Source organism: Nonomuraea sp. NPDC050786 (assembly GCF_040654115.1).
GTDB lineage: Bacteria > Actinomycetota > Actinomycetes > Streptosporangiales > Streptosporangiaceae > Nonomuraea.
This window is the reverse complement of the sequence record NZ_JBFAHJ010000031.1, coordinates 1-55,287: the sequence shown is the minus strand read 5'-3', so window position 1 is coordinate 55,287 and position 55,287 is coordinate 1. Positions and strand designations below refer to the sequence as shown.

59 protein-coding genes and 3 pseudogenes (1 of these 62 only partly in view) are annotated in these 55,287 nt (G+C 69.3%); 26 read left to right on the top strand and 36 right to left on the bottom strand.

The features are described from left to right. Positions 1-245, bottom strand: partial view of an erythromycin esterase family protein gene (locus tag AB0H84_RS40885; RefSeq protein WP_357617049.1) — the 5' end (the start) only. The gene continues 922 nt to the left of window position 1, outside the view; 245 of the gene's 1,167 nt are visible here — the first part of the coding sequence; its start codon is at positions 243-245; the stop codon falls past the left edge of the window. A gap of 99 nt (positions 246-344) precedes the next feature. Between AB0H84_RS40885 and AB0H84_RS40880 the strand changes: the two genes are divergently transcribed. The 3 genes from AB0H84_RS40880 to AB0H84_RS40870 are packed head-to-tail and all read left to right on the top strand — an operon-like array spanning position 345 to position 1,254. Continuing rightward, a complete protein-coding gene (locus tag AB0H84_RS40880; protein ID WP_357617047.1) occupies positions 345-521 on the top strand; it encodes a hypothetical protein in 177 nt (58 codons plus the stop codon). Positions 522-579: 58 nt separating this feature from the next. Next, a complete protein-coding gene (locus tag AB0H84_RS40875; protein WP_357617045.1) occupies positions 580-936 on the top strand; it encodes a hypothetical protein in 357 nt (118 codons plus the stop codon). Positions 937-963: 27 nt separating this feature from the next. Then, positions 964-1,254, top strand: a complete 291-nt coding sequence (locus AB0H84_RS40870; RefSeq protein WP_357617043.1) for a hypothetical protein — start codon at positions 964-966, stop codon at positions 1,252-1,254. A gap of 5 nt (positions 1,255-1,259) precedes the next feature. Here AB0H84_RS40870 and AB0H84_RS40865 read toward each other — a convergent pair whose 3' ends face one another. Further along, positions 1,260-1,778 carry an enoyl-CoA hydratase/isomerase family protein gene (locus AB0H84_RS40865; protein ID WP_357617041.1) on the bottom strand — a complete coding sequence of 173 codons (519 nt, stop codon included), beginning with the start codon at positions 1,776-1,778 and terminating at the stop codon, positions 1,260-1,262. Continuing rightward, positions 1,775-2,092: an enoyl-CoA hydratase-related protein gene (locus tag AB0H84_RS40860; RefSeq protein WP_357617039.1), complete on the bottom strand. Its 318-nt coding sequence runs from the start codon at positions 2,090-2,092 to the stop codon at positions 1,775-1,777. The genes AB0H84_RS40865 and AB0H84_RS40860 overlap by 4 nt, the downstream gene beginning before the upstream one ends. Positions 2,093-2,241: 149 nt before the next feature. Between AB0H84_RS40860 and AB0H84_RS40855 the strand changes: the two genes are divergently transcribed. Further along, complete coding sequence (locus tag AB0H84_RS40855; RefSeq protein ID WP_357617037.1) at positions 2,242-2,637, top strand: helix-turn-helix domain-containing protein; 396 nt, start codon at positions 2,242-2,244, stop codon at positions 2,635-2,637. Between the two features lie 486 nt (positions 2,638-3,123). Here AB0H84_RS40855 and AB0H84_RS40850 read toward each other — a convergent pair whose 3' ends face one another. Beyond that, positions 3,124-4,131 carry a LacI family DNA-binding transcriptional regulator gene (locus tag AB0H84_RS40850; RefSeq protein WP_357617035.1) on the bottom strand — a complete coding sequence of 336 codons (1,008 nt, stop codon included), beginning with the start codon at positions 4,129-4,131 and terminating at the stop codon, positions 3,124-3,126. 177 nt (positions 4,132-4,308) lie between these two features. On the opposite strand from AB0H84_RS40850, the gene AB0H84_RS40845 reads away from it, so the two are divergent. Together AB0H84_RS40845 and AB0H84_RS40840 are read left to right on the top strand one after the other, a co-directional pair. Further along, the gene (locus AB0H84_RS40845) at positions 4,309-5,163 is read left to right on the top strand and encodes a sugar-binding domain-containing protein (protein ID WP_357617033.1); all 855 of its coding nucleotides are present in this window, start codon (positions 4,309-4,311) and stop codon (positions 5,161-5,163) included. Then, on the top strand, positions 5,109-7,247 hold the full coding sequence (locus AB0H84_RS40840) for a glycoside hydrolase family 2 TIM barrel-domain containing protein (protein ID WP_357617263.1): 2,139 nt from the start codon (positions 5,109-5,111) through the stop codon (positions 7,245-7,247). Before AB0H84_RS40845 ends, AB0H84_RS40840 begins: the two co-directional genes overlap by 55 nt. 62 nt (positions 7,248-7,309) lie before the next feature. Here AB0H84_RS40840 and AB0H84_RS40835 read toward each other — a convergent pair whose 3' ends face one another. From AB0H84_RS40835 to AB0H84_RS40790, 10 genes and pseudogenes are all read right to left on the bottom strand, one after another. Then, the gene (locus tag AB0H84_RS40835; RefSeq protein WP_357617031.1) at positions 7,310-7,618 is read right to left on the bottom strand and encodes a hypothetical protein; all 309 of its coding nucleotides are present in this window, start codon (positions 7,616-7,618) and stop codon (positions 7,310-7,312) included. Further along, a pseudogene (locus tag AB0H84_RS40830) lies at positions 7,524-7,760 on the bottom strand (hypothetical protein); the annotation flags it as partial. The pseudogene AB0H84_RS40830 and the gene AB0H84_RS40835, both read right to left, overlap by 95 nt. A 58-nt stretch (positions 7,761-7,818) precedes the next feature. After that, positions 7,819-9,270 carry a glycoside hydrolase family 43 protein gene (locus AB0H84_RS40825; RefSeq protein WP_357617029.1) on the bottom strand — a complete coding sequence of 484 codons (1,452 nt, stop codon included), beginning with the start codon at positions 9,268-9,270 and terminating at the stop codon, positions 7,819-7,821. Between the two features lie 14 nt (positions 9,271-9,284). Next, positions 9,285-11,210, bottom strand: coding sequence for an alpha-galactosidase (locus AB0H84_RS40820; RefSeq protein WP_357617027.1), 1,926 nt, complete (start codon positions 11,208-11,210; stop codon positions 9,285-9,287). Then, entirely contained in the window at positions 11,207-13,138 is a 1,932-nt protein-coding gene (locus tag AB0H84_RS40815; protein ID WP_357617025.1) for a beta-galactosidase, read from the bottom strand. The genes AB0H84_RS40820 and AB0H84_RS40815 overlap by 4 nt, the downstream gene beginning before the upstream one ends. Then, positions 13,138-14,367 (bottom strand): TIM-barrel domain-containing protein, encoded by a 1,230-nt coding sequence (locus AB0H84_RS40810; RefSeq protein ID WP_357617023.1) that lies wholly within the window; start codon positions 14,365-14,367, stop codon positions 13,138-13,140. The genes AB0H84_RS40815 and AB0H84_RS40810 overlap by 1 nt, the downstream gene beginning before the upstream one ends. Positions 14,368-14,377: 10 nt before the next feature. Beyond that, entirely contained in the window at positions 14,378-15,370 is a 993-nt protein-coding gene (locus AB0H84_RS40805) for a LacI family DNA-binding transcriptional regulator (protein ID WP_357617021.1), read from the bottom strand. 87 nt (positions 15,371-15,457) lie between these two features. Next, a complete protein-coding gene (locus AB0H84_RS40800) occupies positions 15,458-16,357 on the bottom strand; it encodes a carbohydrate ABC transporter permease (protein WP_357617019.1) in 900 nt (299 codons plus the stop codon). Beyond that, positions 16,354-17,253 (bottom strand): ABC transporter permease subunit, encoded by a 900-nt coding sequence (locus AB0H84_RS40795; protein ID WP_357617017.1) that lies wholly within the window; start codon positions 17,251-17,253, stop codon positions 16,354-16,356. Before AB0H84_RS40795 ends, AB0H84_RS40800 begins: the two co-directional genes overlap by 4 nt. Beyond that, positions 17,250-18,908 carry a hypothetical protein gene (locus tag AB0H84_RS40790; protein ID WP_357617015.1) on the bottom strand — a complete coding sequence of 553 codons (1,659 nt, stop codon included), beginning with the start codon at positions 18,906-18,908 and terminating at the stop codon, positions 17,250-17,252. Before AB0H84_RS40790 ends, AB0H84_RS40795 begins: the two co-directional genes overlap by 4 nt. 274 nt (positions 18,909-19,182) lie before the next feature. Here AB0H84_RS40790 and AB0H84_RS40785 point away from each other — a divergent pair, with 274 nt between their 5' ends. The 4 genes from AB0H84_RS40785 (at position 19,183) to AB0H84_RS40770 (ending at position 26,188) form a co-directional block, all read left to right on the top strand. Then, positions 19,183-21,801 carry a glycoside hydrolase family 3 C-terminal domain-containing protein gene (locus tag AB0H84_RS40785; RefSeq protein WP_357617013.1) on the top strand — a complete coding sequence of 873 codons (2,619 nt, stop codon included), beginning with the start codon at positions 19,183-19,185 and terminating at the stop codon, positions 21,799-21,801. Between the two features lie 122 nt (positions 21,802-21,923). After that, entirely contained in the window at positions 21,924-22,265 is a 342-nt protein-coding gene (locus AB0H84_RS40780; protein ID WP_357617262.1) for a zinc ribbon domain-containing protein, read from the top strand. Positions 22,266-22,492: 227 nt separating this feature from the next. After that, a complete protein-coding gene (locus tag AB0H84_RS40775; RefSeq protein ID WP_357617011.1) occupies positions 22,493-24,865 on the top strand; it encodes a xyloglucanase in 2,373 nt (790 codons plus the stop codon). Between the two features lie 108 nt (positions 24,866-24,973). Next, positions 24,974-26,188 (top strand): alpha-L-fucosidase, encoded by a 1,215-nt coding sequence (locus AB0H84_RS40770; RefSeq protein WP_357617009.1) that lies wholly within the window; start codon positions 24,974-24,976, stop codon positions 26,186-26,188. Positions 26,189-26,696: 508 nt separating this feature from the next. On the opposite strand, the gene AB0H84_RS40765 is transcribed toward AB0H84_RS40770, so the two are convergent. From AB0H84_RS40765 to AB0H84_RS40755, 3 genes and pseudogenes are all read right to left on the bottom strand, one after another. After that, complete coding sequence (locus AB0H84_RS40765) at positions 26,697-27,149, bottom strand: Tn3 family transposase (protein WP_357617260.1); 453 nt, start codon at positions 27,147-27,149, stop codon at positions 26,697-26,699. A 17-nt stretch (positions 27,150-27,166) separates the two neighbouring features. Beyond that, a pseudogene (locus AB0H84_RS40760) lies at positions 27,167-27,424 on the bottom strand (Tn3 family transposase); the annotation flags it as partial. Between the two features lie 170 nt (positions 27,425-27,594). Then, the gene (locus tag AB0H84_RS40755; RefSeq protein WP_357617007.1) at positions 27,595-28,203 is read right to left on the bottom strand and encodes a hypothetical protein; all 609 of its coding nucleotides are present in this window, start codon (positions 28,201-28,203) and stop codon (positions 27,595-27,597) included. Between the two features lie 92 nt (positions 28,204-28,295). On the opposite strand from AB0H84_RS40755, the gene AB0H84_RS40750 reads away from it, so the two are divergent. Further along, positions 28,296-28,568 carry a hypothetical protein gene (locus AB0H84_RS40750; RefSeq protein WP_357617005.1) on the top strand — a complete coding sequence of 91 codons (273 nt, stop codon included), beginning with the start codon at positions 28,296-28,298 and terminating at the stop codon, positions 28,566-28,568. A 55-nt stretch (positions 28,569-28,623) separates the two neighbouring features. On the opposite strand, the gene AB0H84_RS40745 is transcribed toward AB0H84_RS40750, so the two are convergent. After that, positions 28,624-29,475 (bottom strand): helix-turn-helix transcriptional regulator, encoded by an 852-nt coding sequence (locus AB0H84_RS40745; protein WP_357617003.1) that lies wholly within the window; start codon positions 29,473-29,475, stop codon positions 28,624-28,626. 86 nt (positions 29,476-29,561) lie between these two features. Here AB0H84_RS40745 and AB0H84_RS40740 point away from each other — a divergent pair, with 86 nt between their 5' ends. Further along, positions 29,562-30,344, top strand: coding sequence for an SDR family oxidoreductase (locus AB0H84_RS40740; RefSeq protein ID WP_357617001.1), 783 nt, complete (start codon positions 29,562-29,564; stop codon positions 30,342-30,344). 15 nt (positions 30,345-30,359) lie between these two features. On the opposite strand, the gene AB0H84_RS40735 is transcribed toward AB0H84_RS40740, so the two are convergent. After that, the gene (locus tag AB0H84_RS40735) at positions 30,360-30,797 is read right to left on the bottom strand and encodes a helix-turn-helix domain-containing protein (protein ID WP_357616999.1); all 438 of its coding nucleotides are present in this window, start codon (positions 30,795-30,797) and stop codon (positions 30,360-30,362) included. 127 nt (positions 30,798-30,924) lie between these two features. On the opposite strand from AB0H84_RS40735, the pseudogene AB0H84_RS40730 reads away from it, so the two are divergent. Together AB0H84_RS40730 and AB0H84_RS40725 are read left to right on the top strand one after the other, a co-directional pair. Continuing rightward, positions 30,925-31,263: pseudogene (locus AB0H84_RS40730) on the top strand (STAS domain-containing protein); the annotation flags it as partial. A gap of 81 nt (positions 31,264-31,344) precedes the next feature. Beyond that, positions 31,345-31,887 carry a hypothetical protein gene (locus AB0H84_RS40725; protein WP_357616997.1) on the top strand — a complete coding sequence of 181 codons (543 nt, stop codon included), beginning with the start codon at positions 31,345-31,347 and terminating at the stop codon, positions 31,885-31,887. An 18-nt stretch (positions 31,888-31,905) separates the two neighbouring features. On the opposite strand, the gene AB0H84_RS40720 is transcribed toward AB0H84_RS40725, so the two are convergent. Further along, positions 31,906-32,499, bottom strand: coding sequence for a TetR family transcriptional regulator (locus AB0H84_RS40720; protein ID WP_357616995.1), 594 nt, complete (start codon positions 32,497-32,499; stop codon positions 31,906-31,908). A 63-nt stretch (positions 32,500-32,562) separates the two neighbouring features. Here AB0H84_RS40720 and AB0H84_RS40715 point away from each other — a divergent pair, with 63 nt between their 5' ends. Together AB0H84_RS40715 and AB0H84_RS40710 are read left to right on the top strand one after the other, a co-directional pair. Next, positions 32,563-33,783: a cytochrome P450 gene (locus AB0H84_RS40715; protein ID WP_357616993.1), complete on the top strand. Its 1,221-nt coding sequence runs from the start codon at positions 32,563-32,565 to the stop codon at positions 33,781-33,783. 89 nt (positions 33,784-33,872) lie between these two features. Beyond that, a complete protein-coding gene (locus AB0H84_RS40710; protein ID WP_357616991.1) occupies positions 33,873-34,457 on the top strand; it encodes a dihydrofolate reductase family protein in 585 nt (194 codons plus the stop codon). Here AB0H84_RS40710 and AB0H84_RS40705 read toward each other — a convergent pair. From AB0H84_RS40705 to AB0H84_RS40680, 6 genes are all read right to left on the bottom strand, one after another. Continuing rightward, positions 34,442-35,014 carry a hypothetical protein gene (locus AB0H84_RS40705; protein WP_357616989.1) on the bottom strand — a complete coding sequence of 191 codons (573 nt, stop codon included), beginning with the start codon at positions 35,012-35,014 and terminating at the stop codon, positions 34,442-34,444. The genes AB0H84_RS40710 and AB0H84_RS40705 overlap by 16 nt on opposite strands. Positions 35,015-35,080: 66 nt before the next feature. Beyond that, complete coding sequence (locus AB0H84_RS40700) at positions 35,081-35,821, bottom strand: nitronate monooxygenase (protein WP_357616987.1); 741 nt, start codon at positions 35,819-35,821, stop codon at positions 35,081-35,083. 41 nt (positions 35,822-35,862) lie between these two features. Continuing rightward, the gene (locus AB0H84_RS40695) at positions 35,863-36,510 is read right to left on the bottom strand and encodes a GPP34 family phosphoprotein (protein WP_357616985.1); all 648 of its coding nucleotides are present in this window, start codon (positions 36,508-36,510) and stop codon (positions 35,863-35,865) included. Then, a complete protein-coding gene (locus tag AB0H84_RS40690) occupies positions 36,485-36,760 on the bottom strand; it encodes a hypothetical protein (RefSeq protein WP_357617258.1) in 276 nt (91 codons plus the stop codon). Before AB0H84_RS40690 ends, AB0H84_RS40695 begins: the two co-directional genes overlap by 26 nt. Next, positions 36,760-37,710: an SPFH domain-containing protein gene (locus AB0H84_RS40685; protein ID WP_357616983.1), complete on the bottom strand. Its 951-nt coding sequence runs from the start codon at positions 37,708-37,710 to the stop codon at positions 36,760-36,762. Before AB0H84_RS40685 ends, AB0H84_RS40690 begins: the two co-directional genes overlap by 1 nt. Before the next feature lie 121 nt (positions 37,711-37,831). Further along, the gene (locus AB0H84_RS40680) at positions 37,832-38,167 is read right to left on the bottom strand and encodes a cupin domain-containing protein (RefSeq protein WP_357616981.1); all 336 of its coding nucleotides are present in this window, start codon (positions 38,165-38,167) and stop codon (positions 37,832-37,834) included. Positions 38,168-38,238: 71 nt separating this feature from the next. On the opposite strand from AB0H84_RS40680, the gene AB0H84_RS40675 reads away from it, so the two are divergent. From AB0H84_RS40675 to AB0H84_RS40665, 3 genes are all read left to right on the top strand, one after another. After that, a complete protein-coding gene (locus AB0H84_RS40675; protein ID WP_357616979.1) occupies positions 38,239-39,174 on the top strand; it encodes a helix-turn-helix domain-containing protein in 936 nt (311 codons plus the stop codon). 110 nt (positions 39,175-39,284) lie between these two features. Continuing rightward, a complete protein-coding gene (locus AB0H84_RS40670; RefSeq protein WP_357616977.1) occupies positions 39,285-40,241 on the top strand; it encodes an alpha/beta hydrolase in 957 nt (318 codons plus the stop codon). 35 nt (positions 40,242-40,276) lie between these two features. Then, a complete protein-coding gene (locus AB0H84_RS40665; protein WP_357616975.1) occupies positions 40,277-40,411 on the top strand; it encodes a substrate-binding domain-containing protein in 135 nt (44 codons plus the stop codon). A gap of 144 nt (positions 40,412-40,555) precedes the next feature. Here the strand turns inward: AB0H84_RS40665 and AB0H84_RS40660 are convergent, their stop codons facing one another. Beyond that, the gene (locus AB0H84_RS40660) at positions 40,556-41,458 is read right to left on the bottom strand and encodes a LysR family transcriptional regulator (RefSeq protein WP_357616974.1); all 903 of its coding nucleotides are present in this window, start codon (positions 41,456-41,458) and stop codon (positions 40,556-40,558) included. Positions 41,459-41,535: 77 nt separating this feature from the next. On the opposite strand from AB0H84_RS40660, the gene AB0H84_RS40655 reads away from it, so the two are divergent. Together AB0H84_RS40655 and AB0H84_RS40650 are read left to right on the top strand one after the other, a co-directional pair. Further along, positions 41,536-42,273, top strand: coding sequence for an aspartate/glutamate racemase family protein (locus AB0H84_RS40655; RefSeq protein WP_357616972.1), 738 nt, complete (start codon positions 41,536-41,538; stop codon positions 42,271-42,273). 64 nt (positions 42,274-42,337) lie between these two features. Further along, positions 42,338-42,757 (top strand): hypothetical protein, encoded by a 420-nt coding sequence (locus AB0H84_RS40650; protein WP_357616970.1) that lies wholly within the window; start codon positions 42,338-42,340, stop codon positions 42,755-42,757. Positions 42,758-43,080: 323 nt separating this feature from the next. On the opposite strand, the gene AB0H84_RS40645 is transcribed toward AB0H84_RS40650, so the two are convergent. Further along, on the bottom strand, positions 43,081-43,644 hold the full coding sequence (locus AB0H84_RS40645) for a dihydrofolate reductase family protein (RefSeq protein WP_357616968.1): 564 nt from the start codon (positions 43,642-43,644) through the stop codon (positions 43,081-43,083). 127 nt (positions 43,645-43,771) lie between these two features. Here AB0H84_RS40645 and AB0H84_RS40640 point away from each other — a divergent pair, with 127 nt between their 5' ends. Next, entirely contained in the window at positions 43,772-44,518 is a 747-nt protein-coding gene (locus tag AB0H84_RS40640) for a TetR/AcrR family transcriptional regulator (protein WP_357616966.1), read from the top strand. Here AB0H84_RS40640 and AB0H84_RS40635 read toward each other — a convergent pair. The 6 genes from AB0H84_RS40635 to AB0H84_RS40610 all read right to left on the bottom strand — a co-directional run bounded on the left by AB0H84_RS40635 (position 44,461) and on the right by AB0H84_RS40610 (position 48,450). Next, the gene (locus tag AB0H84_RS40635) at positions 44,461-44,736 is read right to left on the bottom strand and encodes a hypothetical protein (protein WP_357616964.1); all 276 of its coding nucleotides are present in this window, start codon (positions 44,734-44,736) and stop codon (positions 44,461-44,463) included. The two genes, AB0H84_RS40640 and AB0H84_RS40635, sit on opposite strands and share 58 nt — an antisense overlap. A gap of 256 nt (positions 44,737-44,992) precedes the next feature. Further along, positions 44,993-45,349, bottom strand: a complete 357-nt coding sequence (locus tag AB0H84_RS40630) for a hypothetical protein (protein WP_357616962.1) — start codon at positions 45,347-45,349, stop codon at positions 44,993-44,995. Then, complete coding sequence (locus AB0H84_RS40625) at positions 45,342-45,479, bottom strand: hypothetical protein (protein WP_357616960.1); 138 nt, start codon at positions 45,477-45,479, stop codon at positions 45,342-45,344. The genes AB0H84_RS40630 and AB0H84_RS40625 overlap by 8 nt, the downstream gene beginning before the upstream one ends. A 75-nt stretch (positions 45,480-45,554) precedes the next feature. After that, the gene (locus AB0H84_RS40620; RefSeq protein ID WP_357616958.1) at positions 45,555-46,313 is read right to left on the bottom strand and encodes an ABC transporter permease; all 759 of its coding nucleotides are present in this window, start codon (positions 46,311-46,313) and stop codon (positions 45,555-45,557) included. Continuing rightward, positions 46,310-47,236: an ATP-binding cassette domain-containing protein gene (locus AB0H84_RS40615; protein ID WP_357616956.1), complete on the bottom strand. Its 927-nt coding sequence runs from the start codon at positions 47,234-47,236 to the stop codon at positions 46,310-46,312. The genes AB0H84_RS40620 and AB0H84_RS40615 overlap by 4 nt, the downstream gene beginning before the upstream one ends. A 5-nt stretch (positions 47,237-47,241) precedes the next feature. After that, positions 47,242-48,450, bottom strand: a complete 1,209-nt coding sequence (locus AB0H84_RS40610) for a cytochrome P450 (protein ID WP_357616954.1) — start codon at positions 48,448-48,450, stop codon at positions 47,242-47,244. Between the two features lie 146 nt (positions 48,451-48,596). Here AB0H84_RS40610 and AB0H84_RS40605 point away from each other — a divergent pair, with 146 nt between their 5' ends. After that, entirely contained in the window at positions 48,597-49,280 is a 684-nt protein-coding gene (locus tag AB0H84_RS40605; RefSeq protein ID WP_357616952.1) for a helix-turn-helix domain-containing protein, read from the top strand. A gap of 923 nt (positions 49,281-50,203) precedes the next feature. On the opposite strand, the gene AB0H84_RS40600 is transcribed toward AB0H84_RS40605, so the two are convergent. Next, positions 50,204-51,349 carry an MFS transporter gene (locus AB0H84_RS40600; protein WP_357616951.1) on the bottom strand — a complete coding sequence of 382 codons (1,146 nt, stop codon included), beginning with the start codon at positions 51,347-51,349 and terminating at the stop codon, positions 50,204-50,206. Positions 51,350-51,508: 159 nt separating this feature from the next. On the opposite strand from AB0H84_RS40600, the gene AB0H84_RS40595 reads away from it, so the two are divergent. Continuing rightward, positions 51,509-52,090: a TetR/AcrR family transcriptional regulator gene (locus AB0H84_RS40595; RefSeq protein ID WP_357616949.1), complete on the top strand. Its 582-nt coding sequence runs from the start codon at positions 51,509-51,511 to the stop codon at positions 52,088-52,090. A gap of 123 nt (positions 52,091-52,213) precedes the next feature. On the opposite strand, the gene AB0H84_RS40590 is transcribed toward AB0H84_RS40595, so the two are convergent. Next, positions 52,214-53,131, bottom strand: a complete 918-nt coding sequence (locus AB0H84_RS40590) for a helix-turn-helix transcriptional regulator (protein ID WP_357616947.1) — start codon at positions 53,129-53,131, stop codon at positions 52,214-52,216. 144 nt (positions 53,132-53,275) lie between these two features. On the opposite strand from AB0H84_RS40590, the gene AB0H84_RS40585 reads away from it, so the two are divergent. Together AB0H84_RS40585 and AB0H84_RS40580 are read left to right on the top strand one after the other, a co-directional pair. Then, complete coding sequence (locus AB0H84_RS40585; protein WP_357616945.1) at positions 53,276-53,686, top strand: MFS transporter; 411 nt, start codon at positions 53,276-53,278, stop codon at positions 53,684-53,686. A gap of 102 nt (positions 53,687-53,788) precedes the next feature. Beyond that, positions 53,789-54,832, top strand: a complete 1,044-nt coding sequence (locus tag AB0H84_RS40580) for a zinc-dependent alcohol dehydrogenase family protein (RefSeq protein WP_357616943.1) — start codon at positions 53,789-53,791, stop codon at positions 54,830-54,832. The last annotated feature ends 455 nt before the right edge of the window (positions 54,833-55,287 follow it).

The window sequence follows — 55,287 nt, the reverse complement described above, 5'->3', positions numbered from 1 at the left end:
CCCGCGCCCGTCGCGAGGTAGTCGTCGACCACGAGGCCCATGAGACAGTCGCTCTCGATGGCGAATGACCGGTAGCCCTCGTGCTCGACCAGATGCCGGAAGATCTCGTTGCGCACCTCGCCCAACTCCCCCACGAAGTGCCTGGCCTCGCCCAGGCCGAGCAGCAGGGGCTGGGCGGGAAGCGACCGGAGGAACGCCGAGACGCCCGCGCCATCGAGCAGCCGGGCGGTGTCCTTGATATCCATGCCTTCAACGGTATCGTTGAACACTCGGTGTAAACTTTTCCCGAAAACCCCGCTCCTATGGACGGTGGACCTTCAATCGTTGATGTATCCACGAGTTCAGTGGACCCGGCGCGCCTGATCGTCCTCGGAGACCTGCGGTCGAGGAACATCTACCTGGCGGGTGACGCGAAGCTGGTTGGGCGCGGGCACGTGACGGCCGAGACCTTCGTCGGCGACATGACCGACAAACTGGTGATGATCCATGGGGACCTGCGCGCCACCGTCTCGATCTTCTAAAACGAGTTCTGCCCCGACCTGGTGGGGTGCGGCCCGTTCCGAGCAAGCAGCCGTTCTCATGGCGGATCTCGAGATGGTCAATCAGACTCAGAGGATGAGCGCGGAAGGTAGTCAGTATGCCTTCGTGATCCAGACGAGGGACGACCTCGACCGATCGTGGGCATGGATCATGGATTACGGCAACGGGGACAACCTGGTGGCGGGACGCGGCATGGTGGACGATGTCTCGGGAACCCCGCAAGACTTCGGCCGGGCGACTTTCGACGCCTACTTGGATCGCCTGCTCGCCGCCCGCCCCGTGGTGGTGGAGTACTTCTTGTTCGAACATGATCAGGGACACGGAGTCGCGAATCCTGGTGTGGGACGTTCCCGGGACCGGCTACTACGAGATGAGCACGGTCCCTCCGCGCGGTGACCGCGCCGCCTGCAGTACCCGCTCGCCATGGCCTCCGAGGGAATCCAGCCGCACGCCACGAGTACCTGGCCCGGCGCCGTGTTGCGCAAGCGCCTGCAGGCCAAAGCGGCAAGCCTACGCAGCAACGACCGGATGAAGGCCGTCGGGATCGTCCAGGCCGGGGACCCCGATCCTGGACCGTCGCCGAGCCGTTCGACCTGCCCGCCGACGCAGGCCAGGCCCGCGAGCCTGGGCCCGCTGCGCATCGAGGTCGCGGCGTCCCGGCCGGCGAGCCCCGGTTCCTACGCCCCGGCTCTGGCCAGGCCGCCGGTCGGCTGAGTTCCTCAGAGCGCGACCGAGCGCAGCAGTTGCTCCAGGCGCAGCTCGCCGTCGCGGGTCTGAGCGCCGGCCGCAAGCGCGCCACGCAGCAGCTTCTCCGCGGCGGGCCGGACGAACTGACTCACCCACGCCTCGTGCTCGCGTAGCATCCCGGTGGCCATGTCCTGCGGCGGCAGAGCGCTCTTGACGGCCGCGATCGAGCCGTCCGGCAGGTCCGCGATGTTTCGAGCGAGCCGGTCGACGAACGCGTCGATGTCGTCGGCCGGCAGCGCGCGATTGATCCAGCCGTAACGTTCGGCCGTCTGCGCGTCGAACAACTCCGCGCCCAGGACGATCTTTAGAGCGCGGTTGCGGCCCGCCCGGTTCAGCAGGTACTGCGTGCCGCCGCCACCGGGCACGATGCCGCTCAGCACCTCCATCTGGCCGAGCCCGGCCCGGCCGATCGCCGCGAAACTCATGTCGGCCGCCGCGACGAACTCGGCCCCTCCACCACGAGCCATCCCGGTCAGCTTGACGATCGTCACTTGGGCTGGGTGCGCAGAGCCTCGTCGAGTGCCTGGAAGACGTTGAGCCCGGCCGGCGCCCCGGCTGTCGGGTCGGCGGCGGCGTCCTCGTCGTCCACGAGCGTCATGTCGACGTGGGCGATGAAGAAATCTGGATCGGCGCTCTCGAACACGACAACCTTGGCCGTCTCATCCTTCCGCAACGTGGTCAGCAGCGACATCAGGTCGGCCATCATCGCCAGGCTGAGAACGTTCACGGGAGGGTTGTCGATGACGACCTTGACGACACCGCGGTCGCGCGTCACGTGAAGGGTAGGGAAGGTCGTCTGGCTCACGCCGGGGGACTCCTATCCGGAGGCGGCGACGGCAATGCGACAGTGGCCACCGCGCCGCTAGGTATCTGATGTATACCTATGGTTGGATGATCGCCTAGGGGCGTCAATAACGCCCTTTTGGCATCTCAAGCATCGCGGAGGATACCTAGGTGACCGATACGAGCGAGCCGAAGCAGGTCTTCCGCGCCGACTGCCCGACACGACCGATCCTCGACCAGATCGCGGACAAGTGGTCGATGATGACGATGGCGGTGCTGGTCGAGCCGAAACGGTTCAACCAGATCAAGCGCCAGCTCGAAGGAGTCACCCAGCGCGTGCTCACCCAGACCTTGCGCCGCCTGGAACGCAACGGCATGATCGAACGCCGCGTCCTGCCGACCTCGCCCGTAGGGGTGGAGTACTCGCTGACGCCGCTCGGCGAGTCGCTGCGCGAGCCGTTCTCTCACCTTTACACCTGGACGGTCGAACACGCCGACGACATCGTCGCCCGACAGCGGGCCTACGACTCACGCTCCACACCTGCCCACCCACCCAGGGACGGCTGAGCGCTCATCGTCCGTGATCGGCACGGCGGGCAGTTTGCGACCGCGGGCTGTCTTCGCCGATAGTGACTGATCTTGGCGGACTGCTGGTGGCGACGGCGCCAGCGCGACCACGCCTGGGTTTGATCAAGGTCTGGCGGGTATGTGATTATACGTACCAGTAGGCGGCCTGTCATTAACGAAGCTGTCACCAGGTGCATGCGCTAGCGTTTGGCCGGGTCAATGCGCCGAAGTGTTACCTGGCAGGAGTTCAGGTGGAGGCCAGGATTGATCAGCGGCTCGTCCGGTCGCGGTGTCGGCGTGCGGCGCGGATTTCGGCGTCGCGACTTTGTCGTCGAGCAGGGCGTACAGCTGCTGGGTGCCCCGTGTCCGAGGCGCGGGCGCCGCACACGTTGGAGGTTTCGAACAGCACCCGGTCCCGCAGCCGGTCCAGCGGCGTCTCCTTGCTCGGCCGCCGCGAGCAGATGGCGGGCGACAGGCGGGGTCGCGTTACGAGTTCAGCTGTGTCGTACTCTTGCGGACGGTGAGAACGGTGGCGATCTCCACCCCGACCTGGCGAACCGGTTCACCGCGGGCGAGGGTGAGCGCCAGGTCGGTGGCGGCGCTCGCCATCTCGAACAACGGCTGGTGGACCGTCGTCAGAGGTGGGTCGGCCCAGTCTGAGACGACGAGGTCGTCGAAGCCCACCACGCTCAATTCGCCCGGGATCGACAAGCCCAGCTCCCGAGCGGCGCGATAGACCCCGAACGCCTGCATGTCGTTGGAGGCGAAGATCGCAGTCGGTCGGTCAGGGCGGGAAAGCAGTTCGAGGGCCGCGGCGTAGCCGTGCTCGCGCGTGAGGAAGGTGCGGACCACCAGCGAAGAATCCGCGGCGACGTCGGCTTCGGCCATCGCCGAGAAATATCCGGCCATGCGCGCCTGGCAGAACGGATAGTCCGGCCCATTGATCATCGCGATGCGCCGGTGCCCCAGGTCGAGCAGGTGCCGGGTGGCCGAGTGGCCGCCCCGCCAGTTGGTGGTGCCCACGAAGGGGACGTCATCCGGCAGCTCGCCGGACGGGTTGATGACGACGAACGGGATGTCCTTTGCCTTCAGCTTCGCCTGCTCGGGCGCCGAGATCTCGGAGACGAACAGGACGCAGCCGGGGCGGCGGCCGATCGTCTCGTCGATGGAGGTGGCGGGTGAGGAGTCGGGGCCCAGCTGCGACACCAGGACGCCGATCCGGTTCTGGCGCGCCACCCGTTCGACCCCGCGGATGATGTCCACGGCCCACGTGCCCTCCATCTCGCGGAAGACGATCTCCACGGTGCTGCCCCGGCTGCCGGAAGGGCGGCGGTAGCCGTACTTGTTGATCAGACCTTCGACTCGGGTACGGGTCTCCTTCGAGACGCCCGAGCGGCCGTTGAGCACCTTCGACACGGTGGGGATCGAGACGCCCGCGGATTCAGCGATGAACGCGATGGTGACCGCGGGCGGCCCCGATGGGTTGTCGGTCACGTTCGCCTTTCCGCCGCCATGGTGTGTCCATGGAAACTATAGAGCAACTCCGAGGAAACTTTCTCAGCCCGTCCGGCCTGCCAAAGGCCGAGCGTAGAGCCGGTTCCGTGCTTTGGCGCAACATGCGTTCGATACTACGGTTTCGCGCGAAACTTTATCACCGGAAGAGGAAAGCGCGTGTACCTTGAAGACTTCTCCCCAGGTTATGGCAAGCGCGCGCCGCGAGCCGTCCTCGCTTCTGACGCCCCGCGGCTCGACCTGAACGGTGACTGGGCATTCCGCTTCTCTCCCATCGGCCTCGGCGAGCCGGACGGCTTCCCATGTCCCGACTTCGACGACGAGGAGTGGGATCGGCTCGCCGTCCCCTCGCACTGGCAGCTCCGCGGGTACGGCAAGCCCGCCTACCTGAACATCCCCTACCCGATTCCGATAGATCCGCCGTTCGTCCCGGACGAGAACGAGACCGGCGACTATCGCCGCGTCTTCGAGCTGCCCGAAGAGTGGGGTGACACCCCTGCCGTGCTCCGCTTCGAGGGTGTGGACTCGTGCGCGCGGGTCTGGCTCAACGGAGTGGAGCTTGGGGTGACCAGGGGCAGCCGCCTGTCGACGGAGTTTGACGCCACGGAGGCGCTGTGCCCGGGCCGCAACGTCCTGGCCGTCCGGGTCCATCAGTATTCCTCTGGCACCTATCTGGAGGATCAGGACACCTGGCGGCTGTCCGGGATCTTCCGGGACGTAGCGCTGCTTGCGCGGCCCGTCGGCGGAATCCGGGACGTCTTCGTGCACGCCGACTACTCCGACGGAGGCGGGCGGGTGCGATTCGACGTGGCGGCGGACGGGCCTGTCGAGGTCGGCATCCCCTGCTCGGGGTGGAGGCCGCCGCCGCCACGCAGACGTTCGTCTTCGACCGGGTACGGCCCTGGAGTGCGGAGGATCCCTTCCTCTACGAGGCCGCCATCGCTACCCCGAGCGAGCGGGTGCGCGTGCGGTTCGGCTTCCGCACGGTCGAGATCAACGGAGACGGCGTGCTGACGGTGAACGGCCGGCGGATCGTGCTGCGCGGTGTCAACCGGCATGAATTCGACCCCGATCACGGGCGCGCGGTGAGCCTGGAGCTGATGCGCCGCGACGTGGAGCTGATGAAGCAGCACAACATCAACGCCGTCCGGACCTCGCACTACCCGCCTCACCCCGCTTTCCTGGACATCTGTGACGAGCTGGGCCTGTGGGTCGTGCTGGAGTGCGACCTGGAGACGCACGGGTTCGAGCAGCCGCGGCCGGAGCCCTGGACCGGCAACCCCTCAGACGATCCGCGGTGGCGCGCGGCCTACCTGGACCGCATCCAGCGAACCGTCGAACGCGACAAGAACCACCCCAGCGTCATCATCTGGTCGCTCGGCAACGAGGCGGGCGACGGGGACAACCTCAAGGCCATGGCCGACTGGATCCACGAGCGCGACCCGTCGCGGCCGGTCCACTACGAGGCCGACCGGCTGGCCCGATACGTCGATGTCTATGGCGAGATGTATCGCACCCCCGCCGTCGTGCGTCGCATCGGCCAGGGCGCGCTGCGGCCAGGGGAGCTGTTCTATCCGCTCACCGAGGGGGCGGGTGACCCGGCGGATGACCGGCGCAACCGCATGCCGTTCATCCTCACGGAGTTCGCGCACGCGATGGGCAACGGCCCCGGCGGCCTGGCGGAGTACATGCGGCTGTGCGAGGAGTTCCCGCGGGTCCAGGGCGGGTTCGTGTGGGAGTGGATCGATCAGGGTCTGCGCTCCACCGACGCTCAGGGCCGGGAGTTCTTCGCCTACGGCGGCGACTTCGGTGAGGACCTGCATGATGGGAACTTCATCTGCGACGGCCTCATGTTCCCGGACCGGACGCCGTCCCCGGGCATGCTGGAGTACCATAAGGTCAACGAGCCCGTCGTCATCGAGCCCGGCCGCCCCGGACACGTCACGATCCGCAACCGTTACGCCTTCCTGGACCTGTCCCACCTGCGCTTCACCCATCCCCAGGGTGAGCTCGCGGTGCCGCCCGTCGGACCGGGGGAACGCGTCGAGGTGCCCGTCCCTGACGGCGTGACCATCCAGGCCGAACTGGCGGAATCCACCGCTTGGGCGCCCAAGGGCCACGTCGTGGCCTGGGGCCAGCTCCCGCGTGCCGCGCCTGCTCCTGCTGTTCTCGCAGAGGCTCGGCGGACCGCCAGGCAGTCCGCCGAGCAGGTCCATCTCGGCCCCGCGCGTTTCGACCGGCGGACGGGGACCCTGGTCGGCATCGGCGACCGACCGCTGCACGGCCCGCGGCTGGCACTGTGGCGCGCGCCCACGGACAACGACCGCTCATGGGGGCAGGGCGACGCCGAGTACTGGAAGGCCCGCGGCCTGGATCGGCTGCTGCACAGGACCGTCTCCGTCGAGGCAGGCGACGTGGGCCTGACCGTCGTGGTCCGCAGTTCGGCGGCCAATTCCGGCTGCGGCTACCTCAGCACGTACCGCTGGGACAGCGACGGGGAGCGCCTGAGGCTGCGGGTGCATGCCGAGCCGGTCGGCTACTGGCCGGAGCGGAGGTTCTCCTTCGCCGAGGAAATGGTGGACCACGACCTGCCGGAGGAGGAGCACGAGGAGCTCCTCCGGCGCCACAGAGCGCCATCCCTGGCGCGGATCGGCCTCTTGTGGCACCTTCCGGAGGAATGGTCGCGGGTCCGGTGGTTCGGCGCCGGGCCCGGTGAGGCGTATCCCGACTCCCGGCAGGCGGCGCGTATCGACCACTTCCACGCCACGGTGGAGGACCTGCAGACGCCGTACGTCCGCCCGCAGGACAACGGCACCCGCGCCGACGTGCGGTGGGCCGAGATCACCGACCCGGCGGGCGCCGGCATCCGCGTCGAGGGCGACCCGATGTTCCATCTCGCGGCCCGGCGCTGGAGCGACCGGCAGCTCGCGGCGGCCCGGCACCAGAGCGACCTGGTCCCCGAGCCGCTGCTCTATCTGTACACCGACCACGCTGTGCACGGGGTGGGATCAGGGGCGGTCGGCCCCGGCGTCCTTCCCCGGTACCGGCTCGAGGTCGGGGCGGCCGACTTCGCCTTCATCCTGACCGATATTTCCTGATAGAACGCCGCCGACGCCCCGCCGCACTCGAACATCCGGTACGGCGGGGCGTCGGCGTCAGATCAGGAAACCTTGCCGGTGACGGTGTCCCCAGACCTGGTCACCTCGTAGGTGACCTTGAAGCCGCTCCAGAAGTGGAAGGTCAGCGTCAGCGGCGTGTTCTCCCGCATCGGGCTGAGGAGCTCCTTGAGCAGGCGGATGGAGCTCTTCTCGTAGCTGGGCGAGTAGGTCGCCGCCGTACTGCATGAAGGAGGTCCAGTCATGAGGCGCGGCGTTGGTGCCGTCGGCGTACTTGGCCTCCATCCTGGCGACGCGGTCACCTTGAACCGGGTGGGAATCGTCAGCGACTCCGTGGTGCCGGTCAGGTTCATCCACTTTGCGGCAGAGTGTACGGTGCAGCGCCGGACTGGTGGTCGGTCCAGGTGACGGGGATCCGGACGCTCCGGATGCCCTCGGAGCGGATCTTCTGGAACGGGGCCTCGGTGGCCGGCGGGTTGCCCCAGGACGTCTCATCCGGGATGGCGTCCAGCGTGTTGCCCAGACTTCCAGCCGGCCGGCCCCAACACTGTGATCAGCGCGACGACGAGGGTGTCTCTTCCAGCAGGTCGTAGGCGAACCAGTCGAAGTGGACGGTGCCAGTCGCGGCGTACATGCCGATCACCCGTCCGGTGAAGCCGCCCGCCACCTCTGTGGACAGGTAGCGGCCGTCAAGCGTGGCGAGCGCGGGCAACCCCTCGATACCGAACGCCAGCGTGTCGGGCCCGGAGCACGGATCACCCGGCCGCCGCGGCTCGCCGGTCTGGACGGAGAGCACCATCGGACCCGCCGAAACCTCCTGCTCAGCCACCACGGTCCGCACCGACCCGATGCGCGCGATCACCCGGACCCGGCCCTCGCCCGCTTCGATCTCGTAGTGGTGGTCCTCGTCCAGCCGGACCGCCAGCCCGCCGCGCCCCTGCGAGGGGTCGATCAGGGTGCGGGCGTGCCACCGCAGGTGCTGCGCGCGGCGGCCGAGGAAGGTCACGTCCCGCTCGTCAAGCGAGGCGCCGCGAGCGTGGAGGGTGAGCCATCCGGCGCGCTCCTTCGTGGTGGCTTGGCGGCTGCGCACCGAGATCCATGAGGTGTCGAACCTGGGCAGGTCGAAGTCGTCCATGAACGGTCCCGCCGGAGTACCGGAGACGATCTCGCCGACGACCGGCCAGCCGCCCTCCCAGGTCACCGGGGCGAGGAAGGCCTCGCGGCCCAGGACGTGCCAGCCAGGGGTGCCCCCGCGAGGCCGTACCCCCAGAAAGACCATCCACCAGGCCCCGTCAGGGGCCTGGACGAGATCGGCGTGGCCGGTGTTCTGGACCGGGTGGTGGGTGCCGCGGTGGGTCAGGATCGGGTTGGCCGGGCACGGCTCGAACGGCCCGTCGGGCGCGGGTCCGCGGGCGATCGAGACGGCGTGACCCCGCTCGGTGCCGCCCTCGGCGATCATCAGGTACCAGTGACCGCCGATCTTGTAGAGGTGCGGCGCTTCCGGCGCGAGCGCCCCCCGCGTTCCTGACCAGACCTGGTGCGGCTCACCGAGAGTCTGTCCCGTCCGCGGTTCCAGGCGCACCTGCGCGCCTCCGGCGGTCGTGACCCAGCAGGTACCGTCGTCGTCCCAGGCCAGGTCGGGGTCGATGCCGTGGACGCCGGGCAGCGGGATCGGGTCGGACCAGGGCCCGGCCGGGTCGGTGGCGGTGAACAGCACGTTGCCGCCTGCGGCCACGACGGTGACGATCAGCCAGAACCGGCCGTCGTGGTGGCGGAGCGTGGGCGCGTAGACCCCGCCCGACGAGGGGGTTTCCGTGGTGAGGGGTAGCTGGCTCGACCGCTCCAAGGCGTTGCCGAGCTGAGTCCACCGCACGAGATCGCGGCTGTGGAAGATCGGTATGCCCGGGAAGTACTCGAAGCTGGAGCAGGCGAGGTAATAGTCATCGCCGACCCGGCAGATGCTGGGGTCGGGGTGGAAGCCGGGAACGATGGGATGGTGTGACACCCCTTGGGGTCCTTTCATCGGAGACGGAGCAGCACCGCTGATGGGGCGGTGGGCAGGGTCAAGGTGTGCTCTGTCAGGCGGGCCTTGCTGTCGGCGGGATAGAGCAGCTCCGCGCGAGGCACGTGGATCGTTTCTTCACCGCCCCGCCGCCAGACAGCGAGATAGGTGGCCACCGGGGCGCGCAGGGACAGCGCGATCCACGGGTCATCCCAGGCAGGGAGGCCGAGCGGCCACGAGGGCACGGCCCGCGGCAGATCGGCCCGGATGTCCTTGTAGACCGCCACGGCCTCGTGGACGAGGGCGCGGGCACCTGAATCGAGCTCCGGAAGCGGACCTGAGAGGTGGATCCGCCCGAGGAGCGCGCTGACCATGGTGAAGGCCACCTCGTCCGGGGAGTCCTCCGGCTGCGGGTAGGCCCAGACCGCTCCCTGTTCGGGCGGGACCGCGGTGGGAGCGGAGGCGGCGATGGGCGCGTAGAGCCGGAGGTTCTGCTGGTCGCTGGTCGACTGCAACTGCAAGCGGGAGAGCAGGGCGTAGTCGGAGCGCATGCCTCCCGAGGCGCAGTTCTCGATCACCAGGTGCGGGTACCGGTCCAGGACGCCGTCGAGCCAGTCGAGGTGGGCACGGTTGTGACCGAGCAACCCTGCCGCAGGAGCCTCGCCGGGGTGGCTGCTCGTGCCGGAGCCGGGATCGATGTTGTGATCCAGCTTGAGGTAGCCGACGCCCCACTGTCCGACGAGACGGTCGACGACCCCGTCGAGGTGGGCGCGGGCGGCCGGGTGGCGCAGGTCCAGGTGGTGGCGGTGATTCTCGACGACGCGGATGCCGTCGCGGCGGAAGAACGCCTCGTCGGGCAGGGAGGCGGCCAGGGGGTGGCGGGTTCCGATCACTTCCGGTTCCAGCCACAGGCCGGGGGTCAGGCCGCGCTCCCGGATCCGGTCCAGGACTTCGCCGATGCCTCCGGGAAAGCGCGAGGCGGACGGCTCCCAGGCGCCGACGGTGTCCCACCAGCTCGCGTCGAGGTCGGCGTACCAGCCCGCGTCGATGACGAAGTACTCCGCCCCGGCCTGCGCCGCCGCGTCGATCAGGGGAAGCAGCTTCTCCGTGGTCGGGTCCCCCATCAGGCAGTTCATGTAGTCGTTGAAGACGACCGGCAGCCGCTCGTGGTCGTGGTGCGGGCGGCGGATGGTACGGCGGTAACGGGTCAGCACGGCGAACGCCTCGTCGTGCTCGCCCACCGCGAGCGCGACGGGCACGGTGCGGAAGGTTTCGCCGGGGTTGAGGCGATGACGCCAGCCGTGCCGGCCGTCGCTGGGTCCGGACAGCGCCACGTAGGCCGTGCCTTCGCGCTCGCCGCACTCCCAGCGCCAGCCGCCGCCGTTGTGCTCGATCTGCCACAGCCACGTACGGCCACTCTCGCGATCGGACAGGCCGCCCATCGGCAAGTGGCCGCAGCTCGACCAGACGCCCTGCCCGGCCAGGGTGAAGCAGTCCTTGCCGTTGCCGTACCTGACCCGATCGCTGAGCTGGGGGGAGGTGAGCCGCAGCGGGCTGCGCCGCCACCGGTATTCGGCCAGCCAGTCGTTCTCGGCCCACATCAGCTCCGCGCCGCCTGCCGGGAAGCCGCCGGCCACGAGCGAAGTGACCGACTCCAGGATCAGCGGGTGCTCGCCTTCGTTGCGGAGAAGCACCTCGCTGCGGAGCACGGGCAGGCCGTCCGGCGACCGGTACCGCACCTCCGCGGCGAGACCGGTCTCCGGATCGTGGAGCTCGACGGTGAGCTCGTCGTCGGTGACATGCTGCCGCCGGCGGAGCATCCGCGCGCCGATGCTGGTGTCGATGAGCCGATGGCTCGACCAGTGGTGGCCGTGCCCCGTCGCGGTCACCTCGACGAGAGGCAGTCCCGACTCGAGAAGCTCGAGTCGCAGGGCGTCGATCACGGTGTTCTCCTTTTCCGCAGTACGGCACAGCCGCCCGCCGGCAGCTCGGACACGTGGGCTCCCGTCAGCAGGTCGAGGCCGGGCTCGGGCAGGCTCACGGGATCGACGTCGTGGTTGAGGAAGAACTGCCACCGCGTGCCGTCCTGGGCATGCCGGGTGACCGATTCGAGGCCGGGCGTCCCGGAGCCGACGATCTGGGTGATCAGGGCGGCGTAACCGGAATCGTCGAGCCGCGTGGAGAGATACCAGCTCTCCCCAGCGCCGAAGCGGTGCCGGGTGAGCGCGGGTTTCCCGGCGAGCATGCCGTGGGTGTAGGTGAGGAGCGCTTCACCGTCGGCGCGCAGGGACTCGCTCCAGACCGTGGCCCGCGTGCCGTCCGACAGGACGATCACCTCGTCCCGGCGGAGCGGCCGGTGTTCCTCGATCCGGATGCCAAGCGCTTCGCGCAGCGGCAGCGCCGGGTAGCCGCCGAGCCGGGCGTGGAGGCGGTCGTTGACGACGCCACTGCAGTACTGGACGAGCAGCCTCCCACCGCCGGCGACGTAGTCGCGCAGGTTCTCCGCCCCGGCGTCGGAGAGCAGGAACAGGGACGGAGCCACCACGAACCGGTAGCGGCTCAGGTCATGCTCTGGGTGGGCGAAGTCGGCCGTGATCCCGGCATCCCACAGCGCGCGATGGGCCCGGCGGAGCGCATCGTGGTAGTCGAGGTCCTTCGAGGGCAGGCCGTCGACCTCCATGGCCCACCAGGCGTCCGCGTCGTGCAGCACGGCCACCTTCGCGGTGACCGTCGAACCCGCGACCTCACCCAGTCGCGCGACGATCTCGCCGGCCTGCTGGATTTCGCGGAAGATCCGGCTGTCAGCACCCGCGTGCGGGACCATCGCCGAGTGCCAGGTCTCGGATCCGGCCCGGGACTGCCGCCACTGGAAGAACAGGGCGCCCTCCGAACCGCGGGCGATGTGGCCGAGGGTGTGGCGCAGGATCTCCCCGGGCTCTTTGCCCAGGATCCGGCCGCCGGAGTAGACGGTGTTCGTGCCCTGTTCCATCAGCAGCCAGGGGCGTCCGCCGGCGAACGAGCGGGCGCGGTCGGCGGCGAAGGCGGTGTCGGCGGCGGCGTCCAGGCCGGGCGCGTCCGGGTAGTGGTCGATGGCGACCAGATCGACCTCCCGACCCAGGGCCCACAGGTCCACGTTCTGGTAGGCGGGAAGCATCATGTTGGTGGTCACCGGCCGGTCGCTGTGCGCGCGGATGGCGTCGCGCTGCTCCCGGTACGCGGCCAAGACCGTGTCCGACCAGAAGCGCCGGAAGTCCAGGTGCTGGCCCGGGTTCTTGTGCCATTGGGTGGCCCGCGGCGGCAGCACCTGCTCCCATGCGCCGTAACGCTGGCTCCAGAACTCCGTGCCCCAGGCCTCGTTGAGCACCTCCAGCGAGCCGTGGCGCTGCTGGAGCCACTCCCGGAACGCGGCCGCGGTGTGATCACACCAGCAGAGCGTCGTGTACTCGTTGTGCACGTGCCACATCGCGACGCCCGGATGCGCGCCGTACCTCTCGGCCAGAGCTGTGGCGATGTTCCGTGCGGCGGTGCGGTAGGCGGGGGCGGCCAGGCAGTAGGTGTCGCGGCTGCCGTGGACGAGCCGGGTGCCGTCCGGCCCGACCGGGAGAGCGTCCGGGTGGGCCAGGGTGAACCACGGCGGTGGGGAGGCGGTGGGGGTGGCCAGGTCTACCGCGACGCCGTTGGCGTAAAGCCGGTCCAGGTGGGCATCCAGCCAGGCGAAATCGTAACGGCCCTCCTCCGGCTCCAGCAGCGCCCAGGAGAAGACGCCGACGGTCGCCAGGTTGACGTGAGCCCGGCGCATCAGCGCGTCGTCTTCCTTCCAGACGGCCTCGTTCCACTGCTCGGGGTTATAGTCGCCGCCGAAGAACAACATCACACCTCCAAGTGAGCGTCGTCGCGCAGGAGAAGCGGGATGCGCTCCAGCGGCGCCGCGACGGTGATCGTCTGCCCGGCGGGATGCTCCTCGCCGGTCCACGCGTCGGTCCAGCGGGCTCCGGCCTCGGTAACCGGGGCGTCGTAGAAAGCGACCTGGGCGGAGTAGGCGCCCAGCTCCTTGTCCGGCCAGTCGGCGTGCGCGACCGGACCGTACTCCGTGCCGATGAACAGGCCCTGGTCCAGCATCGGCGCGTGGTTCTCGCTGGCCGGGCTGACCGAGGGCCAGACCGAGACCATCAGCTTGACCCCGAGTTCGTCCAGCTCTCGGACCATGGCGGCAGGGTCGGGCCACTCGACGGGGTCGAACTTCCACTCGCCGAGGTGGGTCCGGTGGAAGAAGTCGCAGACGATGACGGACAGGGGCAGCCCGCGCCTGCGGTATTCGCGGGCGACCTCCAGCAGTTCCTCCTGGGTGCGGTAGCGCAGCTTGCACTGCCAGAAGCCCGCGGCCCACTCGGGCAGTTCCGGGCTGTGGCCGGTCGCGTCGGCGTAGCGGCGCAGCACGTCAGCCGGTTGACCGACCGTCACCCAGTAATCGATCTGGCGGGCGCTGTCTGCGACCCACCGGGTCCCGGTCTCGGCCAGCTCCACACGGCCGATGGCAGGCGAGTTCCACAGCAGGCCGTAACCGCGGTCGGAGACCAGCAGCGGGATGGTGACCTCGCCGTTGCGCTGGAGGAGGTCGATGGCCGCGCCCTTCTGATCGAGCAGGCCGTGGGTGTGCTGGCCCAGTCCGTACATCCGCTCGCCGGGGTAGGCGCGGAAGCGCTGCTCCAACCGGTGGTAGCCGTTTCCGGTGGCCGTGTAGAGCCGGGGGCCCGGCCACCAGAAGTGGGCGGGCTGCTCGGCGAGCAGTTCGACGTCGTCGCGAAGGAAGGTGAGCCGCCCGGCGGCATACGGGAGTTCGGGGGTGAGCCGCCCCGCGCTGTCGGCGTCGATGCGGACGGTCAGGGCGCCGTTGACCATGGTCGCGTGGTGCTCGGCGATGTTGATCTGCGCCTTCGCCCCTGGAGGCGGCGCGTCGAGCAGCGCTCCCGGCAGGTCGTCGAGCAGGGGCCCGCCTGGCGTGGCCCTGACCCGGACGGCGTCCGGGCCCCACGGCTCGACGCGCAAGGTCTCGCCCTTGGCGCGCCATTCCAGTGCGTCGCCGAGGTCGCGAAAGTACATGGAGGTGCTCCTAGATGGGGCCGGTGCTCTCACGGATGGTCAGGGCGGGGGTGAGCAGCACAAGTTCGTTGGCGGGCTGCTCACCGCGCGCGGATGCGGAGATCCGGGAAACGACCTGCTCGACCGCGATACGGCCGAGCTCCGTCGCCGAGCCGGTAACCGCGGTGAGGGCCGGGGTGTACTGTTCGGCCACGCGCTCGGGGCACAGGGCGATCACCGACGCGTCCTCGGGGACCGTCCGTCCGCTGGTGCGCAGGAGGCTGAGCAGCGGGCCGATGGCTCCTTCGTTCTGCACGACGAAGCCGGTGGTGTCGGGTCTGTCGGACAGGATGCGGCCGAGCGCGCCCGCCGTACCCTCATAGGTTCCCTCGCACGGGCGGTGCAGGAAACGCAGACCACGCTCCTTCGCCCGCGCGGCGAAGCCCGCGAGGGTGCGCTCGGCGTATCCGGCGTGGCGCTGGTAGGTGCCGGGGGCGTAGCCGATGAAGGCGATCTCCCGGTGCCCCAGGTCGGCCAGGTGATCCGCGCAGAGCGCGCCGGCGGCCTGGAAGTCGTTGTCGACGCAGGACAGCCCGCGGGGATCGCGAGGCATGCCGATCAGGGCCGCCTGGAGATCTCCCAGTGTCGGGATGCGCCTGTCGTCGAGTTCGACGTCCATGAGGATGACGCCCTCGGCCAGGCCGCTCGCGGCCAGCCGGCGGATGCCGTCCGGGCCCTCGTCGTTGGTGATCAGCAGGACGTCGTAGCCCTGCTTGCGGGCGGCCACGGCGACGGAGGTGGCGATGTCCATCATGACCGGCACGTACACGTCGGTGCGGAGCGGCACGGCCAGCGCGAGGATGTGCGATCGCCTGCCGGCCAGGGCACGGGCGCCCGCGTTGGGGTGATAGCCGAGCGCGGCCACCGCCTGCTCGACCCGCCGCCGGGTCTCGGCGGATACGGGCCGTTTGCGGCTGAGCGTGTAGCTGACCGTGCTCGGGGAGACGCCCGCGGCCTTCGCCACGTCTGCGATGGTCGCCAGCCCTCCGTCGGGCCGGCGACCAGGTCGCTGTGTTGATTGGGCGCCCTCGCTGCGCTCGGTCGCCATGCCTCAGCCCTTGATGGCGCCGGTCAGGACGCCGGTGCGGAAGTGTTTCTGGACGAACGGGTAGACGATCACGAGGGGCACCAGGGTCAGGACCACCACGGCCATCTGCAGCGAAAGCGGGGCGGTCTGCGCGTGCTCCATGCCGAAGCCGGAGTTGACCGAGCCGGGCATGCCGACGCCGCGGTTGACGTAGGTCAGCAGCACGTACTGCAGCGGCCACTTCTCACTTTCGGTTGGCATGTAGAGCATGACGTTGAAGAAGGAGTTCCAGTAGCCGACCGCGTAGAACAGGGAGATCACCGCGGTCACCGCCCGCGAGGTGGGAAGGACGATCGACCAGAGGATCCGCCACTCGCTGCCGCCGTCGATCCGGGCCGCGTCGATCAGCTCGGCCGCGGTGCTGGAGTAGAAGGAACGCAGGATCAGGATGTTGAAGACCGAGACCGCGCCGGGCAGGATCAGCGCCCACCACTGCCCGTAGCCGCCCAGCCCGGTCACCACCAGGAAGGTCGGGATGAGGCCGCCGCTGACGAACATCGTGATGATCAGCAGCACCAGGATGAACCGGTGACCGAACGAGTTTGACCGCGACAGGCCATAGGCGCACAGGATCGAGACCACCATCGAGATCGCCGTGCCGACAATGGTGATGCCGAAGCTCACCAGCAGGGCGGTGCGGACAGTGGAGTCGGTCAGCATCTCCTCGTACGCCTCGAAGGTGAGGCCGTCGGGCCAGATCACCAGGCCGCCGGCTCGGTTGATGGCGCCCTTGGTCGACAGGCTGGTCAGCACGACGATCCAGAGCGGGACCAGCACCATGAGCAGCACCCCGCCGAGGGTGAGGCCCTTGGCCGACTGGCCGGCCAGGGTCGGCGGCTCCTGCCAACTTGGTCGTTGCGTCATTTCCGGTACAACCCGTCCTCGCCGAAGGAGTGCGCCAGCTTGTTGGCGCCCCAGATGAGCAGGAGCGAGATCACGCTCTTGAAGAGCCCGGCCGCCGCCCCGAAGCTGTAGTTCGTCGTGGCGATGCCGTAGTAGAAGGCGTAGGTGTCGAGCACCTCGGCGGCGTCGTGGCCGACGGCCTCGCGCTGGATGAGGAACTGCTCGAAGCCGACGGACAGCGCTCCGCCCAGGCGCAGCACCAGCATCAGCACGATCACACCGCGCAGGCCAGGCAGGGTGATGTGCCACATCCGCCGCCAGGGCCCGGCGCCGTCGGCGGCCGCCGCCTCGTACAGGCCGGGGTTGATGGCGGCCAGCGCGGCCAGGAAGACGATGATCCCCCAGCCCGCCTCCTTCCACACGCCCTGGAAGGTGACCAGGAGCGCGAAGGTGTCCGGATTGGTCATCACGTCCCAGGTACCGAGGTTGTGCGAGCGCAGGAACTGGTTGAGCGCGCCCGCGCCGCCCAGCATCTGCTGGAAGATCGTGATAACCAGCACCCAGGAGAAGAAGTGCGGCAGGTAGACCACGGACTGAATGAAGTTGCGCACCCGCTCGCTGAGCACCGAGTTGAGCAGCATCGCCAGCGCGATCGGGATCGGGAAGAACAGGATGAGCTGGACGAAGCTCAGATAGAGCGTGTTACTCAACGCGTGCCAGAAGCGCGAGTCGGCGAAGAGCTGCTGGAACTGGTCGAGGCCGGCCCAGTCGCTGTCCCAGATCCCGATCAGCGGGTCGTAGTACTGGAAGGCGGTGATGACGCCGACCATCGGGACGTAGTTGAAGATCAGCAGCAGGACGACCGCCGGCACGACCATGATCAGCAGTGATCGGTCGCGGAGAAGCCTCTCTTTCACTGGCCCGTGCCATACTTGTTGAGCACGTTCTCGGTCATCCACCCCTTGAGCCGGTCGAGTCCGCTCTTCTTCCACGAGTCGATGACCGACTTGACCTCGGCGACCGTCTTCTTGCCGCGGACGCAGCTGACGATGGCGTCGTCGATGGCCTGCGAGGTGTTCAGCAGGGCGATCTGCTGCGGCATGCTGATGTTCATGCTCCAGAACGCCGGCTTGTAGAGGGCGTTGACATTGGCGGCCTGCCAGGCGGCCTGGTCCTTGGTGACCTGGTCGGCTCCGAGGTTGCTGATCACCCCGGCGGGTCCGGCGAGGAAGGGGAAGGTCGCCGCCTGGACGAACTTCTTGCCGTCCTCCGTGGCCGCCGGCACCCCGTCCTTAACCGTGTAGTGGACGCCCTCCACCCCGAAGTTGATCAGCTGGTACTCCGCCGAGCCGTACGGCGCCGCCAGGTAGTTGGCGATCGCCAGGCATTCCTCGATCTGCTCCGGCTTCAGCTTGATGTTGAGATAGCTCACGATGCGGGCCGCCTCGCCCAGGAACATCCGCGCGGGGCTCTGACCGTCGTGGGAGATGTAGTTGAACGCGCCGCGCCGGTAGTTCTTGTCGGCCGCGACCCCCGACTGGTAGTCGCTCAGGTTCCAGCCACCGGTGCCGCCGCCCTGGATCAGCTCCTTGCCCGAGTAGAAGCGGGCGTTGCTGTTGGCGTTCTGGCCGGCCAGCGCGTCCGGGTGCACGTAGCCCGACTTGGCCAGCTGGTAGTGCCATTCGAGCGCCTCCAGCAGCTGCGGCAGCTCGTACTTGTGCAGCAGCTTGCCGCCCTCGACCTTCCAGTTGGGCGGCAGGTCCCAGGAGAAGGCGAGGTAGGTGTAGACGTCGCCGAAGGCCCACACGCCACGCTTGGCGTCGGTCAGCTCCTTGCCCAGGCTCATGTAGTCGGCCACGGATTTGACCTGGTCTGCGGTGATGCCCTTGGCCTCCAGGATGTCGCGCCGGTAGAAGATGGCGCCGGCGACGGAGAAGTTGTAGGCCGAGCCGGGGATGCCGTAGAGCTTGTCGCCCCACACGCCGGCCTGCCAGGCGCCGGTGGGGATGGCGGCGAGGTTGGGATACTTCTTGACCTTGTCGCCGGCCAGGTACGGGGTCAGGTCGGCGAGCTGGCTGCCGACCAGCCGGTCGGTGCCGAAAGCGGCGTTCCACCAGGAAGGGAGCTGGATCCAGTCGGGCAGCTTCTTGGCCGCCGCCATCGGCGTGACAATGGTGTTGTAGTTGTTGCCGTCGGCCGGCTTCATGGTGAGGGTGGCGCCCAGGGCCTTGTTCATGGCCTGGTAGAAGGAGTTGTTCGCAGGCGGCACCGTGCCCCAGAGCGGGGTGATCGCGGTGTAGCTGCCGCCCTTGCCCGGCACGCCGGTGACGGTGGCGACCGGGTTGGCCGGGTAGCTCAGAAAGCCCGGATCGGTCACGGCCCCGCCCGAGCCGGCGATGGGGGCGATGTCCGGCTTGACGGCGGTGCTCGGCACGTGGGCGGGGAGCGCGGCCTTGAGCCCGGCCTTGGAGTTCGTGCCGACCTTCTGCGCCGACTGGGGAGTGTTGCTGCTGCAGGCGACGAGCAGGGGGGTCATCGCGGCTGCGCCGAGGAAGCCTCTGCGGTTCAACATGGGGGGTTGCCCTTCGAAGCGCTTCAATGTTGCCGCGAGACTAATGACCTGTTTCGGAAGACGCAAGGGCAAGCGTTAAGAGAAACTTTCCATACTGTTAGCGTTGACATCGTGTCGGGGATATGTCAGCGTCGATGCGCTTCGATCTCTTTTACCTCTCTGCCTGTGAGCTTTCCCTGTGAGCGATACCTTTCCTTTCAACGATTCGATGCTGCCGATGGACATGCGCGTCGACGACCTACTCGGGCGGTTAACGCTCGACGAAAGAATCGCGATGCTGCATCAGTACGCGCCCGCCATACCACGTCTGGGCGTGGCCCCCTTCCGTACCGGCACCGAAACCCTGCACGGCGTGGGATGGCTGGGCGTGGCGACGGTGTTCCCGCAGGCAGTGGGCCTGGGGGCGACGTGGGATGAGGATTTGGTACGGCTGGTCGCCGAGGCCGTCTCCGTCGAGCTGCGCGCCTTTCACCGGCACCGCCCGCCCGCGATCGGTTCCGGCGCCAACAGCCTGCAGGCGTGGGCGCCCGTGGTGAACCTGCTGCGCGACCCGCGCTGGGGGCGCAACGAGGAGGGCTACTCCGAGGACCCAGTGCACACCGCGCGGCTCGGTGCTGCCTACTGCCGGGGACTGGCCGGCGACCATCCGTCCTACCTGCGCGCCGCGCCGGTGCTCAAGCACTTCCTGGCCTACAACAACGAGGACGACCGGTGCGTCACCTCCTCCGGCCTGCGCCCCCGGGTGCTGCGTGAATACGACCTGGCGGCATTCCTGCCGATCGTGGCCGCGGGCCTGGCCACCGGCGTGATGGCCGCCTACAACCTGGTCAACGGCCGTCCCTGCCACGTCAGCCCGCTCATCGAGACCGAGCTGAGGCGCCTGAACCCGGACCTCTTCGTGGTCAGCGACGCCGAGGCACCCTGCAACCTGGTCGAGCTGGAGCACTACTTCGACGACCACGCCGAATCCCACGCCGCCGCGCTCAAGGCCGGCATCGACAGCTTCACCGACCACGGCGAGGAGAGCGAGGTGGTGATCGGACGGCTGCGGGAGGCATTGGAACGCGGGCTGATCGACGAGAACGACATCGACCGCGCCGTGCGGCGGCAACTTTCGCTGCGGTTCCGGCTCGGGGAGTTCGACCCCGATCTCGACCCGTACGCGGACATCGGTCCCGAGGTGATCGACTGCGCCGAGCACCGGGCTCTGGCCCTGCGCGCCGCGACCGAGTCGGTGGTACTGCTCAAGAACGACGGCCTCCTGCCCTTGGAGCGTTCCCCGCGAGTCGCCGTCATCGGACCCCTCGCGGACACGTTGTTCGAGGACTGGTACAGCGGCACGATGCCGTACCAGATCAGCGTCGCCTCCGGGCTGGAGGAGGCGCTCGGCGAGGTCGTCCGTGTGGAGGGCTGCGACCGAATCGCGCTGCGCTCGCGCTCGGGTGCCGAACTGGTCGCCGATGTCACCGACTGGGGCGCCGGGATGCTGACGTTGCGCAATCCCGACACCGGCCGCTACTACAGACTCCAGGAGGATGGCTCGCTGGCCGCCGACCGGGAGGAGATCAAGAGCTGGTTCGTCAACGAGACCTTCCACCTCGAACCCGCTCCAGGCGGCGTGCTGCTCCGCAACGTCCGCACCGGCCACTACGCCGCGGCCGACGGCCGCTTCACCGCCTCATCCGCCGCCGACGCCGAGTGCTACGAGCGCGAACTGCTTCACGACGGTACGGCCCAGGCCCGCGCCGCCGCCGTTGCCGCCAACGTGGCCGTCGTGGTGCTGGGCAATCACCCGCTGATCAACGGCCGCGAGACCGAGGACCGCCGGGACCTCGCGCTGCCCGAGGGGCAGGAGGCTCTGCTGCGCGCGGTCGCCGAGGTCCGCCCCGAGACTGCGCTCGTGGTCATGAGTAGCTACCCCTACGCCCTGGACTGGGCCGATGAGCACCTGCCCGCCGTGGTGTGGACCTCCCACGGCGGGCAGGAGACCGGCAGGGCGCTGGCCGCCGTCCTGCTCGGCGCGGCCGACCCGGGCGGGCGGCTGCCGCAGACGTGGTACCGAGGCGAGCTTCCCGATCCCCTGGACTACGACATCATCAAGGCGGGCTGGACCTACCAGTACCACCGGGCCGACCCGCTGTATCCCTTCGGCCACGGGCTCTCCTACACCGAATTCGCCTACAGCGACCTGCGGGTCTCCTCCGAGGAGGTCTCGGTGAGGCTGACGAACACCGGGAGCAGGCCGGGATCGGAAGTGGCGCAGCTCTACGTCCGCGCGTTGAACGCTCGCTACGAAGCGCCCCGGCTGCGGCTCGCCGACTTCCGCAAGGTCTCGCTGTCTCCCGGCGAAAGCCGCGAACTCATCTTCCGGCTGTCAGCCGAGCACTTGGCTCATTGGGACGTGGCCACCGGCGATTTCGCCGTGGACCCTGGCGACTACGAAGTGCTGGTGGGCCGCTCCGCCGGTGAGCTGGTTCTCGGGGCGACGATCGCCCTGGACGGTTCCGTCCCTGGGCCCCGCGCTGTCGTCGGCCGGCGCACCTCGGCCGCGGACTTCGACGACTACACGGGCATCACCCTGGTCGACGCCGACCGTACCACCGGAGACGCGGTCGCGCCCGCACGCCACGACCATCCCGCGACGCTGCTGTTCCGCTCCTGCGATCTGACGGGCGCGGTCCGGGTCGAAACCGAGGTCGCCGCCCTGGGCGAGGGGCGGCTGGAGGTCTGGGCCGGCGAGGTGCTGCTGGCGGAGATCCCGCTCCCGCCGACCGGGGGCCGGTACGCCTGGGTGAGCGTCGCAGGCGACCTGGGCTCACCCCTGGCGGGCGTCCACGACCTGCGGATCACGCTGCTGGGCGATGTCCGGCTCGCGACGTTCCTCTTCATCTGAATGGGAGCCACGTGCATGGAAACGATCACCTGGAAGCGACGCGAAGACGGCGTCACCCTGACGGCCGACGGGTTAGCCGTGCGACGGTCATCACCGAGTCCGACTGTCTGCTGTCCTGACTCATCCGCTGTCAGCACTGCGGCAAGGCCTGCATCGGCGCCGCCGCCCACGGCTGGACCAAGCGATACCGCCACCACGTGTGCTTCTCCCGCCAGCGCTACGGCAAGGTCACCTGCGCCGCCGACCGCATCCCCGCTGATCAGGCCGAAGGCGGCATCCTCGACGCCCTGCCGGCCAGCTATGAAGACGGCGACCTGGTCATCCGCGCCGCTGAAGCCGCCGCCCGCGCCAACGAAGGTCTGAGCGGTCAGGAACTGCCGCCGGGTCGGCCCAGCCCGACGGGGCGCCGGATCGATACCGCCGCGTGCAGGATCTCTCACACTGTAGAGGCTGCGATCGTGTAGGCCAGACGGGCCAACTCGCCCTGGATCCGCCGATGACCCCAGGTCGGGGTCGCCCGCGCCATTCGCACGATCAGCGCCTTGACCGGCCGGCGAGCGCGAGGGCGTCCCGGCCGTGGTCTATCGGTGAAGGTCCATTCATCTAGGCCGTGCTAGGCGATGGCCCATGTGCCGCGCAAGTCGAAGACCTACCTCTCGTACCTGTCGTATGCATCGCAAAGGAGAACATCATGCGGCGACGTACGTTCATCGCCTCCCTCGGCGCGGCCGCGGTCGCGGCCGGTGCCCTGCCCGTCCCGGCCTTCGCCAAGCCCGGCCGGCAACCCAAGGACGCATACATCTGGAAGAACGCCGTCGTCAACGGCGGCGGGTTCGTACCTGGCATCATCTTCAACGAGACCAAGCCGAACCTGATCTACGCCCGCACCGATGTCGGCGGCTGCTACCGGTGGCAGGAGGACTCTCGGAGCTGGAAGCAACTGCTCGACTGGGTCGGCCGCGACAACTGGGGCTACTACTACGTGGTCTCCATGGCCACCGACCCGGTCGAGACCAACCGCGTCTACGCCGCGGTCGGCGCATACACCACCGACTGGGACCCCAACAACGGCGCCGTCCTCTACTCCGACGACTACGGCGACACCTGGGGCATCGCCGAACTCCCCTTCAAGCAGGGCGGCAACATGCCCGGCCGCGGCATGGGCGAGCGCCTGGCCGTCAACCCGGCCGACAACGCGACCGTGTACCTGGGCGCCCCCAGCGGGAAGGGGCTGTGGCGCTCGACCGACTACGGCCGCACCTGGTCCGCGGTCGCGAACTTCCCCAACCCCGGCAACTTCGTCATCAACCCCAACGACCCCTACCACGCCGACAACCAGGGCGTGATCTGGATCGACTTCGACCAGATCGGCGGCAAGATCTACGTGGGCGTGGCCGACCCGGACGACCCGCTCTACGTGTCCAAGGACGGCGGCGCGACCTGGCAGCCCGTGCCCGGAGCGGCCGCAGCGCTCGGCGACTGCGACGGCAACCGCACCATCCCCAAGCAGTCCGCAGTGGATAACACAAACGGCTACCTGTACATCATCACCAGCCATGACCCCGGCCCGTACAACGGCGCGCCCTCCTCGGGCAACGGCGGCAAGATCCAGAGGCTGGCTACCCAGACCGGCGAATGGACCGACATCACCCCCACCTACAACCCGAAAGGCCCGATCCCCGGCTTCGGCGGTGTGACCGTCGACCGCCAGAACCCCGGCACGCTCATGGCGTCCACGTGCAACAACTGGTACCCCGACGAGATCCTCTACCGCTCCACCGACTCCGGGCAGACCTGGCAGCTCAGCTGGGACTACGCCGAAGGCACCGACGGCACCGACCGCTTCGTCATGGACAGCACCAACGCCCCGTGGCTGTCGTGGAACGGCACCGACCAGGGACCCGCATACGCGGTCAAGCACGGGTGGATGATCGAGGCCCTCGCGATCGACCCGCACAACTCCGACCGCATCATGTGGGGCACCGGCGCCATGATCTGGGGCACCGAGGAGCTGACGCGGTGGGACACCCAAGGCGAGCTGATCGGCCATAACGAGGCCGGCGAGCGGATCGCCCTGCCCATCGAGCGGTTCACCGTCGGCGTGCGGGCCCAAGGCGTCGAAGAGACCTGGGTCCGCGACATCGCCGCCCTCGGCGGCACCCTCGTGTCCGCCATGGGCGACGTCAGCGGCTTCGTCCACACCGACCTCGACCGGGCCGAGCCGATGATCCGCTCCGGCTGGGCCGGCAGCAGCCTCGACTACGCCCAGTCCAACCCGGACGTCATCGTCGGCAGCGGCGAAGTCAACGCGGACGTGGACGCTCACGTCATCGTCTCCACCGACCGCGGCAAGACCTGGAAATCCGCAGCGCGACTCGCAGGTGTCCCGGGCGGCGGCTCCGGCGTCGTCGCGATCACCGCCGACGCAGCCGCACTCCTGTGGTCCCCCAGCAACACCGACATCACCCCGGTCTACAGCACTGACCTGGGCGCGACCTGGAACCCGGTCCACGGACTCCCGGCAGGGGCCAGGATCCGGTCCGACCGTGTCAACCCGTCGGTCCTGTACGCCTTCGCCGTCGGCACGTTCTACCGCAGCACCGACGCTGGCGCGACGTTCTCCGACACCGGAGCGACCGGCCTGCCCGCCGAAGGCGTCGACGACTTCAGAGTCGTCCCAGGCCGCGAGGGCCACGTCTGGCTCGCCGGGCGCAGCGACAAAGCGGAGATCGCAACCGGCTTGTGGCGCTCCTCGGACGGCGGCGTGACCTGGGAGCGCATCAGCGCGATCGACTTGGCGATCGGTGTCGGCTTCGGCAAGGCCGCGCACGGTTCACGGCATGAGACGAAGCGCGGGGGCTACCCGGCGATCTACACCTCGGCCACGGTCGCAGGGCAGGACGGCATCTTCCGCTCAACCGACGGCGGCGCCACTTGGGTGCGCATCAACGACGACGACCACCAGTGGGCCTGGGCCGGATCCGCTATCACCGGCGACCCGCACATCTTTGGCCGCGTCTATCTGTCAGCACGCGGCGTGATCTACGGCGACATCGCCGACTGACGAAGCAGGCCGCCCCGCGCGACGCGGGGCGGCCTCCAAGCCGAAGGCCGGGGCCAGCGGCCACATTCGGCCTGACTGGATTGAATACCACGTTAGGGAGAGCCGATCATGACTGGAACCCACCGCGAGAGCCTGCCCGGATGGGCGAAGGAGGCGAGCCTCGGCATTTTCATCCACTGGGGACCGTACTCGGTTCCCGCCTGGGCCGAGCCGGAACACGTGGCAGGCGAGCCCGAAGGCGGGTGGTTCAAGCACTCCTCCTATGCCGAGTGGTACGCGAACACCATCCGCATCGAAGGGTCGCCGGCGGCGGCGCACCATGCCGAGGTCTACGAGTCGGCGCCTTACGAGGACTTCCTCGACCAGTGGAAGGCCGAAGCTTACGACCCGGCCGCATGGGCTCGGCTGTTCCGGGCACTCGGGGCGCACTACGTCGTGCCCGTCACGAAGCACCACGACGGGGTGACCCTGTGGGACGCCCCCGGCAGCGAGGGCTTCAACACCGTCGACCGCGGCCCGAAGCGCGATCTGCTCGGCCCGCTCGCGGAGGCCGTGCGTGCGGAGGGTATGCGCTTCGGCGTCTACTACTCCGGCGGCCTCGACTGGTCGATCACCGACAACCCGCCGATCGTGGAGGTCGACGACATCTGGCGATTCCGCCCCAACGACGCAGCCTACGCCGCCTACGCCACCGCGCACGTCCGGGACCTGATCGACCGCTACGCGCCCTCCGTGCTCTGGAACGACATCGAATGGCCCGAGGCGGGCAAGGAAGACGGCTCGCTCGTCGACCTGATCACCTACTACCGCGACGCGGTCCCCGACGGGATCGTGAACGACCGATGGGGCGCCGACGTCTGGGACTACCGCACGAGCGAGTACTCGATGCACGCCGACCACGAGACCGGCACCGGCTGGGAGCACAACCGCGGACTCGGATCCTCCTTCGGCTACAACCGTGTCGAGGACGAATCGCTCACCCTCAGCCCCCGCGAGCTGGCGAAGCACTACGCGGACGTGGTCTCCCGTGGTGGCCGGCTGCTGCTCAACGTCGGACCCGATGCCTCCGGCCGCATCCCCGACGTCCAGCTCCGCACTCTCGAAGGCGCGGCCGCATGGATGACCGGGGTGAAGCCGTACACCACCGACCGTCGGTTCCCGGGTGACGCTGAAGTCACCGTGTCCGCCGAGGCCGACAACTGGTACCGGACCTGGGCGAGCGGCGACAAGCTCGTCGTGATCGCCGACCGGCCCGAAGCCGTCCGCGTCACCGCGCCAGGCTACGAGACCGTGGCCATCGCCCTGCCCGAACAGGAGCGGTGAACAGGGCCGCCCGCTGCGACGCGCTCCGCGTTTCCGGCCTCGCCAGTCAGACCCCGGTCCGTCCGCGGGGCTCTACGCCCCGGGTGGGGACCGGTCCCGCATCCGCGCTCATCCCGGAAGGCACCATGAAACGCTCACTTGCGTGCTGTCAGGTGGCGATGTCAGCGCAAGATTGTCGCCGGGGTGACCGGAAACACCTCCACCCATCGGCGGCGACGCCCCTGACCGCCATTCAACGCAACAAAACCACAACACACCGATGAAGCGCCGACAGACCGCGTGAACGGCTTGCCCAGGTCGACGAGCCCGTAGAGCGCCCCGCACCTCCTGCAGCGCACCGACCTCGACCTGATCACCCGCCATCTCCTTGCCGCGCCCGACCCACAACCCCGACCGCTCCCTCGCCAAAGGCGCCGGCGCCGTCCTGTTACGCCTGTGGTGGGCCACCACGACCCCATCTGCCTGGCACCAGCGTGACACCACGCAGTGTACGCAGTCGGGCCGCTGTCTACGGGCGGAGCCATCTGGCAATGTGGCTATCCCGGTAAGTGTTGGATGGGCCGCATACGTCGCTGCTCCAAGCCCGATACAGCCGGTTCTTGCGCGAGTGGTTACCCAGCCGGCGCAGCAGCGTCACCGACGACAACCGGCTCTCCCGGAGGGAGATCGCCGTCCGCAACAGGTCCGTCCAGTGCGTCTCGATCAGAGCCCAGTCGACCACCTCTTCCCCGAACAGGCCGTCGATGTGGGTGTAGCGGGTGCTCCCGTCCGGCCGGTAGAAGATCAGGTCCTGCCAGTTGCGAATGCGTGGCAGCAGGTGAAAGCCCAGCAGCGCGGCCAACCCAAAGACCGGCAACGACTGGCCTTGCGTATCGGCGTGCACCGTATCGGGCTGGATGTCGGAGGTGTTGCGCAGCAGGCCCTCGATAATGTACACCGCCTCCCACACCCCACACGGGATAAAACCGCCACGTCCAGCTTGTTGAAGGCGTTGATGACCACCGCGGACGCCTTGTCGACCTTCGCGGCGGTGGCGTGCTTATTGCCCGCCAGCGACAACTCGTGCACACTGACCTGCCCACGCATGTGCGCGGCCACCTGACGGGCGCCCAGCAGGGTACCGTGCGCGAACGCCGTCAGCACATACCGGGCCATGGCGTCGCGGATCTTCGGATCCGACCCGGAGGCGGGCCCGAAGTGGTGATGCCAGCCCAGCAGGTAGGCGGTGCGAGTCAGGATGTCCAGGAGCGCGCGTTGCGGCAGCCGGTCGTGGATAGCCTACTCCAGCTTGATCGCCGACTCCCGCCGGTCGGCGCCCTTGCGGCGGCGCAGCACCGGCCGCCCGCCCCCCAGCGTCAGGTCGGTGTTGCCCGGGTAGCCATCATCGACCTCGCAGGCGATCGTGCTCAGCTGACTCTTGTAATGAGCGCCTTCGCCTCGGCAGGGATGCCGGCCTGCTCGCAAAAGGCCGCCACGTGCGGCTCGCACTCCTCCCACGACATCAGCTGGGCATGCAGGTTGGCGTAGGAGTCCGAGCCGATCACTGCGATGTCGCCGGAGCGCAGCTCGGCCGCCAAATAGGAGAACACGCACACCTCAAGATGGCGCCGCACCAGCAGCCCGGGACGCTCGGCGTCCAGAAGGATCTTGCGCCAGGCCTGCGACGCGAACGCCTCCACCTCGATCGACAACGTGCGCTCACGCACCTGGCCGTCCTCATCGCGCTCCTCGACCGTCACCGTCTCGGCCAGGTACGCGGCCCGGGAGTTGCGGTGCGCGCGCAGGAACTCCACCGCGTCCAGCACACTGCGCTCGGCGCTGGTGGCCTCCAACTCGATCGAGTCCACCAGCGTGAACAGCGCCGGCCGGTGCGAGCGGTAGTGCCGCTCCAGGAACGGCAAGTAGTTGTTGCCGTGATGAGCCGAGACCGCCTCGTGCGCGCTGGCCAGCGCCTCCAGCCCAGCGGCCTGCTCGAGCTTCTTCAGCACCAGCCGCCAGGCCCGCTCGGCCACCACCGACCCCAGCTCTGCCTCGCCGGCGTTGTCGGCGGCATCGCCCCGTCATCCACTGCCGGAGCGCTCCGGCCGCCTTCGGCAGTCTCCGCCTCTTGCTCGGCGGTAGCGGGCGGCACGATGGCCTCGCGCACCGCCGACAGCACTTCGCCGAACACACCCAGCAGCCGCTCCGACTCGGCCCGGTGCGTCTCGCGCAGCGCCTCCAGGTCGACCCGGCGCCCGAGGCCCCGCTCAGCCGCCTGCTCGTGCCCGAACTGCTGGTCACCGGCGCCCCCGGCCCTGACGACCTCCCCGAGCTCGGCATCCGCGGCGAGGCCCTGCGCGACCGCCTGCTGGCCGGCCTCCCTCTCACCACGACCCCCTGATCGCTCCGCCGGCGACCAGAGCGTACATGCCGTTCCGGATCTGGCCCCGTAAAAGCTACCTGCGCGCCTTGACGTACTCGTGTCCAAGGACATTCAGCAGAGCCAGCGCTTCGGCGCTGGAGGATCCTGACGGCGCGCTGTAAATCACCAGGTGCTGGTCGCGGTCCGTGAGCGCGAGCGAGTCGCAGTCGACGGTGATCTCCCCGACGACCGGGTGACGGAACGTCTTCGTGAGCGTCGGCATGGCCTGCACGTCGTGCCGCTCCCAGAGCCGGGCGAACTCGGGGCTGGCGTCGCGGAGCTCGTCGACGAGGTCGCTCACCGCAGGGTCAGACGGGTACCGGGCGAGGGTGGACCGGAGCCCCATGACGGCCTGGTGCCGGAACTCCGCGGCGTCGGAGATCCCGTACGGCGTCGCATCGGCGCGTGCCGACCCGAGGAACGCCCGGCGCGCGAGATTGCGGTCCTCTGGGGCGAGTTCGGCGAAGTCCTCCATGAGCGCGGCGGCGAGGTCGTTCCACGCGAGCACCTCGTACGCGGCGGACATCACGAAAGCGGCCGTCTGCGGCAGCCGCTCGAGGAGCGCGAGGATGCTCGGGCGGACGTCGCGCCGGTGCAGTCCGGTATGGATGGGCGCCGTGCCCGCGAGGACGTGGAGGTGGTCGGACTCGGCCTCTGTGAGTCGCAGTGCGCCGGCGATCCCGGCGAGGACCTCACCCGACGGCCGCGGCGCCCTGCCCTGCTCGAGCCGGACGTAGTACTCCGTGGAGATGTGCGCGAGGACCGCCACCTCCTCGCGGCGAAGACCGGGCGTCCGGCGTCGCGGGCCCGAGGGCAGGCCGACGTCCTGCGGCCGGAGCCGCTCGCGACGGGTGCGGAGGAACGCCCCGAGCTCCTGTTTGTCCATATCCCAAGTGTGCACGCCGCGCGGCGATGGATCCTGGTACCGTCTGTGCCTGCATCCGGCCCGGTGGCCGGCCTGACACTGTCGTCATGACGCACAACATCGACCTCGCACCCATCGGCCTGCTCACCGGCAAGGTGCTGTTCATCACCGGCGCCAGCCGCGGCATCGGGGCGGCCGCGGCCCGGCTCTTCGCGCGGGAGGGCGCGGCCGTCGTGCTCGCCGCCCGCAGCACCGACGCCCTCGACCGGATCGTCACCGAGATCCGCGCCGCCGGCGGCGTCGCCGACGCCGTCACCCTGGACCTCGCCGACCGTGCGAGCATCCGCGCGGCGGTCGATCGTGTCGGGGAGCTGCACGGACGGCTCGACGGCGCGTTCAACAACGGCGGGGTGGGCCAGCAGCCCGGCCCGCTCGACGCCACGACCGATGAGGAGATCGAGCAGCAGTTCGCGGTGAACTTCCGGGCGCACTGGACCGCGATGACGGCCGAGGCCGCGCTCATGCGACGCAGCGGTGGCGGGGCGATCGTCAACACCTCGAGCATCGGCAGCCGCCGCGCCAATCCCGCCCTCCCCGCGTACGGCGCCATGAAGCGTGCGCTCAACAGCATCACCGAGACCGCCGCGGTGAGCTGGGCCCGTGACGGCATCAGGGTGAACGGCATCACCCCCGGCGGCACCGCCACGGAGATGATCGACGCGTGGGAGGCGGCGACCCCCGGCATCGTCGAGCAGGTGAAGGCCTCAGTACCGCTCGGACGGATGGCGGAGCCCCGGGAAGTCGCCGAGGTGGCAGCGTGGCTGCTCAGAGACCGGGCGTCGATGGTGACCGGCGCGGTCGTGCCGGTGGACGGCGGCGCCGGCGCCTGAACTCGAAGCTCCTCCCTACGGCTGCTCGGGGCCCGCCACCTGGTCGGCCACTCTCCCGATCCTCGCCAGCTGGGCCAGCGCGGGCCGGGACAGTACGGCCTGGATGTCGTGCAACGCGAGGATCAGCTCCTCCAGCCCGTCGATGGGCGACTCCCGCTCCCTGTTGAGCAGGACGCCCCTGTACTCCTTCGGATTGACGGCCCCGCCGGGCAGCTCGACTCCGCCGTCTTCCACCCGGAACAGTGCCGGGATGGACGTGTCCAGCGCCAGGGCGAGGGCGGTCAGCTCCGCGGCCGTGAAGGAGCGCTGGCCACGCTCCGCCTGGTGAACGGCCTGCCGGCTCCACGGCCTGTCCAGGTAGCGCCCCAGGCTCTCGCCCAGCTCCATGAGCGACATCCGCCGCTCCGCGCGCAGGCGCGCGATCTGCCGGCCGATGGCCTCTTCCACCCGCATCCGTCCCCCTGGTGTCATTGTGGGCAATGACGTAGATATGTCGGCATTGACAGCAGCCCCGTGGCGGGCTACTGTACCGCTACAGATTTACCTGTCACTGTCACCGATGACAAGTGGGTGTCGCCCCATGCGAGACTTTCAATTAGAGGTGATCGGCCCGATCGGCGACTGCGCCGTGCTCAAGGTCGCGGGCGAGATCGACGTGGAGACCGCTCCCCAGCTTCGGGAGCGGCTGGTGGACCTGGCGGGCAAGGGCATCCGCCACGTCATCACCGACCTCGGCGGAGTCGACTTCCTCGACTCGACCGGCCTGGGAGTCCTGGTGGGCGGCCTCAAGCGGCAGCGCAACCAGGGAGGCACGCTGACCCTGGTCACCGATGCGGAGCGCATCCTGCGCGTCTTCCGGATCACGGGGCTCGTCACCGTGCTGCCTCCGCACGCCTCGGTCTCCGAGGCGATCGCGGCGGACCCCGGCTCTCGGCGGGCGGTCGAGGCCAGGGCCGGAAGCGTCGAAGAATGGTGCCGGACGCACGACCTGGCTTGACCCGTGAACGCCGCCTCCGACCGGCACGCCGTCGTCGTCCCCGGCGGAAACTACGGACCGCAGGCCGGGCTGCTCGCCTATGTGGGCGAGGCGGTCGCTCGCCGGGGAGCCCGCCTCGAGCTGATCTGGTGGACGCCGCCGCCGGACCGGACGCTCGAGGAGCGCACGCCCTGGGTGTGTGAGCAGGTGGCGCCCGTCGTGGACGGGCTCGCGGCGCCGCTGCTCATCGGCAAGTCGCTCGGCTCGCTGGCCGCCGCCGTGGCGGCGGAACGCGGCCTGCCGGGCGTCTGGTTGACGCCGCTGCTCACGATGTCCGCGTGCGTGGCCGCGCTGCGCCGGGCCACGGAGCCGTTCCTGCTGGTCGGCGGCACCGCGGATGACTTCTGGGACGGCGCCCTGGCGCGGGAGCTGACGCCGTACGTGCTCGAGGTCGAGGGCGCCGGCCACGGCATGCTGCTGCCGGGGCCGCTCGCCAGGAGCGCCGGGGTCCTCGGTCAGGTCACGACGGCCGTGGAGACCTTCCTCGACGAGGTCGTCTGGCGCTGACGCGCGCCCGTCACCCGCTCAGTTCAGCCCCGACTCGAGCTGCTCCAGCGCCCTGTCGATCTCGGCGGGCCCGTCCATCGCGGAGTCGTGCGCCCATTCCACCCAGACCATGGCCACGATCCCGAAGACCGCCCCCATGGCGTTTCGCAGCCGGGGATCGTCCCGCCCGTAGCCCGTCCGGTCGGCCAGCAGCTCGGCGATCTCCCCCAGGAGGCCGGAGGCCTTGCGCAGGTTGGCCGCCACCAGTTCGGGAACGGTCGTCGCGAACACCTCCCGTGCGTGTCCGGCCGCGATCTCCTCGGCGGTCAAGGAAGCGAACGCCGTACGGAACGCACCGCGCAGGACGGTGACCGGCGCGCCCGGCGGCTGGGCCGCGAGCGCCTCCATGAGGGGCGGGAACCGATCGAGCGTGACCAGATGCTCCTTCGTCGGGAAATAGCGGAAGAAGGTGGCGGGGGAAACCTCGGCCGCCTCGGCGATCTGCTCGGTGGTGGTGGCGTTGTAGCCGCGTTCGCGGAAGAGCCGGAACGCCTCGCGCAGGATCGCCTCCCTGGTCCTGGCCTTCTTGCGCTCGCGTAGCCCGCCGTTGCCCATGTGCTCATTCTGCCGCACCCAAATATGATGGTGTACTCTCAAAAGAGAGTACACTGTCAAAATGTTCAGGGAGCTGACCCGATGAGCGATCAGAACGTCGAAACCCCGGTGACCCTGCCCGTCCGACGCGAGCCTGGATGCCCGTTCGACCCGCCCCCGGAGCTGGAGCGGCAGCGTGATTCCCAGCCACTGGCCCGCCTGGCATTCCCCGACGGCCACGTCGGCTGGCTCGTGACCGGCTACGACCTCGCCCGCGCGATCCTGTCCGATTCCCGCTTCAGCGTCCGGCCGGAGCTCCGGCACTCCCCGCTCCCCCGGCCGAACGTCCGCCCCGGCGGACACGACCGGCCGGCCGCGCCCGGCTGGTTCGCCAACATGGACCCGCCCGACCACACCAGGTACCGGCGCCTGCTCACCGGCCAGTTCACCGTCCGCAGGATGAAGGGCCTCGAGCCGCGCATCGCCCAGATCGTCGCGGATCGGCTCCGGGCGATGGCCGAGGCCGGTCCTCCTGTGGACCTCGTGCAGGCGTTCGCGCTCCCCATCCCCTCCCTGGTGATCTGCGAACTGCTCGGCGTGCCGTACGAGGACCACGAGTTCTTCGAGAAGGAGACCGCCCTCATGGCGGACCTGGGCAACTCCGAGGCACAGGCCATGACCGCCATGGCGAACCTGGCCGGCTACCTGCGCGACCTGGTCGGGCGCAAGCGCTCCCGGCCCGCGGAGGACCTGCTCAGCGGCCTGATCAGCGACGGCGACCTGAGCGACGAGGAGCTGACCAACATCGCCCTGACCCTGCTGATCGCCGGTCACGAGACCACCGCCAACATGCTCGCCCTCGGCACTTTCGCGCTCCTGCGCCACCCGGAGCAGCTCGACGCCTTCCGCGCCGACACCTCGCTGACCGACACCGCGGTCGAGGAGCTGATGCGCTACCTGACCATCCTCCACGTGGGCGCGCCCAACCGCGCCGCACTGGAGGACGTCGAGGTGGGCGGCAGGCTCATCCGCAAGGGCGAGACCGTGGTCATGGGGCTGCCCGCGATCAACCGCGACCCGGAGCGGTTCGCCGATCCCGCCGCCCTACGTCTCGACCGCGACAACGCCCGCCAGCACCTGGCCTTCGGGCACGGTGTCCACCAGTGCCTGGGGCAACAGCTCGCCCGCATCGAGATGCGCATCGCCTACCGTGCGCTGTTCGAGCGCTTCCCCACCTTGCGCCTGGCGGTTGCGGCGGAGGAGGTCCCGATGCGCAAGAGCTCGATCGTGTACGGGGTGTGGCGGCTGCCGGTCACCTGGTGAGCCACCTTTTTCAAGGGGTGGTGTCGATTCGGCGGCCTCCCGTTCGTGTGGAGGGCGAAAGTCCGAACGAACAGGAAGAGAGGCACACCATGGGCAAGGTCATCGCAATCGAGCACCTGACGCTCGACGGCGTGATGCAGTCCCCCGGGAAAGCCGATGAGGACCCGCGTGACGGCTTCCGGCACGGCGGATGGGCCACCCAGGACCAGGACCCGGCCATGCAGGAGGCGATGGGCGCCCGCATGGCGGGCGGATGGTCCCTGCTGGCAGGGCGCATGACGTACGAGCACTTCGCCGCCTACTGGCCCAGCCAGGCGCCGAACCCGTTCACCGAGGCGCTCAACAGGGTCCAGAAGTATGTGGTCTCCACGACCCTGGCCGAGCCGCTGCCCTGGCAGAACTCCACCCTCCTCAAGGGCGACGCCACCGAGGCGGTGGCCGGGCTCAAGAAGGAGCTCGCCGAGAACCTGGTGGTGTTCGGCAGCGGGGTGCTGGTCAGGTCGCTGATGGCGGGCGGCCTCGTCGACGAGCTCCTCCTGCTGATCCACCCGCTGGTGCTCGGAACGGGGCGGCGGCTGTTCCCGGAGTCGGGCACCGGCCTGACCGCGTTCGAGCTGGTCGACTCGGCGACGACCCGCACCGGGGTGCTCATGGCCGCCTACCGGCCCCGCTGAGGTAGGGCGGTGCGGCGGCGGTAGTAGTGCACGGTCACCAGGGCGAGCAGGGGGCTCCAGGCGGCCAGCGGCCAGTACGTGGCGTTGAAGATCACCGTCTGCCAGCCGTTCGTGACCAGGGCGCTGGGATCGCCGTTGATCTTGAGGCCGAGGCTGTCCATGATCATGGCGTACGGGAAGACCAGCAACACGAGCGCGCCGAGACCGGCGGGGACGACCGCGGCCATGACCGGCACCGGGCGGCCGCGCAGCACCGGCACCCAGGCCGGCCAGGCCTCGCCCCACTCGCTGACCAGCCCGACGGCGAGGAAGGCCGCCGCCTCGCTCACCACGCTGAGCAGCACGATGTACCACCACCCGCCGGCCAGCCCCTCCAGGCCGCCGGGTGGTGTGGGGCCGAACTCCAGCAGCGGCACATGCAAGACGAAACCGGCGATGCGCCACAGGCTGGAGGGCAGTACGACCAGCGGGACGGCGTAGGCGGTCAGCACGGCCCAGCGGGGCACGCCTGCCGCCGTCCGGCCGTGCAGCCTGCTCCAAAGAGTGCGAGCGGCCATGGATCTTCTCCTCGAACGGCGTCACGGGTTGGCGCCTTCGAGGATCACGCATGTCGCGAGCGCCGCTCATCCCCCACGCGGGGGAGAGCACTCCCCCGGCCGGCGCGTGCTCGAGATCGACCCCGCCCGGGCCAGAGCCTCCTCGGCCTGCGCGGTCATCCTGCCGACAAGATCGGCCGCGGACGGCAGGTCGTCGATCAGATCGACGCCTTCGCCGGCCCACGCCGGCAGCGCGGGTATCTCACCTCGTTCCACGGCCTCTTGATAGGCCCGCTTGGCCTGCGGGTCCGCGGCCAGCTCCGCTTCCCGTCCCCGCCATTGATCCAGGAACGGGTGGCCGAGCGTACGGGCGGTGTACTCCGACGGCCAGTTGGAGCCGCGAGCGATGTCCAGTACGCGGCTGCGCTCGGTGTCCTCCCCGCGCCCTTCGATGATCGCCTTGGTGATCGAAGGATCGACGAGGGCCTCGGCCGTGGCCTGGAAGCGGGTGCCGACAAGCGCCCCGGCGGCGCCGTGCCCACCGGCCTCGGTGCCCTGCGCGACGATGACATCGGCCCCCAGATCCACGGCCCGCCTGGCCTCTTCCCCATCGATGACCTGGATGATCAGTGCGGCGCCTGCCTCGCGGATGCGTGGTGCGAACGGGCTCGGGTCGCCGAAAGACAGCATCACCGCCCTGGGGTTCCACTCCAGCGCACGCTCAATCGCGCCGACATCGATCGCCCAGCTCAGGAAGCCGACACCCCATGGCTTCGCGGTGTTCTCCGCGACGATCGGCACCTCCCTGGCCAGCCAGCCCAGTTGCACGCGCTGCTGGTTGCCCAGAGGAGCAGCCCTGATTCGTGGTGTCAGCCTTCGCTCGCCGCCCTGACCGCCTCGATGCTCTTGCGCAATGCGGTCGCGATCGGCTCGACGGGCGCGGACAGCTGCTGGATCCGGTCCTGGCGCAGACGCGTCTCCCGCGAGGAGGGAAGCACCGTTCTGAGCTGGGCCGCCGTGGCCAGCGCCGCCAGGACGCGGACGTCCTCGTCCAGGTGCCCGACCGGCCGGCCGCCGCGGATGGCCCGGCCGACGCGCTCGGCCAGCCTGCGCGACAGGTACGCCTTGCGCAACGTGATCCGCTCGACCGGGAACAGCAGGATCCGGTGCCGCTCCACGCTGATCAGCCGGGCGGCCGCCAGCTCGTCGCGTACCACGCGGACCGCCTTGCCGGTGTCCTTCCGCACCCACCGCCGCCACGAGCGGGGCGGCGAGTTCGAGATCTGCTCCCAGACCGCCGCCCGCAGGGAACCCGGCTCGGCGGCCGGGGCGGTGCGAGCTCGTGCCTTGCCCGACTCGTCCGCCAGGTTGCCCGCCAGCAGCAGCTCGGCGAGGGTGGCCGCGCGCAGCAGGTAGCCGAGCTCGCTCCGCTGGGTCAGCTTCTGTTTCCGCAGGTCGAAGGCCAGTAGGAAGGCCGATCGGGTCAGTGACTCACCCTGCTTCACTTGCGTCTCCATCCGCCCGCTCCTCTTCTTCCTGATCTGCTTCTTCCTGATCTGCGCCGTCCTCCGGCGCCTTCCTCGGCCGTCCGCGCGGGCGCATCCGCCCCACCCCGTCAGGCAGGCGCCCGGCCTCGGAGAGAGCCCTGCGCAGCAGGAATTCGATCTGGGAGTTCGTGCTGCGCAGCTCGTCGGACGCCCACCTGGCCAGTGCGTCGTGAACCACCGGGTCAAGCCGCAGCAGGATCTTCTTCCGCTCCACGGTGATTACTGGTAGAGCGTGCCCGTGTTGACCACGGGCTGGGTGTCGCGGTCACCGACCAGCACCACGAGCAGGTTGCTCACCATGGCCGCCTTGCGCTCCTCGTCCAGCTCGACCACGTCGCGCTCGGCGAGCTTGGCCAGGGCCATCTCCACCATGCCGACCGCGCCGTCGACGATCCGCTGCCGGGCCGCCACCACTGCGCCCGCCTGCTGGCGGCGCAGCATGGCGTGGGCGATCTCGGGCGCGTACGCCAGGTGAATGATGCGGGACTCGATCACCTTCACCCCGGCGAACGACACCCTGGCCGCGATCTCCGCGGACAGCCGCTCGTTGATCTCGTCGGCGTTGTCCCGCAGGGACAGCCTGGGCTCGCCGTGCGCGTCGTACGGATAGCTGCCCGCGATGTGCCGCACGGCCGTCTCCGCCTGGATGGCCACGAACTCCACGAAGTCGTCCACCTCGAAGACCGCCTGGGCTGTGTCCTGCACCTGCCAGACCACCACGGTCGCGATCTGGATCGGGTTGCCGTCCGCGTCGTTGACCTTCGTCACGTCCGTCTCGTGGTTGCGGATCCTCGTGGAGACCCGCCGGCGCACCGTGATCGGGTTGACCCACTGGAAGCCGGGGGTGCGCAGGGTGCCGACGTACCGGCCGAGCAGCTGCACCACCCTGGCCTCGCCCGGCGCCACCGCGGTGAGGCCGAAGTACATGAAGAACCCGAGCAGGATCATCAGGATGCTCACGATGACCACCCACATGCCGCCCTGCCCGGCCCCCGAGGCGAGCATGACGATCCCCACGACGAGCAGCGCGATCCCGGCCAGGTCCAGCGCCGTCGCCACCCCCAGCATCACGAACCCGTTGGCCGCCCGCACCGGGCGCTCGCTCGTGCGCGGCGCGGGCATGTCCACTACGGCGGCCTCAAGTGCGGCGCCGCTCGATGTGTTCGCCATCGTCCGTCCCTTCTACGTGACTCCATCCTGATAGCAAAGTGATATCACTTTTTTGGCGACTGCGACAGGCCCGTTCTCAGAGCCCTCCCCGCTGGGTTCGGTGCGGTGAGCCGGTGCGCCTTCAGCCGGCCGGGTAGAAGAGGAACAGCGTGCAGCCGGTGGTGCTCGCGGGTATGTGCCACGACCCGGCCGGGGCGTGCAGGAACGTGCCGGCCGGGTAGTCGCGCGCGCCGTCGTTGAAGGTGCCGGCGACCACGTAGACCTCCTCCGGGCCGGGCTCGTGGACGTCGCGACGCGGCCAGGAGGTGCCCGGGTCCATCTCCAGCACGTTGGCGTGCGCGCCGGACGGTCCCCGCCACAAAGGGCGGAGCCGGATCCCGGGGAAGAGCTCGCGGACCGGGGAGTCGTCGACGAAGGCGGAGGTGTAGCCCTCTTGGGCGAGGATCTCGGAGTGCATGCCGCCCACGGTGCTGTACGCGGGCGCGCCGGGACAGAGCCGGCGACGACATCGTGGGGTACTTTCCTGCCATGCATCGCGTAGTGGCCCTGGTGCGGCCGGTGCAATCGACGTTCGAGGTCGGCTGTGCCGTCGAGGTCTTCGGCACGCGGCGGCCCGGGATGCCGCAGCGCTACGAGTTCGAGGTGTGCACGGAGACGCCGGGGCCGGTGCCGACCTCGGCCGGGTACGCGATGTCCGTCTCGCAGGACCTGACGGCGCTCGAGTCCGCGGACACCGTGATCATCCCCAGCTGGCTGCCGGTGGAGGCGCCCCTGTCCGATGGCGTGCGCCACGCGCTGCTCCGAGCACACGCGCGTGGGGCGCGGCTCATCACGATCTGCTCCGGAGTGTTCGCCCTCGCCCGCACGGGACTGTTGGACGGCCGCTCGGCCACCGCGCACCCGGCCCGCGCCGAGCAGTTGCGACGGGAGTTCCCCCGCGTGCGCGTGGAGCCGGACCGGCTTTACGTGGATCACGGCGACGTCGCCACCAGCGCCGGTGCGGGCGCGGGCATCGACCTGTGCCTGCACCTGGTCCGCAAGGACCACGGGGCCGCGCACGCCGCCCTCCTCGCGCGGCACATGGCGATGCCGCCGCACCGCGAGGGCGGCCAGGCGCGGCATGCGCCATCTTCTCCGGCCGGGGATGCGCTCGACGGCCTGCTCGAATGGGCCGGCGAGCGCCTCGGGACACCGCTGGCGGTGGGCGACCTGGCCGCGCACCTCGGCGTCTCGCCCCGCACCCTGGCCCGCCGCTTCGCCGACCAGCTCGGGACGAGCCCTGGCGCGTGGCTGCTCTCCCGCCGGGTGATCGCGGCACGCACCCTCCTCGAGGAGACGGACCTGCCGGTCGAGGCGATCGCCGCCCGCGTCGGCCTGACCTCCGCCGTCAACCTGCGCCGCCGCTTCCGCGCCCAGGTGGGCACGACCCCGGGCGCCTACCGGCAGGCGTTCCGGGTCCCGTGAGCGTCTCACCGTTGGCTGCGAGGGACGCCTTTGCCGGAACGGCAACAAGGTTTCTGGTACGGCTACCTGACCGTCGAGGATGGCGCGAGCACAGATCGAGGAGGTTGACGGTGAAGCACCGGATGGTGACGACAGAGGCCGGACGGGTCCATGTGGTGGAGCAGGGCAGCGGGCCGCTGGTGCTGCTCGTGCACGGGTTCCCCGAGTCGTGGTACTCGTGGCGGCGGCAGTTGCCGGTGCTGGCGGAGGCGGGCTACCGGGCGGTCGCGCTGGATGTGCGGGGGTACGGGCGTTCGTCCAAGCCGCAGGATCCCGCCGCCTACCGGATGCTCGACCTGGTCACCGACAACGTCGCGGTGGTCCGCGAGCTGGGCGAGGACTCGGCGGTCATCATCGGCCACGACTGGGGAGCGACGATCGCGGCGCACTCCGCGCTGGTCGCGCCCGAGGTGTTCCGGGCCGTCGGCCTGCTGAGCGTCCCCTACACCCCGCCGGGCGGGCCACGGCCGAGCGAGGTGTTCGCGGGCATGGGCGGTGACCAGGAGTTCTACGTCTCCTACTTCCAGGAGCCCGGGCGGGCCGAGGCCGAGATCGAACCCGACGTCCGCGGCTGGCTCGCCGGCCTCTACCGCGCCCTGTCGGGCGACACGATGCCCGGCCCCGGCGAGCCCGACCCCCACTTCGTCACCAGGAACGGCGGCATGCTGCGCGAACGGTTCCCCACCGGCCCGCTGCCGTCCTGGCTGTCGCAGGAGGACCTCGACTTCTACGCCGCCGAGTTCGAACGGACCGGCCTGACCGGCGGCCTCAACCGCTACCGGAACATGGACCGCGACTGGGAAGACCTCGCCTCCTACGCCGGAGCGCCGATCAGCCAGCCCTCTCTGTTCCTGGGCGGCACCCGCGACGCCTCCACGATGTGGCTGGCCGACGCCATCGAGGCGTACCCGCAGACGCTCCCGGGCCTCACCGGGAGCCACCTGCTGGACGGCTGCGGCCACTGGATTCAGCAAGAACGCCCCGACGAGGTCAACCGGTTGCTGACCGAATTCCTCAATACGCTCTGAGCGGGGGCGACAAGCAGCGCGGGCACGTATCCGGTGTGCGAGCCGTCGGAGCCCTCGGCCGCACGGTGCCACAGGAGCTGGGCGTGGTCGGCGTGGACGACACACCGGTGGCCACCCATACCACCCCCCGGCTCACCACCATCGGCTTCGGGCTCGCCCAGGTTTTATGATGCCTGACCTGGCTCCTCCTCGACCACGAGCTCACCGACGTCGGCTTCGCCTACGTAGGCGAAGGCGCGCTCATCCAGGGCGGATCAACGCTGCTTCTGACCGCACGTACGAGATCGGCTGCCTCGCCTGCACGCGATCGATCATCAGCCACGGGCGGTGGCGATGTCGGCCACGGCCTGTACGGCGCTGCGCACGGCGGGAATTTGATCGGCCTCGCGATGGTGAACGAGGTACAGGACTCTCGGCCGTACCCCCGCGGCCGGGCGCACGGCGACGCCCGGGTCGCGGGCCGCGTCGAGCGCCAGCTGCGGAAGCAGCCCGACGGCCAGCCCACGGGCGATCAGCGCCTGTGTCAGCACATAGTCGTCCGTGCCGTGGCGGATGTCCGGCGTGAAACCCGCTGCCTCGCACGCCTGGCGAAGGTGGTCTGTGCACCGTTCGCATCCCCCGGTCCATTTGTCCTGGGCCAGCTCCCCCAGGGGCAGCGGTACATCCGACGGTTGCGCGCACGGATGCGAACGGGGCAGCACGAGCCGCAGCGGATCCTCACCGATCGGCACCCGGACCATTTCCTCGGCGCCCACCGGTCTCTCTCCGGCGTGATCGAACGTCAGGGCGACGTCCACGTCGCCGGCGGCGAGCAGGTCGAGGGCCTGCGGGGGCTCGGCCTCGCGCAGTCGTACGTCGAGATGCGGATGCCGCTCGGCGAGCAGGCTCATCGCGGCGGGGACCACGGTCGCTCCCGCCGAGGGGAACGCGGCCAGCCGCACGGTGCCCGCGCGCAGATGGACGAACGCCTCGAGCTCTTCGGTTGCGGCCTGCATGCGAGCGGCGATGGCGTCGGCGTGACGGAGCAGCGCCTGTCCCGCCTCCGTGAGCTGCACTCCGCGCGGCCGGCGCAGCACAAGGGCGGTGCCCGCCTGACGTTCGAGGTGGCGTAGATGCTGGCTGACGGCCGGCTGGGTCCAGCCGAGCGCCCGGGCCGCGCCGCCGATCGATCTGGTACGGGCGATTTCCCGAAATATCAGCAGCCGCTGGACGTCCATGCCATAAGTATTGCTTGGCAGTCAGCCAAGAAAGCCAGGGCTACCTATGAGCTGGGCGGCCCGGCAGGCTTGGGGCCATGATGCGAACCATCGGGCTGATCGGCGGCATGAGCTGGGAATCTTCCGCCGAGTACTATCGGCTGCTGAACGAGGAGACGCGACGGCGACTGGGCGGGCACCACTGCGCCAGGAGCGTGCTGCTGACCGTCGACTTCGCCGAGATCGAGGCCATGCAGCGCAGCGGGGAGTGGGAACGGGCCGGGCTGCTCCTCGCCGAGTCGGCCCAGAGCCTGGAGCGCGCCGGCGCGGACATGGTGCTGCTGTGCACGAACACCATGCACCAGGTCGCCGACCAGATCGAGGCGGCGATCAACGTGCCCTTCGTGCATCTCGTCGACGCCACGGCGCGCCGCATCGCCGCCGCGGGCCTCACCACGGTGGGCCTGCTGGCCACCCGTTTCACGATGGAGATGGACTTCTACCGCTCGCGTATGCGGCAGCACGGTGTGGAGATCATGGTGCCGGACGAGCCGGACCGCACGCTCGTCCACGACGTGATCTATCAGGAGCTCACGCAGAACCGGGTCGAAAGCTCCTCTCGCGAGGAGTATCGCCGCATCATCGCCGAGCTCGCGGGACGAGGCGCTCAGGCGGTAATCCTGGGATGCACCGAGATCACGCTGCTGATCGGGCCAGGAGACAGCCCGTTGCCGGTGTTCGATTCCACCCGTATCCACGTCGAGACGGCCCTCGACCTGGCACTGCCCGCCGACCCCGCGCCCGGCGACGATCGTCAGCGAGAGCGGGTCCCGTAGTCATGCCGGGGTGCTCGACTCTCCCTGTCTCCCCTCTCCCTGTCTCCTCCAGAACGCAGTGCCTGTGCGCCCGTCAACCTCTGCCCGCGCTCCCCTGTCCCGCCGATTAGTCGCCTGGGCCGGGACCCTGCTCCTGGCGGTGGCCCTGCTCGTCACGCAGGCGTCCACCGCCGCGACCGTCACCGACCTCGGCGTCGCCGGGAAGGGCGGAGACGTGGTGGCGCGCAGCGGCAAGGTCTTCGTCGCCACCGGCGACCAGATCGTGGTCGCGGCCATCGACGGCGAGGTCATCGACAAGATCACCGGCCTGTCCGGTGCTGTCGCCCTGGCCTCGCCGGAGACCGGCAGGAAGGCGTACGCGGCGCTGCGCGATTCGCATGAGGTGATCGAGATCGACACCACCACGCTCGCCATCACCAAGCGCATCGACCTCACCGCGTACCCGTGCCCGTCGGGCCTGGCGCAGTCGTACCACCAGCTGTGAACGGATTCGGTTGCGGCGAAGCGGGCGAGGGAGGCGTTCTCGGCCCAGCGCACAACCTGAGCAGCGCAAGCGCCTCAGCGTTTCGAATCGTCCCCCACGTCAGGGTACGCGCCGATGCACAGGATCGCCCAGTTGAGCGAGCGCCACGGCGCACCCAGCGCAGCGCGGGCATCGCACCAAGACTTCGTCCGCGAATGCCGTGATCCACACCTTCGGATCACGGAATCGATCACCAGGCAAAGCAGTCACTCTTCCATCATGACCGAAACCAACCTCAACGTCCCCTGGGCAGTAACGCCCAGCCCGGTCCGTGGCCGATCGGCTCAGCGGCGGACGCGGTAGCGGATGTGGGTGGCCTCGGGCGTGTCGAGCACCTGAATGATCTCCAACTCGATCTCCGACGGCAGGACGTCGAACAACCGGCGCCCTGCGCCCAGGAGTACTGGAATGTGGTGGATCTGCACTTCATCCAGCACTCCGGCCTCGAGGGCCTGCTGCACCGTGTACGCGCCGCCACGAATCTGGACGTCCCGTTCCCCGGCGGCGGCCTTCGCCTGCGCCATCGCGCTTTCGATCCCGTCGTTCACGTAGGTCACCAGCGGATAGCCCCACCGGGCGGCTGGGCCGGGCGGCCGGTGGCTGGGGACGAAGATCGGCAGACCGCCGTGAGAGCCGCCCCAGTGGTCCATGAGCTCAGCGGTCCGCCGTCCCGCGAGGATCGCACCAGCCCTGTTCCATTCGTCTTGGAACTGCTTGACCGGCCCGGGATGCTGGTCCGAGTCAGCCCACTTGTGCAGCCGCTCGCCATCGTCGCCGCCGAGGAAGTCGTTGGGATCGGCGATGTACCCGTCGAGGGACATCGACATGTCGAGCACTGATTTGGACATGGCCCACTCCTTGTTTCACGGCGTGGCCCCTGGGCCACCGCCTGCTCCCGGGTCCGGGGATTAACTGTGTCCTCAGGACACTGTGTACGGTAGAGACAGTTTTGGCGGATGGCAAGTGGGAGGCGACATGTCGGCCAACGAAGATCCAAGGGCACTGGCGGAACTGTTGTGGGGCCTGCGGAAGCCGCGCATCAGAGGCCCCAGGCCCGCCTTCGACCTCGCCCGGCTGGCCGACACCGCCGTCAAGGTCGCCGATACCGAGGGCCTGGAGGCGGTCTCCATGCACCGCATCGCCGCCGAGCTCGGCCTCACCAAGATGGCCCTGTACCGCTACGTCAACGGCAAGACAGAGCTGATGGCCATCATGATCGAGGCGGCGGTCGGCACGCCCCCCGACCTGAGCGGGGCGGTCGGCTGGCGGGCCAAGCTGGAGGAGTACGCCCGCGGACTGTCCACCGCCTGGCGGCGCCACCCCTGGCTGCCGTCGGTCACCGTGGGCGACCGCGTCATGGGCCCACGTGAGACCGCATGGCCCGAAACAGCCCTCAGCGCCCTCACCGACACCCCCCTGACCGAACGCGAACGGCTCGACGCGGTCATGATGGTGTCCCACCACATCCGCGCCACCCACTCGGCCGCCACCCAAGGCACTCAGACCTGGACGGACGGCAGCGCCGCCCCCATCATGCGCGACCTGCTACTCCTCAACGCCAGCCGCTTCCCGCTGCTTGCCACCACCGTGGCCATCCCCTCAACCACCACCACCCGGGAATTCGGCCTCCTCGCCCTCCTCGACGGCCTCGAACGCATCATCACTCAACGCACCCACAACAACGGCGACGAACAAACGGCTTCGCGCCCAGATCCTCCGTAAGCGGCGACCACCAGCAGGCCCCCGAACACGATCTGCCCACCGACGGCCGGATTCCGGATCGCCTCGTCGGCTACCTCCCGCACCCGGACCGCGTCGTAGGTGACGCCCATCCGCTTGCGCACGAACGACCGATGCCGCTTGGCCGACCGCTCCGCGGCATCCTCCAGCACCACCACCTCCGGCAGGCCGATCGCCTCACGGAGGTGCTCGGAGACCACTGCGGGGACGTCTTTGAGCTTCGGAAAATAGCCCAGCCGCTGGTAGGCCTTCAGCCAGACCAGCAGGGCCAGCAGATGCTGATCATCCTGCGTCTTCCGCGGGCCACTCCACCTCGACTGCCGACGGAGTGAACACCTCCGCCGGCTCCCTGGCCGACACCGCCCGTACGAACCTCGGGTACGCCGTCCGGTCGATGGACGCCGCCCGAACCCCCGAAATCGCCACCAACCAGCGCGAACCCCAGGAGTCTAACGATCAGTGATCAAGAGCGCGGCCCGTTTCTGCCGTATTCCGGTGGCACCCCGATTTCAGCGGTGCCTTCGGCGCCGACGGCATCACCTTCCCGCGGACGATGACCACCGTCTCGCGCAAGGTCGTCAGCCCGGACGGCACCGTCACCTCGACGGGCCTGGTGAAGTTGATCCCCGCCGCCGACGGGTCCTTCAGCTTCTCCGATACGCCGACCACGGCCGGCGAACACACGTACACCGTCAACTTGCTCGGCAACTCGACCATCGAGTCAGCGCGCACACCCACGCGGTCACCGTCCTCCAGTCGCCCGCGTAGCATCCCGACGGCCGGGTGACGGCGACCCGACTCGCCGTCACTCATGCTCTCCCACGCCAAGGGACATGGTGATCGCGAAGACGGTCCAGGGGCTGGCCGGCGTGGCCGGGAGGAGGGGGCGGCGGAGTCGAACCGACAGGAACGCGACGATGATCAGGACGATGGCCGTGATCATTGTCCAGGCGATCCATGCGGCCGGCACCGGGTAGCTGGCCGGACTTGCCGGCCAGGGCGATGGGCACGTCCACCCTCACCGGTTGTAGAGCCTGCGTGCCCACAGGTACCCGCCCAGCGCGATGACCGCGCTCCAGAGCGCCGCCGCCGCGAAGCTGGATCCCGCGGGCTGCCCGGCCAGCAGCGCGCGCAGCGTTTCGATGACCGGCGTGAACGGCTGGTGTTCCGCGAACCAGCGCAGCGGGCCCGGCATCGACTCCGGCGGGACCACGCCGCTGCCCAGGAACGGGAGCAGCATCAGCGGCATCGGCAGGTTGCTGGCCGTGGCCACGTTCTTGGTGACCATGCCCAGCGCGGCCGACAGCCAGGTGATGGCGAAGGTGAACATCGCCAGCACTCCCACCACCCCGAGCCAGTCCAGCACCGAGGCGGCGGGGCGGAAGCCGATCAGCAGGGCCGTCAGCGTCACGGCTGCGATCGCGATGAAGTTCTGGACGAGCGCGCCGAGCACGTGCCCGGTCAGGACCGAGACGCGGGCGATGGCCATGGTCTTGAACCTGGCGACGATGCCCTCGGTCATGTCCATGGCCACCGAGATCGCGGTCCCCTGCGCGGCGCTCGCGATCGTCATGATCAGGATGCCGGGAGTGACGTAACCGACGTAGGCGGCGCGATCGCCGCCGATCCCGGCGCCCATGATGCCGCCGAGGACGTAGACGAACAGCAGCAGGAACACCACCGGGACACCCACGTAGGTGAGGATCAGCATGGGGTAACGCCACATGTGCCTGATCTGGCGGCGCAGCATCGTCGCCGAGTCGGTGATCGCTCTCATCGGGCGGACTCCTCGGTCAGGGCGAGGAAGACGTCGTCCAGGTCGGGCGTGTGCATCGACAGTTCGGCGACGTCGATGGCCTGTGTGTCCAGCCACTCCAGGAGGTTGCGCAGCGCCCCGACGCCGGTGTCGGGGATCTGCACCGTGAGGGATTCGTCGTCGCGCGAGGTGGCCCCCACCCGGGAGGCAGCCCTGAGGTAACCGCCGGGGTCGGCGAAGCGCAGTATCAGATGCCCGCCGGGGACCAGCCGCTTGAGCTCGCCCGGCGTCCCCTCGGCGACCAGGCGGCCCTGGCTGAGCAGGGCGATGCGGTCGGCGAGTTCGTCGGCCTCCTCCAGATACTGGGTGGTCAGGAAGATGGTCACGCCGTCCTGCTGGACGAGGTCCCGGACGATCTGCCACATGGTGCGGCGGCTGCGCGGGTCCAGGCCGGTGGTCGGTTCGTCGAGGAAGATGAGCTTGGGCGTGCCGACCATGGTCATGGCGAGGTCGAGCCGGCGGCGCATGCCGCCCGAGTAGGTGACCGCGGGCTTGCGCGCGGCGTCGGTGAGGTCGAAGCGCTCCAGCAGTTCGCGGACGCGCCTGCGGCCCCTGGCGGGGCCGAGGTGGAGCAGGTCGGCCATGAGTCGCAGGTTCTCCTCGCCGGTGAGGAAGTTGTCGACCGCGGAGAACTGGCCGGTGACGCCGATCGCGGCACGCACCTCGTCGGGCTCCTTGGCCAGGTCGTGCCCGGCCACCCAGATCTCCCCCGCGTCGGCCTTGATCAGGGTGGACAGGATCTGCACTGTGGTGGTCTTGCCCGCGCCGTTCGGGCCGAGCAGCGAGAAGACGGTGCCCTGCGGGATGGTGAGGTCGATGCCGTCCAGGACGCGGTGGGCGCCGTAGGACTTGCGCAGCCCCGTCACCGAGACGAAGCTTCGCATCGCGTTCACCCCCGATCCCAGGTGACGGGCAGGCTGTGCACGCCGTACACCTGCGAGGGGTCGGTGCGCAGCGACAGCTCTTCAGCCGGTACGGCGAGCCGCAGCGTCGGGAAGCGGACGAGCAGCGCGGGAAACGCGACACGCATCTCGATGCGGGCAAGCTGCTGACCGAGGCACTGATGGACGCCGTGGCCGAAGGCCAGATGCCCGGCGGCCGAGCGGCGCAGATCGAGCACGTCGGGGTCGGAGAACCTGGCCGGGTCCCTGTTGGCGGCGTTGATCGCGATGATGACCGTGTCGCCCGCCTTGAGCTGCCTGCCGCCGAGCTCCACGTCCTCCAGCACGCCGCGCATACCGGTGGCGGCGACGGACAGGTAACGCAGCAGCTCCTCGACGGCGCCGGCGGCCAGGCCGGGGTCGCCGCGCAGGGCGGCGAGCTGGGCCGGGTTGCGCAGCAGGGCGAAGGTGCCGAGCGCGAGCATGTTGGCGGTGGTGTCGAGCCCGGCGCCGAGCAGGAACGCGGCCACGCCGCCGAGCTCCTCGTCGGTCAGGTCGCCGCCGGTGGCCAGGTCGCTGAGCAGGTCGTCGGTCGGCTCGGCCCGCTTGACGAGCGCGAGCTCCCGCAGGTACGTGCCGAGCTCGACGAAGGCGGTGTACTGCGCCTCAGCGGTCCCGGCGTCCGACAGGGCCCGGGTGGAGCTCTGGAACTGGTCGCGGTCCTCGTACGGCACGCCGAGCAGCTCACAGATCATCAGCGCTGGAACCGGCTGCGCGAAGACCTCGACGAGGTCGGCGGGCGGCCCCTGCCGCTCCATCGCGTCGAGCCGCTCACGGGTGATCTCGGTGACCCGCTCGGTGAGCAGGTTCATCCTGCGGACGGTGAACTTGCCCGCCAGCAGCTTGCGGAAGCGGGTGTGCTGGGGTGCGTCCATGCCGGTCAGGTCGCCGACGGGGGCGGGCGGCAGGTGCCCGCCCGCCAGGGGGTGGTAGTGGGTTTCGTAACGGGAGCTGAACCGCGGGTCGGCGAGGATCTGGCGGACCAGGTCGTATCCGGTGACCATCCAGACGCCGGGGGCGCCCTCGGGCACGGCCACCCGGGCGATGGGCTGCTCTGCGCGCAGGGCGGTGAGCGAAGGGGCGGGATCGAAGGGACAGGCGGGTGCGCGGTCGAGGGACGGAGTGACCGGCTCGTCGCGATAGTACTTGTTCGTCACGATTGAAAGCTACGTTGCTTTCAGAAATTATGTCAATCAATGGATGCCCATATGTGCAGGTAAAAGGCGATAAATTGATGCGTTGACGGTGAAGATGAATGCAATGAAACGTTGCATTGTGTGGCGCCTAACGCAATAGTGGTGACATGCCAGAAGGAAGGTTGGCCCTGCGGGACCGTCAGCGCATCGCGACCGGCCTCGCCGAAGGCCGCTCCTACGCCGAGATAGCCAGGCGGCTGGACCGGCCGACCTCGACCATCAGCCGTGAGGTCGGGCGCAACGGCGGCCCCAGCGACTACCGCCCCGAGCGGGCGCACCAGGCGACGGCGCGGCGGGCGCGGCGTGGCACCCCGGCACGTTCGCTCGAGGCCGAACCCCAGGACCGCAAGGTCTTCGAGGTGGAAGAGGGAGCCGTCGAGCTGGCGGTCGGGATGGGCCTGCCGAAAATGGTGGCGCGCGTGCTCATCGGCCTGTGGCTGAGCGAGGACGGCAGGCTCACCGCGGCCGAACTGTCGCGCGGGCTGAAAGTCAGCCCCGCCTCGATCTCCATGGCGGTGGGCTACCTGACCCAGCAGGGACTGATCAGGCGCGAACGTGATCCGCAGCGGCGGCACGACATCTACGTGGTCGACGACGACGCCTGGTACCACTCGACGGTGATCAGCGCGCGACAGACGCTCGCGGCGGCGGAGATCACGAAGGCGGCGGGGCAGACGCTCGGGCTCGACACGCCCGTGGGACGCCGCCTGGCCAGAGGCGGTGCGTTCCTGGAGCGGATCAGCCTGGACGCTCTGGCGTCGGCCGAACGCTGGCGCGACCTCCCACCGTGACACCAGGCATCGATGCCGCCGTCCAGCAACTGCGCGCCCAAGGCCCGGATGGGCTCGCTCTCCGCCTCGCTCCGCCACACCGGCGCGTATGGCAGCGGCTCCAGATCGGTGACCGGCAGGTAGGCGATGGGCGGGTAGACGATGTCCGGCCGTGCCCAGTAGTCGTTCTTGATCTGGTGTAGGTTCCGCGGCTGCCGGGCAGCATCGATCTTCGTCAGCTTGATCGCGCCGGATCCATGGTCCTTGATCTCCACCCAGGCCAGCTCGGCGATGAAGTCCTTGGGGTTCAGCGGCTCACGGAAGGAGTGCGGCGGCGCGAGCACTATGTGACTCAGGACACTAGAAATCCCATCGATCGGTGGTGACCGGAGATACCGTCGCCGACTGGACCCTGACCTTCCGCCATGAGAAGGCGTACCTGTTGAATACAGATTCATTGATGATCCAGCGGTAGGCGCCGTACCGGCTGTCCCAGATGAAGACCTGAGGGCTGGAGGCGGACCTGACCAAGTGCGCGCCGTTCAGGTTGGTGACTTGAATCGTTGGCCCGGTGCGGGGCAGGCCGCGCTACTCTCACTGTCGGCAGTCGCGGCGGTAGTGCTGACCAGGGCCAGCGAAAGTGCGGCCAGTGCGATACGTAACGTCATGCGAACGGTCCTCATGGGGTTTCCCTTCCCGTCAGGATCGGCTGCGGCCTGCTGCCGAGACGGCCGGAATCGGCGCACGTACGCCTCCTCGCGCCAAGTTTCGATCAGCGAGGATGATCGAACCAGGGCATACGACGGGCATCGACCGGGCATTTCATTTCAGCTTTCGGGCGACATTTTCCACCCAGGAGACCCGTGTGCGGCTTGTTGCCGTAGCGGTATTGCGCCATAGGCGCGCCACGACCCGGGCGACACGATCCACCTTCGCGCAGCGCCCTAGGTTTGCGGTGCTTGAGCGACGGCTGGGTTTCGGCGTGCACTCCACGCGACGAGCCCAGCAGCCAGGACGAGACCCCCGGCGAGCCAGAGGATGCCCTGGAGCGGCAGGGTATCGACGACCGCGCCGCCGGCCAGCGCGCCGAGACCGATCGAGAGGTTGAACACCGCCACCCACAGAGCGGAGGCTTCCTCGACCGCTTGTGGCGCGGCCTTGATCATCCACGTCTGGAGGCTCGTGGAGACCCCGCCGTACACCAGGCCCCAGACCACGAGCAGCGTCACCCCGCCCGCGCCGGTAGGTCCTGCCACGGGGAAGAGCAGTACGGTCACCCCCAGGGCGGCGGCGATGGACAGGACAGTCCGATGGAGCCTCTTGGCCACGGCGGCACCCGCGACGAAGTTTCCCACGATGCCCGCCACGCCGAACCCGAACAGCAGGGGCCCGACCAGTCGCTCGTCGATGCCGGACAGATCCCGCAGCACAGGGCTGATGAACGTGTAGGCCGAGAAGTGGCCGGTCACGATCAGGAAGGTCGCCAGGATGCCGGCCCGGACACCCTGGTTGCCGAACTGGCCGGCCAGTCGCCGCAGGCCGACGGGCTGAGCCGCCGCCAACGGTGGCAGCACGGCCAGCAAGGCGCCCAGTACGGCCAGCGCGAGGGCGCTCAGCGCGCCGAACGCGATCCGCCAGTTCGCCAGCCCGCCGATCATCGTGCCGATGGGGACGCCGAAGACGTTCGCGGCCCCGACGCCGCCGAAGATGATCGCGGTGGCCCGCGGCACGTGTGAGGCCGGGACGAGCCGGACGGCCAGGGCTCCTGCGATGGCCCAGAACCCGCCGACGGCCACCCCGACCAGCACGCGGGCGGCGATCAGGAGCGGATAGTTCGGGGCCAGGGCGGATGCCAGGTTGGCGAGCGTCATGAGTCCCATCAAGGCGACGAGCAAGAGCCTGCGGTCCATCCTGCCGACGAGCAGCGGGACCGCCGGCGCCGCGACGGCGGCGACGATGCTGGGGACCGTGACCATCAACCCCGCCGCGCCCTCCGACACCGACAGTGCCGATCCGACCGGGGTGAGCAGTCCGATGGGGAGCTGCTCTGCTGTGACCAGGAGGAATGTGCCGAAGGCTACGGCGGACACCGCGGTCCAATGACTTTTCGGTGACGTGGCCCGCTCGCGCAGGGTTGGGTCCGTTGCCGTCACGTTGAATCCCTTCTCCAATTCGGGAGCGATCGCTCCCATATGGCGGCACACCCTAATACGGGAGCGATCGCTCCACAACTTTGATAGCGTGGGACCATGGCACGACCCAGGGAGTTCGATGAGCAGGACGTGGTCGCCAAGGCGACCCACCTGTTCTGGTGCCGCGGCTACAACGCCACGTCCGTCCGCGACCTGGGCGCCGAGCTCAACCTCAAGCAGAGCAGCCTGTATCGGACTTTCACCGACAAGCACACACTGTTCCTGCGGGCACTGGACCACTATCGGGCTACCGAGTCCGCTCAAGCCGAAGAGCAGCTGAGCGTCCCCGGCTCCAGCCTCGAGACCCTGCGGGAGTGGCTGACCTGGATGGTCAGCCACGAGGCCGGTCGTGGCTGCTTCGTGGTCAACACCGCCACCGAGCTCGGCGCCACCGACCCCGAGGTCCGGCAACGGACCGAGGCCGCGTTCGAAGGCACCCGGAAGACCCTCGCGTCGCTCCTACGCCGCGGCATCCACGACGGCGACCTGCCCACCACCTTGGACGTCGACGCCGCGGTGGAGTCGCTCTTCACGACCGTGCTCGGGCTCCGCGTGCGCGAACGCGCCGGTCACGATGCCGGACGACTGGCCACGGCTATCGACTTCACGATCAGAACGCTCGCGGGAGCTGCGACCTGACCGGCGTTGCCGGATCTGGACGGCCCGCTCGTCCCAGGTGCAACGATTGCCGCGCCCTTGGTCGCACGGAGTCACTGATGTCCGATTCCGTACGGAACCTCTCTACGGTTGGGGCGGAGTGCTTCAGCGGGGCTGATTGGTGGGCTCCCCCGCCCGCGACCTGGTGGCAGCCAGGCTGGCGAGGAGCTTGAGCCGGTCTTCGGAGGTGGTGCCCGGTTCGGCGGTGTAGATGGTCAGGTCGTGCACCGCCCGATGGGACATCGGCAGGTTCAGGGACTGGTAGGTCAGTTCCAGGCGGCCCACCTCCGGGTGCCGCAGCCGCTTGATGCCATCGTGGCGGAGGCGGACGTCGTGGGCGGCCCACATGGTACGGAAGTCAGGGCTGAGCGTGGACAGCTCGCCCACGAGTTCGCGCAGGGCACGGTCGTGGGGTTCGCGCCCGGCTTCCGCGCGCAGCAGCGCGGCGGTGATGACGGCGGCGGCCTCCCAGTCGACGTAGAAGTCGTGGGCGCCCGGGTCCAGGAAGATGTAGCGGGCGACGTTGGGGCGGCCGCGCTTGTCGGTGGTGTCGCTCTGGAACCACGGCGCGAACAGGGCTCGGGCCAGCGGGTTGTGGGCGACGACGTCCATGCGGCCGTTCTGCACCGATGCCGAGGACATCGTCATGGAGTCGAGCAGCCACTGGATGCGGGGCGGGACCTCGACATCCTTGCGGCGGGAGAGCGTACGGTGGGCGGGCCGGGCCGCTCGGGCCAGGTCGAACAGGTAGGTGCGCTCGTCCTCCTCCAGCCGCAGTGCCCGGGCGACCGCGTCGATGACGTCTTCGGACACGCCGCTGATGTGGCCCTTCTCCAGCCGCGTGTACCACTCTGTGCTGACGCCTGCCAGAACGGCGACCTCCTCGCGCCGTAGCCCCGGAACCCGGCGACGGCCGCTGGTCGGCAGCCCGGCCTGTTCAGGGGTGATCTTGGCGCGCCGGCTGGCGAGGAAGTCCCGGATCTCGGAGCGGTTGTCGGAACGATTACCGGGTCCCTGGTCCATGCTCTCCACGGTAGTCGTGGGCTGAAGTGCGGGAAGCGCGCAGGGGGGTTGGGTTTATACCCCCCATAAACCCGACCTTCTCCACATCTGGCGAAGCCGGTTTCGTGGGGTCGACAGCTCGAACACGACCCCTGTGGAGAAAGAATGAGCACGCGAGGAGGAGTCCTGCACGCCCGTGGCGACGCGCGCGCCGAAGAGCATGCGCGTCCGCCCGCCAGGTTTCCTTTCGTCATCCATGTGCTGGCGTTGGGCACGTTCCTGATGGGCACGACCGAGTTCGTGGTGGCGGGCCTGCTGCCGCAGATCGCGGGCGACCTGCGGGTGAGCGTGGCCCAGGCCGGGCTGTTGACCACGGTCTTCGCGGTCGGGATGATCGTCGGCGCGCCGCTGATGGCGATGCTGACGCTGCGGCTGCCCAAGCGGCTGACCCTGATGCTCTCCCTGGCCGTTCGCTTCGCGGGCCGGGCGCCCGTCATCGCCGCGCTGACCCTGATCCCCACGATCGCCATCGCCCTCAGCCAGCGCCGCCACTCCCCCGCAGCGGCCATCACGTAGCTCAGGGACTCCTGGCCACCGATTCTGCCGAACTCGCCAGCTGCGCCAACGTCCAATCGCCAACACCCGAAATCAAGCACCAATCGCATTGGAGAACACCTCATGCGTGCAACCTTCATGTACGGAGCCGGCGACGTCCGCGTCGAGAACGTCCCGGACTCGGTCATCAAGCTGCCCACCGACGCGCTCGTCCGCGTCACCGCCTCCTGCATCTGCGGCAGCGACCTGTGGCCCTACGGCTCGCTGTCCCCGGCGGACGCCCCCGCGCGGATGGGGCACGAGTTCATCGGCGTCGTCGAGGACACCGGCTCGCAGGTGACCACCGTCAAACGGGGCGACCTGGTCGTGGCTCCCTTCGCCATCTCCGACAACACCTGCGCGTTCTGCCGCGAGGGTCTGCACACCTCCTGCGCCCACCCGCAGGCCGGCTTCTGGGACGGCGAGCCGGAGGAGGGCGGCCAGTCCGAAGCGGTCCGCGTCCCGCTCGCCGACGGCACCCTCGTCAAGCTCCCCGTCGCACCGGACTCGGCCCTCGTCCCGTCCCTGCTGACGCTCTCGGACGTGTTCGGCACCGGCTATCACGCCGCTGTCGCCGGCGGCGTCAACGAGCGCACCCGCGTCACCGTGATCGGCGACGGCGCCGTCGGCCTGCTGGCGGTGCTGTCGGCCAGGCGCCTGGGCGCCGAGCAGATCATCCTCATGGGCCGCCACCCGGTGCGTACCGACCTCGGCCGGGAGTTCGGCGCCACTGACGTCGTCTCCGCCCGCGGTGAGGAAGGGATCGCCCAGATCCGCGAGCTGACCGGCGGGCACGGCACGCACGCGGTGCTCGAGGCCGTCGGCACCATGTCCGCCTACGAGCAGGCCGTCGGGATCGTCCGCCCGGGCGGCGTCATCAGCCGCGTCGGCGTCCCGCAGTACGAGGAGGCGCCGATCGGCTTCGGCAGCCTCTTCCGCCACAACGTCCGCCTGGCCGGCGGACCCGCGCCGGTGCGGGCCTACATCGAGGAACTGGTGCCCGACATTCTGGACGGCACGATCGAGCCGGGAAAGGTGTTCGACGCCACGACCGACCTGGACGGCGTCCCCGTCGGCTACCAGGACATGGCCGACCGCAAGAGCCTCAAAGTCCTCATCAAACCCTGAGAACGCGGTGGCGTCCGACCTCGTCAGGCTATGTGCCGCTGATCCGCCTACACAGTGAAGGAGCAGTTACAGCCTCTGAATCCCATGGACATGCTGTGCCACCCTCTACCACAGCAGACGTGTCCTCCTCGACGCTCAATCGGCGTACCTTCATCGCTGTCGATACCCGCGGTCGGTGGTGCTGTCGCCGCGGACGGCCTGATCGCAGAGCCGTCCCTCGCCGCAGTCGCCCGGCGCGAGGCGGCCACTTGGCGGAGTCGGGGGTCGACCAGCATCGGAACGAAAAGTCGCGTTAGGGGGCCTGGTGGAGTCGGCGTAGCGCGGATGGTCGTTCCGGGCGACAGCCGCCGCTAAGAGGTGCTAGGGCCTGTTCTGAGTTCGGATCTCTATGTGGGCTGCAGGCTTCGGATCCACAAGATGGCACCACGTAGGTGGAGCCCAGCGAGATAGCTTTC

Bases quoted from the DNA above. Each gene is read 5' to 3' on its own strand.
- AB0H84_RS40875 (WP_357617045.1), top strand. From the start codon at position 580: ATGGCGGATCTCGAGATGGTCAATCAGACTCAGAGGATGAGCGCGGAA.
- AB0H84_RS40870 (WP_357617043.1), top strand. From the start codon at position 964: ATGGCCTCCGAGGGAATCCAGCCGCACGCCACGAGTACCTGGCCCGGC.
- AB0H84_RS40835 (WP_357617031.1), bottom strand. From the start codon at position 7,618: ATGAACCTGACCGGCACCACGGAGTCGCTGACGATTCCCACCCGGTTC.
- AB0H84_RS40815 (WP_357617025.1), bottom strand. From the start codon at position 13,138: ATGTTGTTCTTCGGCGGCGACTATAACCCCGAGCAGTGGAACGAGGCC.
- AB0H84_RS40810 (WP_357617023.1), bottom strand. From the start codon at position 14,367: ATGTACTTTCGCGACCTCGGCGACGCACTGGAATGGCGCGCCAAGGGC.
- AB0H84_RS40800 (WP_357617019.1), bottom strand. From the start codon at position 16,357: ATGACGCAACGACCAAGTTGGCAGGAGCCGCCGACCCTGGCCGGCCAG.
- AB0H84_RS40790 (WP_357617015.1), bottom strand. From the start codon at position 18,908: ATGTTGAACCGCAGAGGCTTCCTCGGCGCAGCCGCGATGACCCCCCTG.
- AB0H84_RS40785 (WP_357617013.1), top strand. From the start codon at position 19,183: ATGCTGCATCAGTACGCGCCCGCCATACCACGTCTGGGCGTGGCCCCC.
- AB0H84_RS40775 (WP_357617011.1), top strand. From the start codon at position 22,493: ATGCGGCGACGTACGTTCATCGCCTCCCTCGGCGCGGCCGCGGTCGCG.
- AB0H84_RS40770 (WP_357617009.1), top strand. From the start codon at position 24,974: ATGACTGGAACCCACCGCGAGAGCCTGCCCGGATGGGCGAAGGAGGCG.
- AB0H84_RS40745 (WP_357617003.1), bottom strand. From the start codon at position 29,475: ATGGACAAACAGGAGCTCGGGGCGTTCCTCCGCACCCGTCGCGAGCGG.
- AB0H84_RS40740 (WP_357617001.1), top strand. From the start codon at position 29,562: ATGACGCACAACATCGACCTCGCACCCATCGGCCTGCTCACCGGCAAG.
- AB0H84_RS40735 (WP_357616999.1), bottom strand. From the start codon at position 30,797: ATGCGGGTGGAAGAGGCCATCGGCCGGCAGATCGCGCGCCTGCGCGCG.
- AB0H84_RS40715 (WP_357616993.1), top strand. From the start codon at position 32,563: ATGAGCGATCAGAACGTCGAAACCCCGGTGACCCTGCCCGTCCGACGC.
- AB0H84_RS40710 (WP_357616991.1), top strand. From the start codon at position 33,873: ATGGGCAAGGTCATCGCAATCGAGCACCTGACGCTCGACGGCGTGATG.
- AB0H84_RS40705 (WP_357616989.1), bottom strand. From the start codon at position 35,014: ATGGCCGCTCGCACTCTTTGGAGCAGGCTGCACGGCCGGACGGCGGCA.
- AB0H84_RS40695 (WP_357616985.1), bottom strand. From the start codon at position 36,510: ATGGAGACGCAAGTGAAGCAGGGTGAGTCACTGACCCGATCGGCCTTC.
- AB0H84_RS40685 (WP_357616983.1), bottom strand. From the start codon at position 37,710: ATGGCGAACACATCGAGCGGCGCCGCACTTGAGGCCGCCGTAGTGGAC.
- AB0H84_RS40680 (WP_357616981.1), bottom strand. From the start codon at position 38,167: ATGCACTCCGAGATCCTCGCCCAAGAGGGCTACACCTCCGCCTTCGTC.
- AB0H84_RS40675 (WP_357616979.1), top strand. From the start codon at position 38,239: ATGCATCGCGTAGTGGCCCTGGTGCGGCCGGTGCAATCGACGTTCGAG.
- AB0H84_RS40660 (WP_357616974.1), bottom strand. From the start codon at position 41,458: ATGGACGTCCAGCGGCTGCTGATATTTCGGGAAATCGCCCGTACCAGA.
- AB0H84_RS40655 (WP_357616972.1), top strand. From the start codon at position 41,536: ATGATGCGAACCATCGGGCTGATCGGCGGCATGAGCTGGGAATCTTCC.
- AB0H84_RS40645 (WP_357616968.1), bottom strand. From the start codon at position 43,644: ATGTCCAAATCAGTGCTCGACATGTCGATGTCCCTCGACGGGTACATC.
- AB0H84_RS40640 (WP_357616966.1), top strand. From the start codon at position 43,772: ATGTCGGCCAACGAAGATCCAAGGGCACTGGCGGAACTGTTGTGGGGC.
- AB0H84_RS40630 (WP_357616962.1), bottom strand. From the start codon at position 45,349: ATGAGTGACGGCGAGTCGGGTCGCCGTCACCCGGCCGTCGGGATGCTA.
- AB0H84_RS40625 (WP_357616960.1), bottom strand. From the start codon at position 45,479: ATGATCACGGCCATCGTCCTGATCATCGTCGCGTTCCTGTCGGTTCGA.
- AB0H84_RS40620 (WP_357616958.1), bottom strand. From the start codon at position 46,313: ATGAGAGCGATCACCGACTCGGCGACGATGCTGCGCCGCCAGATCAGG.
- AB0H84_RS40615 (WP_357616956.1), bottom strand. From the start codon at position 47,236: ATGCGAAGCTTCGTCTCGGTGACGGGGCTGCGCAAGTCCTACGGCGCC.
- AB0H84_RS40605 (WP_357616952.1), top strand. From the start codon at position 48,597: ATGCCAGAAGGAAGGTTGGCCCTGCGGGACCGTCAGCGCATCGCGACC.
- AB0H84_RS40595 (WP_357616949.1), top strand. From the start codon at position 51,509: ATGGCACGACCCAGGGAGTTCGATGAGCAGGACGTGGTCGCCAAGGCG.
- AB0H84_RS40590 (WP_357616947.1), bottom strand. From the start codon at position 53,131: ATGGACCAGGGACCCGGTAATCGTTCCGACAACCGCTCCGAGATCCGG.
- AB0H84_RS40585 (WP_357616945.1), top strand. From the start codon at position 53,276: ATGAGCACGCGAGGAGGAGTCCTGCACGCCCGTGGCGACGCGCGCGCC.
- AB0H84_RS40580 (WP_357616943.1), top strand. From the start codon at position 53,789: ATGCGTGCAACCTTCATGTACGGAGCCGGCGACGTCCGCGTCGAGAAC.